We start from the raw sequence: 44,665 nt of genomic DNA on the forward strand, positions 1-44,665 counted from the left end.
TGACCCGTGCCCTTGATGCCCTCTTACGCGCTGTCGCTTGCGGCGCTGCTGGCCTGCTGTGTCCCCGCGCTGGTGGCGTTCAACCTGCCGCCCTCGGCCACTTTCTTCAACCAGGCCGCAGCGATTGGGCTGTGGGGCGTGTTCGCGGCGGTGTTGGGCGCCTCGCGCGTGCTGGCAGGGGCCCGCGCGGCGGCGGCGCTGCTGCTGGCGCTGGCCCTGCTGGCTGCCGGCGTGCTGTGGTCGGCCGCGGTGGCGCTGCCGGCAAGCCTGGCGGCGTCGGCACTTGGGCTGCTGCTGGCGGCGCTGCTGCTGGCCTGGTCGGCCGCGGCGCTGGAGCCGCAGGCCCGGCGCCAGGCGTTGCAGGCCTTTTGCCTGGGCTGGGTGGTGGTGGGGGTGCTCAGCAGCCTGATCGCGCTGGTGCAGGTGTTCGCGCCCGCGTGGGCTGACGGCGTGCTGGTGGCGCGCTCGGGCTTTCCGGGCCGTGCGGTGGGCAACCTGCGGCAGCCGAATCACCTGAGCTCGCTGCTGCTGTGGTCGGTGGTGGCGCTGGTGCCGCTGCGCGAGGCGGGCCGCCTGGCCACCCGCGCCGCGCTCCCCCTGGGCGCCTTGTTCGTCGTCGCCATCGAACTGTCGGGCTCGCGCACGGGCAGCGTGGGCGTGCTGCTGCTGGCGCTGTGGGGCGTGGTGGACAAGCGCCTCTCGCGCGACAGCCGCCTGCTGCTCGTGGGCGCACCGCTGCTCTATGCGGGTTGGGCGCTGGTGCTCAAGCTGCTGCAAACCGACGCGTTGGGCGCGGCCACGCGCTTGGGCGAGTCGGACCCGTCGAGCTCACGCTTCGGCATCTGGAGCAACACGCTGACGCTGATCGCGCAGCAGCCCTGGAGCGGCGTGGGCTTCGGCCAGTTCAACTTCGCCTGGACGCTCACGCCCTTTCCCGGCCGCCCGGTGGCCTTCTTCGACCACACGCACAACCTGGCGCTGCAGTTCGCGGTGGAGTTGGGCGTGCCGCTGGCGCTGCTGGTGCTGGCCCTGATGTCGCTGGCGCTCTGGCAAGCCTGGCGGCGCAGCCTGTGCGTGGCGGGTGCCGAGGGCGCCGCGCTGCGCGCCGGTTTCGTGATGGTGCTGCTCATGGCGCTGCACAGCCAGTTGGAGTACCCGCTGTGGTATGCCTATTTCCTCTTGCCCACGGCCTGGATGTGGGGCGCCTGTCTGGGCCCGCAGAACGAGGGCCCTGCCGCGGAGCCGTCCACCGCAGCCTCGCCCACAGGATTCGGCCTTGCGCTGCGCCTGCCCGGCCTGCTGCTGGCCGCGGGCGCGCTGTTCTCGCTGGGCGACTACGGCCGCGTGGTGGCCATCTTCACGCCGGCGCCCACGGCCGGGCCGCTGGAGCAGCGCATCGCCATCGGCCAGCGCAGCGTGTTCTTCGCGCACCACGCCGACTACGCCGCGGCCACCACGGCGGCGGTGCCGGCCGACGCCCTGCCCGCCTTCGGCCGTGCCACGCATTTCCTGCTGGACACGCGGCTCACGCAGTCCTGGGCCGAGGCGCTGGCCGACGCGGGCGACCTCGACCGCGCCCGCCACGTGGCACAGCGCCTGCGCGAGTTCCACTACCCGGCGTCCGAGCCCTTCTTCGAGGTCTGCGACGACGAGTCGCTCAGGGCGCTCAAACCCTTCCAGTGCGAGGCGCCGCAGCGCCCGCTCACCTGGCGGGACTTTCTCGACCACTGACGGCGCTGCGGCGGCGCCGCCGTGGGCTCACTCAGGACTGCGCCTGCCAGTGCCCCGACTTCCCGCCCTTCTTCTCCAGCAGCCGGATGTCGCTCATGACCATGCCCTTGTCGGCGGCCTTGCACATGTCGTAGACCGTGAGCAGGCCCACCTGCACGGCGGTGAGCGCTTCCATTTCCACGCCGGTGACGCCCACCGTCTCGGCCTGCACCGTGCAATGCACGCCGGGGAGCTGCTCGTCGATGTCCAGCTCCACCGCCACGCGCGTGAGCGGCAGCGGGTGGCACAGAGGGATGAGGTCGGACGTGCGCTTGGCCGCCTGGATGGCGGCGATGCGGGCGATGCCCAGCACGTCGCCCTTCTTGGCCGTGCCTTCGCGAATGAGCGCCAAGGTGTCAGGCAGCATGCGGATGCTGCCCGTGGCGCGCGCCACGCGGTGCGTCGCGGCCTTGGCCGAGACGTCCACCATGTGGGCCTGGCCCTGGCTGTCGAAATGGGTAAGCGGGTTGTTCATGGTCGGAAACCTGGCAGCAAGAGGGCGGTGCGATCATAGCCAGCCGTTTTCCGCCATCCCGCGAACGTGAAACACCCCTTAGCCGTCTCCGCCCTCGTCGCCGGCCTGGCGCTGGCCGCCCTGCCGGCCACCGCGCCGCGGGCACAGTCGTCGCTGCCCGCGCTGGGCGATTCGGTCTCCGGCGAGTTCAGCGTGGATGCCGAGCGCCGCTTGGGCGAGCAGATCATGCGCGAGATACGCCGTGACCCGGCCTACCTCGACGACCCGCTGCTGCTGGACTACGTGCAGTCGCTGTGGCAGCCGCTGGTGGGCGCGGCCAAGCGCCGCGGCGAAATCGGCGCCGACACGGCTGGCGCCTTCGCCTGGGAGGTGTTCCTGGTGCTGGACCGCAGCGTCAACGCCTTCGCCCTGCCCGGCGGCCACGTGGGCGTGCACCTGGGCCTCATCGCCATGACGGTCAGCCGCGACGAGCTCGCCGCCGTGCTCGCGCACGAGCTCTCGCACGTCACCCAGCGCCACATCGCGCGCAGCATCAGCAGCTCCTCGCGCCAGAGCATGGTGGGCCTGGCGGCCATGATCCTGGGCGTGCTGGCCTCCGCGCGCACCGGCAACGCCGCCATGGCGCAGGCCGCGGTGGTGGGCGGCCAGGCCGCCATGGTGCAGGGCCAGCTCAACTACTCGCGCGACATGGAGCGCGAGGCCGACCGCGTGGGCTACGGCGTGCACAGCGACGCCGGCTACGCCAGCGCCGGCGTGGCAGGCATGTTCGAGAAGCTGGAGCACGCCAACCGGCTCAACGACAGCAACAACTACCCCTACCTGCGCTCGCACCCGCTGACCACCGAGCGCATCGGCGAGGCCCGCGCCCGCGTGCAGGCCGACCCCCACGCCGCGCGCAACATGCCTGCCGACGGCGCCTTCGAGCACGCGCTGGCCCAGGCCCGCGCCCGCGTGCTCATGGACACCTCCGTGCAGGCGCTGCGCCGCGCCCAGGCGCAGCAGCCGGGGCCCGGCGCCTCGGCCTCCGAGCGGCTGGGCCTGCTCTACGCGCAGGCGCTGGCCTCCACGCTGCTGCGCGAGTTCGAGCCGGCCGACACCGCCCTGGCCGCGGCCGACACCCTGCTGCAGCGCGAAGCGCCGGCCGCGGCGCGCGGCGGCGACGCCACGCAATGGCTGCAGCTGTTGCGCGTGCAATCGCTGCTGGCCCGCGGCGATGGCCGAGCGGCCCAGCAGCGCATGCAGGCGCTGCCTGAGGGCGGCATGTCACGAGCGCTGCTGCTGTGGCGGGCGCAAACCGATCTCGCCGCCGCCCGCGCCGGTGCCCCAGCCGACGCCTTGCGCCGCAGCACCGAGGCGCTTCAAACCTGGGTGGCCGAGCGCCGCGACGACGCCGGCGCCTGGCAGCAGCTTGCGCAGTGCGCCGACCAATTGGGCCTGAAGCTGCGCGCCGTGCGCGCCGAAGCCGAGTCGCACGCCGCGCTGGGCGACATCCCCGGCGCGGTGGACCGGCTGCGCGCCGGCCAGCAGCTCGCGCGCAGCGGCGCGGCGCCGGCCGACTTCATAGAGGCGTCCATCATCGACGCCCGCCTGCGCGAGATGGAGGCGCGCAGGCGCGAGCTGGACAAGGAAATGCGCAACGAGCGCTGAAGGCCTTGGCGGCGGCGGCGCGCCGCGCCGTCCGCGTTCCAGCGTCCAGGCGGCGCAGATCAGTCGCCGAAGACGGATTCCATGGCCGAGTCGATCACCATGCCGCACAGGCTGTAGATCACCGAGCCCACCAGCGCGGCAAAGAAGCCGTTGACGTTGAAACCGTTCAGCACCGACGCCGTTGCCCAGAACAGCACCGCGTTGATGACGAACAGGAACAGCCCAAGCGTCAGCAGCGTCACCGGCAGCGTCAGCAACACCAGCAGCGGCCGCACCACCGTGTTGAGCAGCCCAAGCACCAGTGCCGCCACCATGGCGGTGCCGAAGCTCGTCACCGACACGCCCGGGTAGAGATACGCCACCAGCAACAACGCGGCGGCCAGCAACAGCCAACGGACCAGCAGTTTCATGCGGCCAAGCATAGCCGCGCTGCCACCGCGCGCGGCGGCATCCGCACCCGCCGCAGCACCGCCGCCACGCCCGTGCTTTGTTTCCCGAACCGGGCTGCGGCAGCGGGTTCCTTAAGAATTCTTAAGGTTTTATATGTATTGAGAATAATTCGTGTTTAGAATAGGCACACACAGTTTGTGACTTTGGTCAATAAGGACCAACGGAGCCCTCCCCGATGAACCTGCCGCCCCTGCCCGCCGGACATCCGGAACCGATGTCGCCCAACGCCCGCCGCGCGTTGGGCGCCGGCATGCTGGCGGCGCACGTGGCCGTGGGCTGGGCGCTGTTGCAGTTGCAACCGGTGCGCGAGGCCGTGGCCGAGGTGCTGCCGCTGACGGTCGATTTCATTGCCCCGCCCGCGCCCGTGCCGGCCCCGCCGCCGCCGCCGCAGCAACGCGTGTTGCCCAAGCCCGCGCCGGCGCCCAAGCCCGTCATCACCAGCGCGCCCACGCCCGCGCCGCAGCCGCCGGTCTTCGTCGCGCCGCCGCCTCCGCTGGAGCCGCCCGCGCCCGTGGCCGCGCCGCCGGCCCCACCGGTGCCTCCGGCGCCGCCCGCGCCACCGGCCGCGCCGCCGCAGCCCAAGACCATCGCCATCAGCGCCGTCGAGTACCTCACGCCGCCGGTGCTGAACTACCCGGCCGCCGCGCGCCGCGCCGGCGAGTCCGGCCGGGTCAACGTGCGCGTGCTGGTGGACGCCAGGGGCATGCCGCAGCAGATGCAGGTGACGCGCTCCTCCGGATTCGCCCGCCTGGACGAGGCGGCGCTCGCCACCGTGCGCGCCACCCGCTTCAAGCCCTACATGGAAAACGGCCAGCCCCACGCCTTCTGGGTGCTGATGCCCCTGATCTTCGAACTGGAGGAATGAGCCATGAACGAAACCCAAACCGCCGTGGGCTTCGCCCATTTCCTGGCCCAAAGCGATGCCGTGGGCAAAGGCCTGCTGCTCATCCTCGTGGGCATGTCGGTGCTGTCCTGGGCGCTGATTGCCATCAAGGGCATCGCGCACCTGCTGCGCAAGAGGCGCAGCGAGCACTTCCTGCGCTTCTTCTGGGACGCGCGCTCGCTCGATGAGGTGGGCAACGAGATCAGCACCCACGGCGCGCACGACCCGTTCTCGCACCTGACCGCGCATGCCATGCACGCGCAGTCGCACCACGCCAAGTACGGCTCGGCCAAGCTCAGCGAGGCCGGCTCGGCGCAGGATTTCGTCACCCGCACCATCAAGAAGGTGCTGGACGAGGAAACCACCCGGCTGGAGAACGGCCTGACCGCCCTGGCCACCGTGGGCGCCACCGCGCCCTTCGTGGGCCTGTTCGGCACGGTGTGGGGCGTCTACCACGCGCTGCTGGCCATCGGCATGAGCGGCGCGGGCACGCTGGACAAGGTGGCCGGCCCCGTGGGCGAGGCGCTGATCATGACCGGCATCGGCCTGGCCGTGGCCATCCCCGCGGTGGTCGCCTACAACGCCTTCACCCGCAGCAACCGCGTGCTCAACGCCCGGCTCGACGCCTTCGCCTTCGAGCTGCTGACCTTCCTGTCCATGGGCCAGACCATGAAGCCCGCGTCGGCCGAGCCGGCGGCCGAGCAAGGCGCCAACGTGCGCGGCCTGCGCGCGGCCAGCTGACGCCCCACGCGCTGATCGATCCCAAGGAGCCCAAGCCATGGCCTTCGCCAGCTTCGACCGCAAGACCTCTTCCGCGCCGGTGTCCGACATCAACATGGTCCCGCTCATCGACGTGATGCTGGTGCTGCTGGTGATCTTCATCGTCACCGCGCCGCTGCTCACCCACGCCGTGAAGCTGGACCTGCCCAAGGCCAGCAGCGCCGTCAACCAGGCGCCGCCGCAGAAGGTGGAGTTCGCCATAGACGCCGCGGGCCAGCGCTTCTGGAACGGCGAGATGGTCACGCGCGAGGACGCCGCCGCGCGCTTCGCCGCCGAGGGCGCCAAGGATCCGCAGCCGGAAGTGCACCTGCGCGCCGACCAGTCGGTGGCCTACCGCTTCGTGGCCGAAACCCTGGCCGACGCCTCCAAGGCCGGGCTGTCCAAGGTCGGCTTCGTCAGCACGCCCGAAACGCCCTGATCCCGCGGGCTGCGCGGCCTACCGCCACGCGCCCGTCCCCCGTTTCCCCTTCCCTTTTGAACGGGCGCCGCGTGCGTTCCGGCCGAACTCAACCTGGAGATTTGCATGACCACAAGAACCGACCGCCGCGCCCTGCTGCCGCTGGGCGCCCTGGCCGCGGGATTCAGCATTGCCGGCGCCGCGCTGGCGCAGCAGGCCGACGCCCCGGCCGCCAAGGACAGCGAGGCCGTGATGCCCGCCGTGCGCGCCAAGGCCGCCGGCGAGCCCAAGGGCAACGACAGCCTGCGCACCACCACCACCACCATAGGCAAGGGCAAGCAGGCGCTGCGCGACATCCCGCAGTCCGTGACGGTAGCCACCGAGAAGCTCATCGAGGACCGCAACCTCGACACGCTCAAGGAAACGCTCAAGACCACCGGCGGCATCGCCTTCATGGCCGCCGAAGGCGGCGAGGAGGACATCCGGCTGCGCGGCTTCTCGCTGCAGCAGTCGGGCGACATCTTCGTGGACGGCATGCGCGAGCCCGCCTTCTACGACCGCGACACCTTCAACTACGACCGCCTGGAGCTGCTGCGCGGCTCGGCCTCGCTGCTGTTCGGACGCGGCTCCACCGGTGGCGCTGTCAACCAGGTCACCAAGGTGCCGCAGCTCAGCGACGAGCACGAAGTGCGCGTGACGGCTGGCAACCACGACTACCGCCGCTTCACCGGCGACTTCAACCTGCAGACGGGGGAAGAGTCGGCGGTGCGCGTGAACACCATGTACACCAAGGCCGACAACAACGGCTCAGGCAGCCGCATCGAGAAGGGCGGCGTGGCCGGCGCCTTCCGCACCGGCATCGGCACGGCCGACGAGTTCACGGTGTCACTGTTCCACCTCAACAACAACAACGGCATCAACTACGGCCTGCCCTGGATACGTGCCAACAGCACGGCCACCAGCGCCACCAACCAGCCTTTGCCGGGGCTGTCGCCCGATGCCTACTACGGCATGGCCAGCGACTACAACGACGGCCGCGCCACCTTGGGCACGCTCGCCCACGTGCACCGCTTCGACAACACGACCGAGCTGCGCACCGTGGTGCGCAAGGGCCGTTTCGCGCGCGACCAGCGCGCCAGCACCGTCCGGCTCGGCAGCGGCGTATATGCCGACAACTTCGGTCCGTCCTCGGTCTTCACCCGCGGCTTCCAGCCCAAGATCCAGGATCTGGAAACGCTGCAACTGCAAAGCGACTTCAGCGCCAAGTTCAACGCGCTGGGCGTGCGCCACGAGGTGATCACCGGCGTGGACTTCTCCCGCGAGGAAAAGAACGTCTACAACATGCGCAACGCCCAGCAGGGCGGCGTGGTGCCGGCCAAGCCCAACACCACGGCCGGCACGCCTGACGACGGCGCGTGGGTGGACGAGGGCTCGCGCGTGCAAAAGCCGCTCAACAGCTTCGAGGCCAAGTCCTGGGGCGTGTATGCGCAGGACATGGTGCACGTGGCCCCCATGTGGAAAGTGGTGGGCGGCGTGCGCTATGACCGCATGAAAGGCGACTACACCGGCTATGCGCTCCCCACCAACGCGCCCGCCCCCTTCACCGTGACCAACTACGAGCAAAAGATCGGCGAGTGGAGCAAGCGCGTGGGCGTGCTGTTCCAGCCCAACGACCTGCACTCCTACCATTTTTCCTGGGGCACGTCCTTCAATACCTCGGGCGACGCCTATTCCTACAGTGAGTTCAGCGCCAACACGCCGCCGGAGCAGAGCGAGAACCTGGAGCTGGGCGCCAAGCTTGACAGCGCCAACGGCCGCTTCACTACCCGCTTGGCGCTGTTCCGCTCCACCAAGAAGAACGAGCGCAACACCGACGCGCCCAACGGCCCGCTGGGCCAGCAGGAGTACCTGCTGTCGGCCAAGCGCCACAGCACCGGCTTTGAAATCGACGTCACCGGCCGCCTCACGCCCAAGTGGGAGGTGTGGGGCTCCTACATGTGGATTCCCGAGGCCAAGGTCGACGCCACGGCCAACTCCACCAGCATAGGCAACCGCGTCGGCGACCGCCCCGGCCTCACGCCCAAGCACAGCGGCAGCTTCTGGACCACCTACCAGGTACTGCCGCAACTGCGCCTGGGTGCGGGCGTGAACTTCCGCAGCAGCCAGGCGCCCGCGGACTTGTCCACCAACAACGGTGGCCAGCGTTTCGAAGCCCCGGGCTGGGCCACTGTGGACCTGATGGGCGAGTACACCTTCAACGACAAGATGTCGCTCAAGGTCAACGTCAACAACGTGGCCGACAAGTACTACGCCGATTCGCTCTACCGCGGCCACTACATCCCCGGCTTCGGCCGGCTGGTGCAGGCGCAGCTGATCACGAAGTTCTGATCTGATGCGCTCCTGAGTTTGGGCACGGCGGCCGTTTCCTGCAGGAGGCGGCCGCCGTGCCCGCTCGGCAACCCAACACCGCGCGAGCACCCATGCTTCTCCACGTTCCCGAAGTCCTCACGCCAGACGAGCTGCGGCAGTGCCGCGACCTCCTGCGCGACGCGCCCTGGACCGATGGCCGCGCCACCGCCGGCACCCAGTCCGCCGCCGTCAAGAACAACGAACAGCTGCCCTCGCGCTGCGAGCAGGTGCAGGCGTTGCAGGCCATCGTCCTGCGCGCGCTCGAGCGCCACCCGCTGTTCTTCTCCGCGGCGCTGCCCAAGCGCATCTTTCCGCCCATGTTCAACCGCTATGGCGGCACGGCCAACACCTACGGCCCGCACGTGGACATGGCCGTGCGCCACACCGCGCAGAGCGGCGTGCGCGTGCGCACCGACGTCTCCTGCACCCTCTTCTTCGCTGATCCCGACGAGTACGACGGCGGCGAGTTGGAGATTGACGACACCTACGGCAGCCGCCGGGTGAAGCTGCCCGCCGGCGACATGGTCCTCTACCCCGGCACCAGCGTGCACGGCGTGGCGCCCGTGACGCGCGGCCACCGCCTCGCCAGCTTCTTCTGGATAGAAAGCATGGTGCGCAGCGACGAGCAGCGCCGGCTGCTGTTCGATCTGGACATGGCCCTCATGCGGCTGCGCGAGCGCGAGGGCGAATCGGCCGAGGCCGTCGCGCTCACCGGCACCTATCACAACCTGCTGCGCATGTGGGCCGACACCTGAGCCGCGGCCTGATCCACCGAGCATCGCCATGAACCGCCCGCAGATCCCGGCCGACGTCGCTTGCGCCGCCGACTACGAGCCCCACGCGCGCGAGCGCATGGACCCCGCCGCCTGGGCCTACCTCTGCGGCGGCGCGGGCGACGAGATCACGCTGCGCGCCAACCGCGAGGCCTGGGACGCGCTGCGGCTCGTCCCCCGCGTGCTGCGGTCGTTGGCCAACGGCAGCGCCGCCATCGAACTGCTGGGCCGGCCGCTGCAAAGCCCGCTGCTGGTCGCGCCCATGGCCCACCAGCGCCTGGCCCACCCCGACGGCGAGGCGGCCACCGCGCTGGCCGCCGCGGCGCAAGGCGCCGGGTTCATCTTCAGCGCGCAGGCCAGCCTGCGCATGGAGGACGTGGCGGCGCTCGTCCGCGACGAGGCCGGCCGCGGCCCGCTGTGGTTCCAGCTCTACCTGCAGCGCGAGCGCGCCCACACGCTGGAGTTGATAGAGCGCGCCGAGGCCGCAGGCTTCGAAGCGCTGGTGCTCACGGTGGACGCTCCTTCCTCCGGCGCACGCGACCGCGAGCGCCGCGCCGGCTTCCGGCTGCCGCCAGGCATCGCCGCGGTCAACCTGCGTCCGCAGGCACCGCCGCCACCCAACGCCGACTTCTTCAGTGAAATCGTCGCGCAGGCACCGACCTGGGACGACGTGGCCTGGCTGTGCTCGGCCACGCGGCTGCCGCTGCTGCTCAAGGGTGTGCTGCACCCCGACGACGCGCGCCAGGCACTGGCCGCGGGCGCAGCCGGCCTCATCGTCTCCAATCACGGCGGCCGCACCCTGGACACCGCCGTGAGCACCGCGCGCGCCCTGCCGCGCATTGCCGACGCCTTGGGCGGCGCGCTGCCGCTGCTGGTGGACGGCGGCGTGCGCCGCGGCACCGACGTGCTCAAGGCCCTGGCCCTGGGCGCCAGCGCCGTGCTGCTGGGCCGCCCCGTGCTGCACGGCCTGGCCACCGCCGGCGCCTTGGGCGTGGCCCACGTGCTGCGCCTGGTGCGCGACGAATTCGAGATCGCCATGGCCCTCACCGGCTGCGCCCGCGTGGCCGACATCAACCCGCGCCTGCTCGACAAAGCCTCCTGAGGCGTCCTGAAATGGAGCAAGGGCAGCTTCGCCCCGTGCCGCGCCTGCACCCGGCCTGAAACCGCTGGTCGCCACCGGCAGGCCGGCTTTTGATGCGGCCGTGCCACAAATGGCCCACGCATGTTGACGCAAGTGATTCTGAAACCGGTTTCCTAGAGGGAAATACAGCGGACTTGGCTTCTCACTCCCCTGGGCGCGCAGTACCATTTGCCCCGCAGGGTGCCGCAGAGAAAAGAGGGTTCACGCAGCCTTCGCCCCACCCGGCGCATCAACCAGTAATTGATGGAGAGAATCCAAATGGCAACTGCAAAGAAAGCCGCGTCCAAGACGGTCGCGGCCAAGAAGGCTCCGGCCGCCAAGAAGGCCGAGACGGCAGCCAAGCCTGCCGAAGCCGGCAAGCGCAGCCCCAACGCTGCTTTCATGAAGGAAATGAAGCCCAGCGCCCAACTCGCGGCCGTCATTGGCGACAAGCCCATGCCGCGCACCGAAGTCACCAAGAAGGTGTGGGACTACATCAAGGCCAACAACCTTCAGGACGCTGCCAACAAGCGCATGATCAATGCCGACGCCAAGTTGAAGGACATCTTCAAGAAGCCCCAGGTGTCCATGTTCGAAATGACCAAGCTCATCAACGAACACCTCAAGTGAGACCAGCGGGCTGAAGGCGCCGCCAACGCGCCACCCCCGCCCGCCTCCACTGCAAAGCCGGCCTCAGCGCCGGCTTTTTCATGGGCGCCTGATCGTGCTTGCCGCCGCGCAGGCCGCGTACTTCCCCACGCTCTGCTGTCTATCGGGGCGCCCATCGTTTTCCCGCCCGCACGGGCTTGGTTTCTGGCCATGAATTGAGAACGATTCTCATTGCTGTGATAGGCTGCCGCAGCCTGTTCAACTTCACGCAAGGGAAGCCATGAAGCCTGTCGTTCTCGCCGCCGCCGCGCTGGGCATTGCCGCCAGCCTGGGCTCCACCGCCGCCTTCGCCAAGGCCAACTGCAAGGCCTATCCCAAGGAGGAATGGCTCAAGGAAGACGACGCACGCTCGCGCATCGAGGCCCAGGGTTACAAGATCAACAAGTTCAAGGTCGACGGCAACTGCTACGAGATCTACGGCCGCGCGCCGGACGGCCGCAAGGTCGAGATCTACTACGACGCCAAGACGCTCAACCCCGTCAAGACCGAGTACGGGGACTGACGGCCATGCCCGTCGCGCCCGCAACCGCCGCCCGCGTGCGCGTCTGGGACGCCCTGGTGCGCCTGGCGCACTGGACGCTGGCCGCCGTGGTGCTCGTCAACCTCGTGCGCGACGACGGCGACCAGATCCACCGCCTGATCGGCTACGTGGGCGTGGGCGCCGTGGCGGTGCGGCTGCTGTGGGCGCTGCTTGCGCGCGGCCCGGCCAGCTTGGGCGCGCTCAAGCCCTCCCTCTGCGCCACGCGCGGCTACCTGCAGGCCGGCGCGCCGCGCTGTGTGGCCCACGACCCGCTGGGCCTGTGGATGGTGTGGCTGCTGTGGCTGCTGGTGCTGCTGCTGGGCCTCACGGGCTGGATCAGCCGGCTCGACGCCTTCTGGGGCGAGGACTGGCCCGTGGACATCCACGCCTGGCTGGCCGACGCGCTCATCGTCTGCGTGGTGGGGCACCTCTTGGGCGTGGCCAGCATGAGCTGGCATTGGCGCGAGAACTTGCCCGCCGCCATGCTCACCGGCCGCAAGCGCGCAGGCGAGGACGCTTCTCATTAACGCCAAAACCCGGCGGGCGCCAGCCCGGCGCCGGGCCGGCACGCCTTCATAACGGTCTTATTTCACGACCAGGCCTTGTGAAGTGCAGGCCCGGCCGAGGCCGCCGCGCGCATGATGCGCGCGTCAGCAACTTGTTTTCCCGCTCACGACATGCAAGGCCACCCTGCCGTCATCGATGCCCTCAACGCCCTGCTCACGGGCGAGCTCGCCGCGCGCGACCAGTACTTCATCCACTCCCGCATGCTGGAGGACTGGGGCTACACCAAGCTGGCCGCGCGCATCTCGCACGAGATGGAGGACGAGACCGGCCACGCCGACGTGCTGATCAAGCGCATCCTCATGCTCAGCGGGCGGCCCAACATGGTCCCCTCGCCGCTGAACGTGGGCCAGGACGTGCCCGGCATCCTGCAGGCCGACCTGGCGGTGGAGTACTCGGTGATCACGCACCTGCGCGAGGTCATCGCCCTGTGCGAGCGCGAGCGCGACTACGTCACCCGCGACCTGCTGCTGCCCATGCTGGAAGACACCGAGGAAGACCACGCCCACTGGCTGGAGCAGCAGCTCGGCCTGATCAACGCCGTGGGCCTGCAGAACTACCTGCAAAGCCAGATGGGCTGAGCCGGCAGGGCCGGCGCACTTTCTCGTCATGCCTGCGAAAGCGGGCATCCACGCTGGCCTCGCTGCCGCCCGGCGTTCGTGGACACCCGCCTTCGCGGGTGTGGCGAAAACGGGCTTACCCGCGCCGAGCCAGTGCCCTCAAGGCAGCCACGCCTCCAGCGCCTTCCACATCTGCGCGATGGAAATGGGCTTGGTCCAGTAGTCGTCGAACCCGGCTTTTTTCGCCGCGCGCGCCTGCTCGGGCATGGCGTCGGCCGACAGCGCGATGCAGGGCAGTTGGGCCGTGAGCGGATCGGCGCGCAGCGCCGCGACGATGTCCAGCCCCGTCATGTCCGGCAGGTTCATGTCGATGAGCAGCAGTTGCGGCGCGTCCTCGCGCGCCGCCCGCAGGCCGGAGGCGCCATCCGGCTCCACCTGCAGCGACCAGCCCGCCTGGCCGCGGAACATCTCCGTCATCAGCAGCACGTTCAGCGGCTCGTCCTCGATGTAGAGCACGCGCCGGGGCGGCCTGGCCTGGTCGCCGCCCGTGGGGGAAGAAACGTCAGCCGACATGCCGCTGCAGGAAGTCCAGCGTGCGCTGTCGCGCCAGGTCGGCGCTGGCGGGCTCGAAGGCCGCGCGCTGGTCGCAGTTGAAACCGTGGTCAGCCGGGTAGACGTGCACCTCCACCTCCGGGCGCGCCTGCGTGAAGGCCTGCACCTGGGGCTGCGGGATGAGGTGGTCGCGCTCGCCGAAGTGCATGAGCACGGGGCAGCGCGGCTGCAGCGCCGCCTGGTCCGGGATGCCGGCGCCGTAGTAGCTGATGGCGGCCGACAGGCCGTCCACCTTGCACGCCGCCAGCCACGTCATCAGCCCGCCCCAGCAATAGCCGACGATGCCGACCTTGCCCGCCTGTGCGCCCTCCGCCACCGCGGCGGCGATGTCCAGCAGCGCGAGGTCCTGCTTGGACGCCATCTTCAGCTCGCGGCCGCGCTGGACGTCGTCCTCCGTGTAGCCCAGCTCCACGCCGCGCTGCAGCCGGTCGAACAGCGCCGGCGCGATGGCCACGTAGCCCTCGGCCGCATAGCGCTCGGCCACGGCGCGGATGTGCGAATTCACGCCAAAGATTTCCTGCAGCACCACCAGCGCGCCGCGCGGCGTGCCCTGGGGGCGGGCCACGAAGGCACCGAAGCGGTGGCCATCGGCGGCCTGCAGTTCTTGCACGGGCATCAACGTTCTCCCTTGAGTTGCTGTAAGCGGCGCTCCACGAAGTCCAGCCGGTCCTGGCCCCAGAAGATTTCGCCGTCTATGACGTAGCTGGGCGCCCCGAACACCCCGGCGTCAATGGCGCGCTGCGAGTCTTCTTCATAGCGCAGGTGCACGCGCTGGGTGTGGGCGTCGTCCAGGCGGGCAAGTTTCAGGCCCTGGGTGGTGAGCAGCTCGGCCAGCGTCGCTTCGTCGGCGATGTTCTTCTCCTCCACCCACACCGCGCGCATCACGGCGCCGGTGAGCGCCATGGCGGCGTCGGGGCCGTCGAGCAGGTCCACGGCGACGATGAGCCGCGCGGCGTCGTCCGGGTTGACCGGAAAGTAGCGCGGCGTGGGGTTGAGCGGCGCGTGCAGCCACTCGCTGAAGCGCTTGAGCTCCAGGAGCCGGTAGGCCTGGCGCTGCGGCGCGCGCTTGGCCAGCGGCAGCCCGCCGGTGAGCGGGAAGACGCGCCCGCCCAGGTCCACGGGCAGCACGCGCACCACCGCGCCGTACTGGCGCGCGATGTCCTGGAAGCGCCGATGGCCCAGGTAGGCCCACGGCGAATTCGGGGCGAAGTAGTAGTCGATGGCAAGGCTCATGGAGGGCGTCAGTCCAGGGCGACAAAGGTGCGGCACCTTAGCCCAATCGGGGCGGCCCTCCTGGGGATGGTTGCTTAGGAGGGGGCGCGAGCCCCGCTCCTCAACCCCTCTCCAGCAACGGCTTCAAAAACCGTCCCGTATGGCTTTCCTGGCAAGCCGCCAAATCCTCGGGCGTTCCGGCCAGCAATACCCGCCCGCCGCCGGAGCCGCCTTCGGGGCCCATGTCGATCAGCCAATCCGCCGTCTTGATCACGTCCAGGTTGTGCTCGATCACGACGATGGTGTTGCCCGCGTCGCGCAACTGATGCAGCACGCGCAGCAGCAGCTCGATGTCGGCGAAGTGCAACCCCGTGGTCGGCTCGTCCAGGATGTAGAGCGTGCGGCCGGTGTCGCGCTTGGACAGCTCCAGGGCCAGCTTCACCCGCTGCGCCTCGCCGCCGGAGAGCGTCGTGGCGCTCTGGCCCAGCGTGATGTAGCCCAGGCCCACGTCCAGCAGCGTCTGCAGCTTGCGCGAGATGGCCGGCACGGCGCTGAAGAATTCCGCCGCCTCCTCCACCGTCATGCCCAGCACCTGGGTGATGTTGCGGCCCTTGTAGAGGATCTCCAGCGTCTCGCGGTTGTAGCGGGCGCCGTGGCAGACGTCGCAGGGCACGTACACGTCCGGCAGGAAGTGCATCTCCACCTTGATCACGCCGTCGCCCTGGCAGGCTTCGCAGCGTCCGCCCGCCACGTTGAAGCTGAAGCGCCCCGCCCCGTAGCCGCGCTCGCGCGCGGTGGGCACCTCGGCGTAAAGCTCGCGGATGGGCGTGAACATGCCCGTGTACGTCGCGGGGTTGGACCGCGGCGTGCGCCCAATCGGGCTCTGGTCCACGTTGATGACCTTGTCGAAGGCTTCCAGGCCCTCGATCGCGTCGTGCTCCGCGGGCTCCAGGTGGCTGTTGTAGAGCTTGCGCGCCACGGCCGCGTACAGCGTGTCGTTGACCAGGGTGGATTTGCCCGACCCCGAGACGCCGGTGACGCAAGTCAGCAGGCCGACGGGGAGCTCGATGCTCACGCCCTTGAGGTTGTTGCCCGTGGCGTTGACGATGCGCAGCCCCGTGCCCGCCTCCCACTTGCGCCGCTCCTTGGGCACGCGGATGCTCAGCCGCCCGCCCAGGTAGCCGCCGGTCAGCGACTCGGGGTGGTCCATCACCTCTTGCGGCGTGCCCTGGGCGATGACGTGGCCGCCGTGCACGCCGGCGCCCTTGCCCATGTCCACCACGTGGTCGGCGGCGCGGATCATGTCCTCGTCGTGCTCCACCACCAGCACCGAGTTGCCGAGGTCGCGCAGGTGCTGCAGCGTGGCGATCAGGCGCTCGTTGTCGCGCTGGTGCAGGCCGATGCTGGGCTCGTCCAGCACGTACATCACGCCCGTCAGGCCGCTGCCGATCTGGCTGGCCAGGCGTATGCGCTGCGCCTCGCCGCCGGAGAGCGTGTCGGCGCTGCGGTCCAGGCTCAGGTAGTTCAGGCCCACGTCGTTGAGGAAGCGCAGCCGGTTGCGGATCTCGCTGACGATCTTGTCGGCAATGGCCGCCTTGGCGCCGCGCAGCGTCAGGCCCTGGAAGTAAGCCAGCGCGTCGGCCAGCGTCGCGTGCTCGACCTCGTAGATGGACTTGCCCGTCTCGCCCGGCTGCGCATCCGCCGCGTGCAGGAAGACGTGCCGCGCCTCGCGCCGCAGCCGCGTGCCGCGGCACTCGGGGCAGGCCTGCGCGTGCTGCATGCGCATCAGCTCCTCGCGCACGGCGGCGGAGTCCGTCTCGCGCAGGCGCCGCGTCAGGCTGGGCAGGATGCCTTCGAAGGGGTGCGAGCGCTTCACGCTGCGCGACTTGCCGCGCGCGCCCTCGGCCTCGTAGGTGAACTCGATCTCCTCCGCGCCGGAGCCGTGCAGCAGCACCTGCCGGATCTCCGCCTCCAGCTCCTCGAAGGGCGTGTCCAGGTCGAAGCCGTAGTGCGCCGCCACCGCCTGCAGCGTGCCGAAGGTGTAGGCGTTGCGCCGGTCCCAACCCTTCACGGCGCCGCTGGCCAGGCTCAGCGAGGGGAAGGCGACCACGCGCTCGGGGTCGAACACCGTCACGTGGCCCAGGCCGTCGCAGCTCGGACAGGCGCCCGTGGGCGAGTTGAAAGAGAACAGCCGCGGCTCCAGCTCCGTGAGCGAGTAGTCGCAGTGCGGGCAGGCGAAGCGGCTGCTGAAAGGCGTCTCGCGCCCCGCGTCCATCTCGACGGCCAGCGCGCGCGCGTTGCCTATGCGCAGGCAGTTCTCGAAGCTCTCGGCCAGGCGCTGGCGCAGGCCGCCCGTGCCGCCCCCCTCCTCGGCGCGAATGCGCACGCGGTCCACCACCACGTCGATGTCGTGCGTGCCCTCGCTCAGGGCCGGCAGGTTGTCGATGTCGTGGATCTGGCCGTCCACGCGGAAGCGCACGTAGCCCTGCGCCTGCAGGTCGGCCAGCAGCGGGGCGATGTCGCCCACCCGGCCGCGCGCCACGGGCGCCAGCAGCAGCAGCTTGGTGTCCTCCGGCAGCGCCAGCACCGAGTCCACCATCTGCGCCGTGCTCAGGGCCTGCAGCGGCAGCGCGTGCTGCGGGCAAAACGGCGTGCCCGCGCGGGCGTAGAGCAGGCGCAGGTAGTCGTGGATTTCCGTCACCGTGCCCACGGTGGAGCGCGGGTTGTGGCTGGTGGCCTTCTGCTCGATGGAGATCGCGGGGGATAAACCCTCGATCACGTCCACGTCGGGCTTGTCCATCAACTGCAGGAACTGCCGCGCGTAGGCCGAAAGGCTTTCCACATAGCGGCGCTGGCCTTCGGCGTACAGCGTGTCGAAGGCCAGGGAGCTCTTGCCGGAGCCGCTCAGGCCGGTGATCACCACCAGCGCCTGCCGCGGCAGGTCCAGGTCGATGTTCTTGAGGTTGTGCGTGCGTGCGCCGCGCACGCGGATCGCAGGCGTCTCGTGATTCAAGGGTTTCTACTCGGCTCGGGTCAACCGGCCATCATAGCCAGAGCGCGGCACCGGCCTGCCAGCTCCAGGGCCAAGCACCGTGCAGTCCGTCAACCCGCCGACGAGGGTGCGGCGATCCCCCGATGGCGGCTTGCCGCCGCAGGCGTATACCGGCCCGCCATGAACGACGACACCCTGCGGCGTTTTGCTGATTCGGTTCCCGCCACCTCAGCCGCCCTGCCGCCGGCGGCCCCCGTGGCATCACTGGCCGACGTGCCGCAGCCGCCAGCCGGCGCGGACACGCCGGACGCCCTGAAGGCCGCCCACGCCATGGACCGGCTGCTGCACGCCAACGTGGCCCACGTGACGGGCGGCCTCTCGCCCATCTCGCTGGGGCTGGCGCTGGCCGACTGGGGCTGGCACCTGGCCTCGCAGCCGGCCAACGCGGCGCGGCTGGCAATCTCGGCCCAACAGCACGCCGTGGAGGCCATGGCCGAATGCCTCAGCGGCGACTGCAGCGGCCCGCTGGCGCAGGACGCGCGATTCCGCGACCCCGCCTGGCACCAGTGGCCCTACGCCCCCATGGCCCGCGCCCACCAGGCCGCCCAACACTGGTGGCAGGACGCCAGCCGCCTTCGCGGCATGAGCGCGCACCACGCGCAGGTCGTCCGCTTCTTCGCCACGCAGTGGCTGGACATGCTGTCGCCCAGCAACAACTTCCTGGCCAACCCCGAGGTGCTGCGCCGCACCGCCGAGCGCCACGGCGCCAACCTGGTGGAAGGCGCCTTCAACCGGCTGGAGAGCTGGCGCCGCCGCCAGGGGCTGGAGCCGCTCACGCCGCCGGAGCACCCCTACCTGCCCGGCGTGGACCTGGCCGTGACGCCGGGCCGCGTGGTGCACCGCAACCACCTGGTGGAGCTCATCCAGTACGAGCCCACCACCGACGAGGTGCAGGCCGAGCCGGTGTTCATCGTCCCGTCCTGGATCATGAAGTACTACATCCTGGACCTCTCGCCGCACAACTCGCTGGTGAAGTGGCTCACGGGCCAGGGGCACACGGTGTTCATCCTGTCCTGGCGCAACCCCGACGAGGGCGACGCCCTGCTGAGCCTGGACGACTACCTCGGCTTGGGCGTGCTGGACCCGCTGGCCGCCATCGCCCGCCAAATGCCCGACCAGCCGGTGCACACCTGCGGCTACTGCCTGGGAGGCACGCTGCTGTCCATCGCCGCCGCCGCGCTGGCGCGGCCGGGCCAGGTGGAAGGCGCCGAAAAACTGCCCAAGCTGGCGGGCGTGACGCTGCTGGCGGCGCAGACCGATTTTTCAGAGCCCGGCGAGCTGGGCGTGCTGATCGACGAGTCGCAGGTGGAGCTGCTGGAAGACATCATGGCCGAGCGCGGCTTCCTCACCGGGCGGCAGATGGCCGAGACCTTCCAGTTCCTGCGCTCGCGCGAGCTGGTCTGGTCCACCCGCATGCGCGAGTTCTGGCTGGGCGAGCGGCTGCAGCCCAACGACCTGATGTCCTGGAACGCCGACGTCACGCGCATGCCCGCGGTGATGCACAGCCAGTACCTGCGCCGCTGCCAGTTGCAAAACCAGCTCGCGCACGGCCAGTACCCGGTGGAAGGGCGGCCGGTGTCGCTGGGCGACATCCGCGAGCCCCTCTTCTGCGTGGCCACGGAGCTGGACCACGTCTCGCCCTGGCGCTCGGTCTACCAACTGCACCGGCTGGTGCACACCGACCTCACCTTCGTGCTCACCAACGGCGGGCACAACGCGGGCATCGTCTCCGAGCCCGGCCACGCGCGGCGGCGGTTCAGGCAGCGCCGCATGGAGGCCGGCGCGCACTGGGTGGCCCCGGACGCTTGGGCGCAGGGCGCACAGCCGTGCGAGGGCTCGTGGTGGCCGGCCTGGCACGACTGGCTCGTGCAACACAGCCGCGGCCGGGTGCCGGCACGCCCCGTGCCGCAGGGGCTGGAGCCCGCCCCCGGAAGCTACGTGCATGTGCGCTACCACGACTGAAACCGAGTCCCCCGCCGCCCTCGCACCGCCCGCCGCCTTGAAGGTGCGCGGGCCGTGGCGGCGGCCACGGCGCGCCGCCGTGCTGCTGGCCGCCGCGGCGCTGCTGGCGGGCTGCGGCGGCGGGGTGTTCGTGGGCATAGGCGGGGACGACGACGACCCGCCCGTCGCCGCGCTGTCCGTGGCGCCGACGCAGGCCGTGCCGGGCCAGGTGGTGACGCTGCTGGCCGACGCGCGCGACGACTACGGCGTGGACTACGTGGCCTTCTACCAGGTGCTGCCCAACGGCGGCGCGCTGCGCCTGGGCGTGGTGGGCGCCCCGCCCTATCAGCTCGCCGTCGCGCTGCCGGCGGATGCGGCGGGCATCGTGCAGTTCTTCGCCCGCGCGGTGGATGGCTACAACCAGTACGGCGACAGCGCGCTGGCGACGGTGCAGGTGGTGAGGTGAACGTCAGCCCAAGACGCCTCGCACCCTACGCCGTCATGCCCGCGAAAGCGGGCATCCACGATGACACCGAGGCATGGCCTTCGAACGGCACCGCCCCGGGCCGACGTCGGCGCGCCGATGCTCCGGCCGGCGTGGATGCCCGCTTTCGCGGGCATGACGGACGAGGGTGCGAAGCGCCATTGCCTCAGGGCTGACGGCGGAACGACTTTTCCCGGACGGCAATCCGCCACCACGACCGAACCTTCGCACCCCAGCCGCCGGCCGCGCACCTCCCGTGCAGCGGCCCCATCGTTCAGTTTTTTGTACTTCGGCCCCTCACTGCATGGCAGCCATCGTTCAGATTTCTGAACGATGCGGCCTGCAAAAAGCGTGGGACGGGGCTGCGGTTCGGCCCGCAAGCGGGCCTCCTGCCAGCAGAGCCAGCGCAGGGCACCCGCGCTCCGCTCGCCAGGCGGCGGCCCCTTGCAGCGCCGCCTCAACGCGTGGCGCAAGTGAAACTGGCGGCCTGGTTGACGTCGCCGTCGCCGGCGTAGCGCGGCCAGCTCGGCCACTCGCACAGCGGCCGCGTGCGCCCGGGCACGGCCTTGGTGTCCATCACCACCTGCGGCCCCGGCGCCACGCCCTGCTCCACCCATTGCTCCAGCGCCGTGAGCGAATCCCAGGCGGCGCTGAACTGGTCGCTCACCGAGTGGCCGTAGCCGGGAATCTCGTAGTAGCGCAGGAAGTCCGCCGTGGCCGCGTCGCCCATGGTGCGGCGCACGCGGGCCACGAACTGCTGCGTGGCGCGGTTGCTCACCAGGGCGTCGTGCACGCCGTGCGCCAGCAGCAGCTTGCCGCCGCGGGCGCGGAAGGCGGAGAAGTCGCTACGGTTGGCGTCCTGCAGCTCGATCAGCTCCACGATCCTTCGCTCCCACGGGCCCGGCCGCTCCGGGTCCAGCGCCAGCGGGTCGTACGTGGTGTCGTCGGTGACGAAGTAGCGCACCCACTGGTCCCAGAAGGTGCTGCCGTAGGGCGGGCTGTCGGCCACCGCCGTGAGGCTCAGCAGGCTCACGCCCGGCATGGGCGCGGCCGGCGCCAGCGTCCCCAACCCCAGCGTGAGCACGGGCGACTGGCCCTTGTCCTTGTCCGGCGCGGCGAAGCCGAAGTCGGTACCCCAGGTGGTCAGGCCGGGGTAGCCCTTCTCGCCGCTGGGCAGCGCGAAGGCCGGCACGGTGGCGCTGTTGAGCACCTTGAAGGCGGCGATCTGCGCTGGCGTCAGGCAGTGGTCGCCCCGGGTGCCGTCGGCACAGCGCAGCGGCTGGCCGTCCAGCGTGGCGGTGTCGGGGTCGAAGGCGGCATCGCAGGCGGCCTGATGGCTGATCAGGCCGTCCGCCACGCCGTCCAGCGCGTCGCAGGCCTGCAGCGCGGCGCGGTACAGCGCCTGGCGCTGGGGCAACCCGGGGAAGGCGTCCTTCCCGGCCAGGGCGCGCGTCATGCGGCCGAAGTGCAGGTTCAGCACCGCGGCGTTCCAGGCCGGGTACAGCGCGATGGCGCCGTCGAAGTCCTGCGGCCAGCGGCCTATGGCCAGCAGCGCCTCGCGCCCGCCGGTGGAGCCGCCGGCGAAGTAGGTGCGCTGCACGGGGCGGCCGTAGTGACGCTGCATCAGGTAGGCGGCGGTGTCGCGCGTCTTCTTGATCGCGTCGCCCGCGAAGTTGCGCCGTGCCTCCTCATTGGCGGCGAAGCTGCCGTCGCGGCTGGCGCCGGCCACGGGGCGCAGCGACTGGTGGCCGGAGTCGCTGCCGAAGGTGGCGTAGCCGCGCCCAAGCGGCGTCGGGTGGTCCACCGGCCCGGCGGGCACGTTGCCGGAGAGCACGACGGTCTGGCCACCGCTGGTCATGCTGCTGGTCCCGCCCACGGCGGTGGTGCCGTTGTAGCCGCCGCCGCCAAACATCACGGCCTTGCCGTTCCACGGCTGCGGCAGGCTGAGCTGGAAGCGGATGGGCGGCGCCTTGCGGTCCAGCGGGCGGATATCGCCCTCGACGGTGCAGGTGTCGCCCACCGCCGCCACGCCCGCGCCCCGCGCGGGCGTGAACGTGGCTTGGGTGACGACGGCATCGCGCGTGGGCAGGCCGATGTGCGCCGCGGGCACGGTCTGGCCCTGCAGTTGGGCGCAGCGCGCGGCCGCGTCCTGGCTGGTTTGGGCCGGCGCCGCCAGCGCCGGCAGGGCCGCCACGGCGGCGGTCACGGACGCCACGGCAAGGCGCCGCCGGTGCGGGGTCGGGTGTTTCCTGGTCATCTTTTTCTCCCTGTGTGGGCCCGCGTGCGCGGCGCGTCGCCGGCAGCGGGCCTGCCGCAGCCTATGGCCCGCAGGGGCCTGGAGCGCGCTGCGCAATCGCTTAGGGGTAAACCCTTGGCTTCAATGAAAAACGCCGGCCCCTGGGGGCCGGCGCCGGCGTGGGTGGCTCAGGGCGGGCGGTGCGGGCTCGCGGGCGGGCCGTGCAGCCGGCGCCCTCGCGCCCGCGGCCTTACTCAGTTGGGCACGTTGAGCGCGTTGCCGTTGAAGGTGATGGCGTCGCCCGCAGCCGGCGTGGCGGCGATGGGCGGCAGGTTCGCCGCGCGCGTGACGGCCGGTGCCGCGCCCGGCAGCCCGCCGCGCGGCGTGGTGCGCACCACCTGGCTGGGCGGCAGCGTCGCGCCGGTGGTCAGGTGCGCGTACATGGCGTTGAGGCCGTCCAGGAAATACACGTGCAGCGGCACGTAGCGGGTGTCGAAGCCGCTGAAGCCCAGGAAGCCGTCGAAGTGCTGGCCGTTGGTGACCTCCACGTAGCGCAGCCTGCTGCGGCCCCGCTCCACGGCCTGGTTGAAGGCCGTGTAGGCGCGCGCGGCGTTGTTGACGGGCAGCAGCGCGTCGCTGCGGCCGGCCACCACCAGGGTGGGCTTGCGCTGCAGGTCGCCGCTGGCCAGCACCTCGCGCACGCCGCGGCGCACGGCCTCGCTTTGCGCACGGGTGGGCGTGCTGGTGTCGGTCAGCGGCGCGCCGCTGCGCGGGTCGGTGCCGGTGAACAGGGCGCGCTGGCACACCGCCGCCTCGAAACCCAGGTCCGCCAGCGCCGTGCCCGGCGAGACGGCGAAGTCCCAGCGCCTCGCGCCGCCCACCGAGTCGTTGACGATCACGGTGGCCGGCGCTCCGTTGGCCGTGCCGTTGCCGGTGGCGTAGCTCACCGCCTTGGCCGCGGGTGCGATGGGTGCCGGGGCGAACGCGGCGTCCACCCCGGCGAAGCTCACGCCGCAGACGTTGTCCAGCACGGAAAAGCGCCCGTAGGCGTTGACGTACATGCTGGTGACGATCACCGCGTTGCCCAGCCCGTAGTGGGCGTTGTGCATCTGGTCGTTGTAGGGGCCCCAGCCGTAGTGGCGCAGTTTCGAGAGGGCATCGGCCGCCTGCGCGGCGGTGTCGGCGCCGCTGACCATCCCGGCCTGCGCCAGCGACGCGCAGCGGTTGGCCGCGCGCGGGTTCATGCCCGTGAGGGTCATGTAGTTGTGGATGGACAGCTCCGCGCCCATGGACGCTTCGGCCGCCAGCGCCGCGCAGGGCTGGTACAGGTTGGCGAAGGTGAAGTAGTCCAGCAGCGGCTTGCCGAAGGCCACGGGCTGGCCGCCTTGCTGCACGCCGTAGCCGTAGGTGCTGCGCGGCGTGGCGCCGGGCTCGCCGGCGACGACGGCGTCGATCAGGCCCTGCTCGTCCTGCTCGGCCGCGCGCAGCACGGCGGTGCCGCCGTTGGAGACGGAAGCCGCCATCACCAGCGTGTTCTCCGGCCGGAAGCGCTGCCACTTCAGCGGGCTCCTGCCCACGGAGGGGCCGTACTCCTGGTTGAGCGCCCACAGTGCGTAGCGCACGGCGGCCAGGGTGTCGGTGCCCCAGTCGCGCTCGGGGTTGGTTTGCGAGTGCGCGTGCTTCAGGGCGACGCGGTTGGGCGTGCGGGCGTTGAAGGCGGCGCGCTGGTCCTCGCTGAGCTTGGCGCTGAAGTGGCTCAGCGGGTCGGCGGCGTCGGCGCGGGTGCCGTCTATGCGGTGCACGGTGTTGTCCGAGAGGTCGTGCAGGCCCATGCCCTTGCCGGTGTCGGTCAGCGCCACGGCGCAACCGCGCTTGAGGGCCCACTCGGCCACCGTGCCGATGGCGCCGTAGACGCCGCGCGAGCCGGAGGACGGCGCCGCGACGATGCACGGCTTGCTGGTGTCAAAGCTCGCGGGCACCTGCACGGCGGTGGTGACGCGGCGGTTGCCGCCGGGCACGTCGACGTAGCCCAGGTATTCGACGCCGGGGATCAGGCCCTCGCCCAAGGTGTCGTTGCCGGCGAGGTCGATGTTTGGGCCGTAGAGCCGGCCGTAGCCGCCGTTGGCGGTGATGTCCAGCAGGCCGCGGTAGTTGGCGTAGATGGCGTTGCGGCGCAGCTCCAGCGCGGTGGGGTTCAGCGGGTCGGCGTAGGCCGGCGCGGCGCCGGCCAGGCCGGTTTTGCCCAGGCCGGCGGTGAGCAAATCCTGGGTCGAAGCGCTGGTGCCGCCCCCCGGACTGGTGGCCGTGTAGGCAGTGCGCGCGAGCGAAGTGATGCCCCGCGGCAACACGTTGGGCCGCATGGGCTCGCCGTGCCCGTGGCCGCCGTGGCGGTCGTCGTAGCGGTCGTCGGGGCCGGGTCCGCCGGCCTGCGCGCCCAAATGCAGGCACAGCAGGGCCGCGGCAGCGGCGGGGAGGCGTCGAAAGGCGGCGGGATTCCTGGTAGCCATCAGCGTTCTCCTTGAACAGCCGGCGCAGGCTACGGAGTCCGCTTCAAGGCGAAAAACCGCGTGATCGCGTAAGGACCGACCCCATGAGGGTCAGCACGCTTGCCGGATCAGGGAATCGGGTGCTGGGAGCAAGCCGGCGCGCCCGCCCTCGCCCGCCACTCCCCCGTCACTCGCCCAGCACGCGCAGGATCTCGCGTCCGTAGGCTTCGAGCTTCTTGGCGCCCACGCCGCTGATGTGGCCCAGCGCCTGCAGCGAATCCGGGCACTCGGCGGCCATCTGCGCCAGGGTGGCGTCGTGGAAGATGACGTAGGCCGGCAGCCCGTGCTCGCGCGCCACCTCGGCGCGCCAGGCCTTCAGCCGGGCGAAGCGCTCCTGGCCCAGCGCGTCCAGCGTGGCGGCGGCGGCGGGCACGCGCTCGCCGCGTGTCCCGCGCACGGAGCGCGGGCTCTTGCCGCGGGTGGGTTCGCGCGGCTCGCGCAGGACGATGGGCTCCTCGCCCTTGAGCACGGCGCGCGCGCTGGGCGTGAGCGAGAGGGTGTTGAACTCGCCCTCGGCCTGCACGTGGCCCAGGGCGACGAGCTGGCGCAGCACGCCGCGCCACTGCGCTTCCGACAGGTCAGCGCCGATGCCGAAGGTGGACAGCTTGTCGTGCCCGTACTGCAGCGCCTTGTCGGTGCGCTTGCCGCGCAGCACGTCCAGCAGGTGCCCGGCGCCGAAGCGCGTTGGGCCGAAGCCGCCGCCGTGCTGGCCGAAGCGGTAGATGCAGGACAGCGCCTTGCGCGCGGCCTCGGTGGCGTCCCAGGTGCGCGGCGGGTGCAGGCAGTTGTCGCAGTTGCCGCAGGGCTCGCTGGCCTCGCCGAAGTAGGCCAGCAGCCGCACGCGGCGGCAGTCGTGGGCTTCGGCCAGGGCCAGCAGCGCGTCGAGCTTGCCGCGCTGCAGGCGCTTGAAGTCTTCCTCGGCGTCGCTCTCGTCGATCATGCGGCGCTGGTTGACGACGTCCGCCAGGCCGTAGGCCATCCAGGCATCGGCGGCCTCGCCGTCGCGGCCGGCGCGGCCGGTCTCCTGGTAGTAGGCCTCGATGTTCTTGGGCAAGTCCAGGTGCGCGACGAAGCGCACGTCCGGCTTGTCTATGCCCATGCCGAAGGCGATGGTGGCGACCATCACCAGGTCGTCCTCGCGCAGGAAGCGGTCCTGGTGGCGGCGGCGCACGTCGGCGTCCAGCCCCGCGTGGTAGGGCAGCGCGCGCACGCCCTGCTGCTCCAGCCAGGCGGCGGTGTCCTCCACCTTGCGCCGGCTCTGGCAGTAGACGACGCCGGCTTCGCCCTCGTGCTCGTCGCGGATCATGCGCAGCAGTTGCGCGCGCGGGTTGTCCTTCTCGACGATGGTGTAGCGGATGTTGGGCCGGTCGAAGCTGCTCACGAACGCGGCGGCGTCTTCGAGCTGCAGCCGCTCCACGATGTCGCGGCGCGTGTGCGCGTCGGCCGTGGCCGTGAGCGCCACGCGCGGCACGCCGGGGTAGCGCTCGTGCAGGGCCGACAGGCCCAGGTACTCCTCGCGGAAGTCGTGCCCCCACTGGCTGACGCAGTGCGCCTCGTCGATGGCGAACAGGCTCAGGAGCTGGCGCTCGTGCAGCGAATCCAGCATCGCCAGCATGCGCGGCGTCAGCAGCCGCTCCGGCGCCACGTAGACCAGCACCAGGCGCCCGCTGCGCAGTTCGCGCTCCACCTGCTGGGCCTGCTCGGAGGACAGCGTGGAGTTCAGGTAGGCCGCGTGCACGCCGGCCTCTTCCAGCGCGCCGACCTGGTCGTGCATGAGGGCGATGAGCGGGCTCACCACCACGGCCACACCCAGGCCCTGGCGATGCCGGACGATGGCCGGCACCTGGTAGCACAGGCTCTTGCCGCCGCCCGTGGGCATGAGCACCAGGGCGTCGCCGCCCAGGGCGACGTGCTCGACGATGGCCGCCTGCGGCCCGCGAAACGCCGTGTAGCCGAAGACCTGCTGCAGCACTTGCAGCTCGGGGGAAGCGGAAGAGGGGGAGGAGAAGAAGGCCATGGCGCGAGGGGAGCCGGCGATGGTAACTGGCCGCCGCCGGCCGGGCTTTTCAAGGGCTCGCGCCAAGGCCCCGGAGGGGCTGCGGCACGGGGCATGCGGCACAATCCTGTCTTTTCGTACAGAGCACATTTCGCGCAGGAGCGTCACATATGGCCAGCGTCAACAAAGTCATTCTCATCGGCAACTGCGGGCGCGACCCGGAGGTGCGCTACACGCCCCAGGGCACGGCCATCTGCAACGTCTCCGTCGCCACTTCCAGCCGCCGCAAGGACCGCAACACCGGCGAGTCGGTGGAAGACACGCAGTGGCACCGCGTCACCTTCTATGAGCGCCTGGCCGAGATCGCCGGCGAATACCTGAAGAAGGGCCGCCCCGTGTACGTCGAAGGCCGCCTGAAGTACGGCAAGTACACCGACAAGGACGGCATCGAGCGCAACACCGTGGACATCGTGGCCGAGCAGATGCAGCTCCTCGGCGGCCGTGAAGGCATGGGCGACGACATGGGCGGTGGCGGCGGCATGGGCGGCGGCGCCTCCCGCGGCGGCTACAACCGCGCCCCGGCCCGCGGCGGCGACGACATGGACGCCCCCGCGCCCGCCCCGCGCGCCGCGGCCCCCCGCCCGGCCCCGCAGCGTCCGGCCCCGGCGCCCCAGCGCCCGGCCACCGGCTTCGACGACATGGACGACGACATCCCGTTCTGATCGGCGTCCCGCCGGTTTTTCACCTGCATCAAGACAGCGGCCCTCGGGCCGCTTTTTCATTCCCGACGCCGCCAGGGCCCGGGCTTTGCCCTGCCACACTTGCAACCCATGCCGACCGCTGTTGAACCCCTGCTCGTCGCCTGCCTGTGCGCCGCCTGGTGCGGCACCTGCAAGGAATACCTGGCCACCTTCGATGCCGCCCGCGACGCCGCCCAAGCCGGCGAGCGCTTCATCTGGGTGGACATCGAGGACGAATCGGACGTCGTCGGCGACGTCGACGTCGAGAACTTCCCCACCGTGCTCGTGGCCCGCGGCGACACCATCCTGTACTTCGGCGTGCTGCTGCCGCAGCCCGGCCACCTCACGCGGCTGCTGCAGGCCGCGCGCGAAGGCGGCCTCAAGCCCCAGGCCGTGGATGAGGACGCGGCCGGCCTGCCGGAGCGCGTGCGCGCCCTGCAGCCGGGGTAACCGGTAACACCTGACACTTTCCACGCTTGAGGCTGCGCCGGCCGCATAAGCAAGGGCGCAAACATTCGTTGGTCGGCCCAGGGGCGATTCCTAGGATGCCTTCATGCATCCCAGGAGGACTCTCATGAAATCGCTGTTCTTAGCCGCGCTGCTCGCCGTGGCCGCCGTCGGCGCCCAAGCCAAGGACATTGGCCTGCTCAACGTGTCCTATGACCCGACACGTGAGCTCTACCAGGACGTCAACGCCGCCTTCGCCAAGCAGTACCAGGCCAAGAGCGGCGACACCGTCACCGTCAAGCAGTCGCACGGCGGCTCCGGCAAGCAGGCCCGCTCGGTCATCGACGGGCTGGAGGCCGACGTGGTGACGCTGGCCCTGGCCTACGACATCGACGAGATCGCCGCCAAGGCCAAGCTGCTGCCGCCGGACTGGCAAAAGCGCCTGCCGCAAAACAGCTCGCCCTACCGCTCCACCATCGTCTTCCTGGTGCGCAAGGGCAACCCGAAAGCCATCAAGGACTGGGACGACCTGGTCAAGCCCGGCATCGCCGTCATCACCCCCAACCCCAAGACCTCCGGCGGCGCGCGCTGGAACTACCTCGCCGCCTGGGGCTACGCGCAGAAGAAATACGGCTCCGAGGCCAAGGCGCAGGAGTTCGTGGGCAAGCTGCTGTCCAACGTGCCCGTGCTCGACAGCGGCGCGCGCGGCGCCACCACCACCTTCGTCGAGCGCGGCCTGGGCGACGTGCTGCTGGCCTGGGAGAACGAGGCGCTGCTGGCGCTCAAGGAGCTTGGGCCGGACAAGTTCGACGTGGTCGCCCCCTCCATCTCCATCCTGGCCGAGCCGCCCGTGGCGGTCGTGGACAAGGTGGTGGACAAGAAGGGCACCCGCGCCGCCGCGCAGGCCTACCTGGAGTTCCTCTACTCCCCCGAAGGCCAGGACATCGCCGGCAAGCACTACTACCGGCCCGTGGACCAGGCCGCCGCCGCCAAGTACGCCAAGCAGTTCCCGCAGGTGAAGCTGTTCACCATCGACGAGCAGTTCGGCGGCTGGGCCAAGGCGCAGCAGACGCACTTCTCCGACGGCGGCACCTTCGACCGCGTCTTCGCCCGCAAGTAAACCCTCCGCAGGAACTGCCGCCATGCTGTCGCGCCTGCTGCTCAAGCAGCGCAGCGTGCTGCCCGGGTTCAACCTCGCCCTGGGCTTCACGCTGCTGTACCTGAGCCTCATCGTCCTGCTGCCGCTGTCCGCCGCCTTCATCAAGACGTCGGGCATGACGCTGCAGGCCTTCCTCGACGCGGTGAGCACGCCGCGCGTGCTGGCCTCCTACCGGCTGACCTTCGGGGCGTCGCTGGCCGCCGCGCTGGTCAACGCCGTGTTCGGCCTGCTCGTGGCCTGGGTGCTGGTGCGCCAGCGCGTGCCGGGCAAGCGCATCGTCGATGCGCTGGTGGACCTGCCCTTCGCGCTGCCCACGGCCGTGGCCGGCATCGCGCTCACCGCCCTCTACGCCCAGAACGGCTGGATTGGGCAGGTCCTGCCCTTCAAGGTGAGCTTCACGCCCGTGGGCGTGTTCGTGGCGCTGGTCTTCATCGGCCTGCCCTTCGTGGTGCGCACGCTGCAGCCGGTGCTCGAAGACCTGGACCGCAGCGTCGAGGAAGCGGCGGCCACGCTGGGCGCCTCGCGGCTGCAGACCTTCTTCAAGGTGGTGCTGCCGGTGCTGCTGCCCGCGCTGCTCACGGGCTTCACCCTCGCCTTCGCCCGCGCCTTGGGCGAGTACGGCAGCGTGATCTTCATCGCCGGCAACCTGCCCATGGTCAGCGAGATCACGCCGCTGCTGATCATCACGCGGCTGGAGCAGTACGACTACCAGGGCGCCACGGCCATCGCCGTGGTGATGCTGGTCTCCAGTTTTGTTTTGCTGCTGCTCATCAACGCGCTTCAGGCGTGGACGCGGCGGCGCCAGGGAGCCACGACATGAGTTCTGTCCTGCCCGTTTCCCCGGTCGCCGCGGCCTCCGTGCCGCTGGGCACCACGCTGGGCCACCCAAGCCGCGCCGCTGCCAAGCCCAGGGCCGCCAACGCCCCGTCGCGCTGGGTCAACGCGCTGCTGGTGGGCGTGGCGCTGCTGTTCCTGACGCTGTTCCTCTTCGTCCCGCTGGCGGCGGTGTTCGTCCAGGCCTTCGCCAAGGGCGTGGACGTGTACCTGGACGCCATCAGCCAACCCGACGCGCTGGACGCCGTCAAGCTCACGCTGCTGGCCGCGGCGATCTCGGTGCCGCTGAACCTCGCCTTCGGCGTGGCCGCGGCCTGGGCCATCGCGAAGTTCGACTTCCGCGGCAAGAGCCTGCTCATCACGCTCATCGACCTGCCCTTCTCGGTCAGCCCCGTGATCGCCGGCCTGATCTACGTGCTGGTCTTCGGCCTGCAAGGCTGGCTCGGCCCCTGGCTGCAGGAACATGACCTGAAGATCATCTTTGCCGTGCCCGGCATCGTGCTGGCCACGGTGTTCGTGACCTTCCCCTTCGTGGCGCGCGAGCTGATCCCGCTCATGCAGGCCCAGGGCAAGGACCAGGAGGAAGCCGCGCTGGTGCTGGGCGCCTCCGGCTGGCAGACCTTCTGGCACGTGACCATTCCCAACGTGAAGTGGGCGCTGCTGTACGGCGTGATCCTGTGCAACGCCCGCGCCATGGGCGAGTTCGGCGCGGTGAGCGTGGTCTCCGGCCACATCCGCGGCCTGACCAACACCATGCCGCTGCACATCGAGATCCTCTACAACGAGTACCAGTTCGCCGCCGCCTTCGCCGTGGCCTCGCTGCTGGCGGGCCTGGCGCTGGTGACGCTGGTGCTCAAGGCGCTGGTGGAGCGCCGCGTCAGGGCGCAGCTGCGCGAGCAGCACGAGGGCACGGCATGAAGCCGTCCGTCCCCATCCGCTGCGCCCTCAACGTCTCCAAGAAAAACCTGTACTGCCACGGGAGAACCGCATGAGCATCCAGTTGCACCAGATCAGCAAGCGCTTCGGCCCCACCGTGGTGTGCGAGGGCGTGGACCTGCACATCCCCGCGGGCGAGATGGTCGCCCTCCTGGGGCCCTCGGGCTCCGGCAAGACCACCCTGCTGCGCATCATGGCCGGGCTGGAGACGCCGGACGCCGGTCGCGTCTTCATGCACGGCCAGGACGCCACGGAGGCCCCCGTGCAGCAGCGCCGCGTGGGCTTCGTGTTCCAGCACTACGCGCTGTTCAACCACCTGAACGTGCGCGACAACGTGGCCTTCGGCCTGCGCATGGTCCCGCGCGCCCAGCGGCAGACCGAGGCGCAGATACGCCGCCGCGTCGACGAGCTGCTGGAGCGGGTGCAGCTCTCCAGCTTCGCCGCCCGCCACCCGAATCAGCTCTCCGGCGGCCAGCGCCAGCGCGTGGCCCTGGCCCGCGCCCTGGCGGTGGAGCCCAAGGTGCTGCTGCTGGACGAACCCTTCGGCGCCCTGGACGCGCAGGTGCGCAAGGAGCTGCGCCGCTGGCTGCGCCGGCTGCACGAGGACATGCACGTCACCAGCGTCTTCGTCACCCACGACCAGGAGGAGGCCATGGAAGTGGCTGACCGCATCGTGGTGATGAACAAGGGCCGCATCGAGCAGGAAGGCCGCCCGCAGGACCTGTACGACCAGCCCGCGAACCCCTTCGTCCTGCAGTTCCTGGGCGACGCCCAGCGCCTGGACGACGGCGCCGGCACGCCGCTGTGGGTGCGCGCGCACGAGATCGCCGTGCACCGCGACCACGCCCCCGGCCGCGTCAGCGCCACGCTGGCGCACGCGCTGTGCATGGGCTCGCGCATGCGCCTGGGTTTCCACAAGGCCGACGGCGCGGCCATCGAGGTGGAGCTCACCCGCGAGGAGTACCAGGCCTTCACCATGGACGTGGGCAGCGCCTATCACCTGGAGCCGCGCCGCGCGGCGCGCTTCCAGCAAGCGGCCTGAGGGCTGCGCCGGCGCGGGATTTTCAATGGTCTGTTGAAGAAATCAGCGGGCATTGCTTCGAAAATGGAAGCAATCGGGGAAGCCCCGGGCCGCTTCAAAGGCACCTCTTCCGCGCCGGGTTGGCCGCCTTGCCTACCATCCCCGCCCGTCCATAAAAAACACCCCGCTTTCGCGGGCTCCAAGCTGCCATGACCGTTCGCAACCCCCTGCGCCGCCGTCTCGTCCTCGGCGCCCCCGCCGCCGCGCTGGCCGGCGCCCTGCCCTCCATCGCCCAAGCCGCCTCGGTGACGCTGCTCAACGTCAGCTACGACGTCGCGCGCGAGTTCTACAAGGACATCAACAAGGCCTTCGTCCCGTACTGGAAGAAGACCGCCGGCGAGGACGTCACGGTCAACCAGTCGCACGGCGGCTCCAGCAAGCAGGCACGCGCGGTGATCGAAGGGCTGGATGCCGACGTCATCACCATGAACCAGGCCCTGGACATCGACGTCGTCGCCGACAAGGGCCTCATTGCCGCCGATTGGGCCAAGCGCCTGCCCAACAACGCCGCGCCCACCTCCTCTGTGACCATGTTCCTGGTGCGCAAAGGCAACCCCAAGGGCGTCAAGGACTGGGCCGACCTCGCCAAGCCCGGCATGAGCGTCGTCATTCCCAACCCCAAGGTCACGGGCAACGGCCGCTACACCTACCTGGGCGCCTGGGGCTCGGTCATCAAGGGCGGCGGCACCCCGGCGCAGGCGCGTGAGCTGACGCAGAAGATCTTCGCCAACGTGCCCGTGTTCGACGGCGGCGGCCGCGCCGCCACCACCACCTTCGCGCAGCGCAACATCGGCGACGTGCTCTGCACCTTCGAGAGCGAGGTGCAGTCCATCGTCGAGGAGTTCGGCAAGAATTTTGATTTCGTTTATCCGGCCCGCACCGTGCTCGCGGAGAACCCGGTGGCCGTCATCGACAAGGTCGTGGACCGCAAGGGCACGCGCAAGCAGGCCGAGGCGTATTTGAAATTCCTCTGGACCGAGGAGGCGCAGCAGATCGCCGTCAAGCACAACCTGCGCCCCCGCGACGCCAAGCTGCTGGCCGCCCACGCCAAGGACTTCCCCAGCGTGCCCACCTTCACCGTGGACGAAGTCTTCGGAAGCTGGAAGAAGGCGCAGGCCGAGCACTTCAACGACGGCGGCATCTACGACCAGCTCATGGCCAAGAAGTAAGCCGTAGCCGGCCCTGGTTCACGACCAGCCGGGCCGTCGCTTCCGGTGCCCCGCCGCGGCGGGGCCACAATTCCCGTTTTCGCCTTTGCCGACAAGGCGTTGCGGACCGTTGCCGGTCTGCCGCGCCCGGCCCCGCCATGCTCTTCTCCCGCACCCTGCTCAAGCGCCACAGCGTGCTGCCGGGCTTCGACCTGGCCCTGGGTTTCACGCTGCTGTACCTCAGCCTCGTGGTGCTCATCCCGCTGTCGGCCGCCTTCCTCAAGGCCGCGACCATGACGCCCGCCGCCTTCTGGGACGCCGTGGCCTCGCCGCGCGTCGTCGCCTCCTACCGGCTCACCTTCGGCGCCTCCTTCCTGGCCGCGCTGGTCAACGCCTTCTTCGGCTTGTTGATCGCCTGGGTGCTGGTGCGCTACGACTTCCCCGGCCGCCGCCTGGTGGACGCGCTGGTGGACTTGCCCTTCGCCCTGCCCACGGCCGTGGCCGGCATCACGCTCACCGCGCTCTATGCCGAGAACGGCTGGATAGGCCAGTACTTGCCCTTCAAGGTCAGCTTCACGCCGCTGGGCGTGTTCGTGGCGCTGCTGTTCATCGGCCTGCCCTTCGTGGTGCGCACCTTGCAGCCGGTGCTGGAAGACCTGGGCCGCGAGCTGGAGGAAGCCGCCGCCACCCTGGGCGCCACGCGCTGGCAGTGCTTCAGCCGCGTGACCTTCCCCATCCTGGCGCCCGCGCTGCTCACGGGCTTCGCGCTGGCCTTCGCCCGCGCGTTGGGCGAGTACGGCAGCGTGATCTTCATCGCCGGCAACCTGCCCATGGTCAGCGAGATCACGCCGCTGATGATCATCTCCAAGCTGGAGCAGTACGACGTGCCCGGCGCCACGGCCATCGCCGTGGTGATGCTGGTGAGCAGCTTCGTGATGCTGCTCCTGATCAACACGCTGCAGGCCTGGGCCCGGCGCCGCGAAGGGCAGTGACGCCATGAACCCCATGTCTTCTTCCTCGGCCTCCGACGCCGCCACCGAGCCCGCCTGGGTGCGGCGCACGCTCATCGCGGTGGCGCTGGCCTTCCTGACGCTGTTCCTCTTCGTCCCGCTGGTGCTGGTCTTCATCGAGGCCTTCAAGAAGGGCGTCGAGGTCTACCTGGAGGCCATCATCGAGCCGGACGCGGCCTCGGCCATCAAGCTCACGCTGATCGCCGCCGGCATCTCCGTGCCGCTCAACCTCGTCTTCGGCGTGGCGGCGGCCTGGGCCATCGCGAAGTTCGAGTTCCGCGGCAAGAGCGTGCTGCTCACGCTCATCGACCTGCCCTTCTCGGTCAGCCCCGTCATTGCCGGCCTGATCTACATCCTGGTCTTCGGCCTGCAGGGCTGGCTGGGCGCCTGGCTGCAGGCGCACGACTTGAAGATCATCTTCGCGGTGCCGGCCATCGTCCTGGCCACGCTGTTCATCACCTTCCCCTTCGTGGCGCGGGAGCTGATTCCGCTGATGCAGGCGCAGGGCGTGGAGCAGGAAGAGGCGGCCACGGTGCTGGGCGCCTCGGGCTGGCAGACCTTCCGCCGCGTGACCCTGCCCAACGTGAAGTGGGCACTGCTGTACGGCGTGATCCTGTGCAACGCCCGCGCCATGGGCGAGTTCGGTGCGGTGAGCGTGGTCTCCGGCCACATCCGCGGCCAGACCAACACCATGCCGCTGCACATTGAAATTCTCTACAACGAGTACCAGTTCGCCGCCGCCTTCGCGGTCGCCTCGCTGCTGGCGGCGCTGGCGCTGGTGACGCTGGGCTTGAAATACATCGTCGAGCGGCGCGTGAAGGCGCAGCTCAAGCAGGCCGGTCGCGGCGAGTAAGGTTCCCCATGAGCATTGAAGTCCGCAACCTGGTGAAGCGCTTCGGCACGCTGGCCGTCTGCGACAACCTGAATCTCACCATCCCCGCCGGCGAGCTGGTCGCCCTGCTGGGCCCTTCAGGGTCGGGCAAGACCACCCTGCTGCGCATCATCGCGGGCCTGGAGAAGGCCGACAGCGGCAGCGTGCTGTTCCACGGCGACGACACCACGCGCACGGCGGTACGCGAGCGCAACGTGGGCTTCGTCTTCCAGCACTACGCGCTGTTCCCGCAGATGAACATCTTCGAGAACGTCGCTTTCGGCCTGCGTGTGCGCCCGCGCGCCACGCGCCCAAGCGAGGCGGAGATACGCACCCGGGTGATGGACCTGCTGAAGCTCGTGCAGCTCGATTGGCTGGCCGAGCGCTACCCGCATCAGCTCTCCGGCGGCCAGCGCCAGCGCATCGCGCTGGCGCGCGCCCTGGCGGTGGAGCCCAAGGTGCTGCTGCTGGACGAGCCCTTCGGCGCGCTGGACGCCAAGGTGCGCAAGGAGCTGCGCCGCTGGCTGCGCCGGCTGCACGACGAGATGCACGTCACCAGCGTCTTCGTCACGCACGACCAGGACGAGGCCATGGAGGTGGCCGACCGCATCGTGGTGATGAACCAGGGCCGCATCGAGCAGGACGGCCGCCCCGACGAGGTCTACGACCATCCCGCCACGCCCTTCGTCCTGCAGTTCCTGGGCGACGTGAACCTGTTCCACGGCCGCACCGGCCACAGCGGCAGCCCGCACGAGGCCACGTCCGACGGCACCGTGAGCTACGTGCGCCCGCACGAGCTGCAGGTGCTGGGCCAGGAAGCGCCCGGCACGCTGCCGGTGCGGCTGCAGCAGGCGCTGACCGTTGGGCCGAACACGCGGCTGGAGTTCCGGCGCCTGGACGACGACAGCTACGTCGACGTGGAGCTGCCGCGCGCGGACTACCTGGGGCTGCGCGAGCAACTGAAGCTGGAGCCGGGCGCGCAGGCCTGGCTGCTGCCGCGGCGGGTGACGCGCTTTGCCATCACGCCGGAGGAGCCGCAGGATCCCGCGGCGATGATCTGAGCAGGTGCAGGGGCGTGCGGGACGCCCCCGCGACGCTATCTCTTGCGGCTGATGGCGAACACGACCGCCAGGACCACTCCGACGAGGAACAGGATCCAGGCGATGTTCGCCGACATCCCGGCGATGCCACCGAAACCGAGCAGGCCTGCGACCAGCGCGATGACGAGAAAGACGACGGCGTAGTGGAGCATCTGTGACTCCTGGGTGATTTCGATGGTTCCAGCTTAGGCGGCAGGAGGCTTTGCCGTCTGTCGGCGGCGGGCGGGCCGGTCTGTAGGAAGCGGCTCACAGTGGCCGCCGTGCTGGGCCAAGCCGCGTGGCCAGGGCGCGAAGGCGCAAAAGCCCGCCTTCATTTCCCGGCCGTGCTCCCTTGCATACTTCCCGGCATGAAAAAACCAGCCCTTCTCCTTGCTCCCTTGGCTGCCGCCCTGGCCCTGGCCGCCGCCCCGGCGCAGGCCGGCAAGACGCTCGACGCCATCAAGCAGCGCGGCCAGGTCATCGTGGGTGTCAGCACCGGCGTGGCGGGCTTTTCCGCCGCCGACAGCCAGGGCCGCTGGAGCGGCTTTGACGTGGACTTCGGCAAGGCCATCGCGGCCGCTGTGCTCAGCGACGCCGAGAAGGTGCGCTGGGTGCCGCTGAGCTCGCAGCAGCGCTTCACGGCCCTGCAGTCCGGCGAGGTGGACGTGCTCTCGCGCAACACCAGCTTCACGTTGACCCGCGACGCCTCTTTGGGGCTGCAACAGACGGCCATCAACTTCTTCGACGGCCAGGGCTTCATGGTCCCGGCCAAGACCAAGGTGAAAAGCGCCAAGCAGCTCAAGGGCGCCAGCGTCTGCCTGCAGTCCGGCACCACCACCGAGAAGAACCTCACCGACTTCTCGCGCGCCAACGGCCTGAACCTGAAGCCCGTGGTGTTCGAGAAGATCGAGGCCGCCAACGCCGCCTACTTCTCCGGCCGCTGCCAGGCCTACACCACCGACGCTTCCGGGCTGGCCGCCATCCGCTCGCGCGAGGCCAAGGACCCGAAAGAGCACGCCATCCTGCCGGACCTCATCTCCAAGGAGCCGCTGGGCCCGCTGGTGCGCCGCGGCGACGACGAGTGGTTCACCATCGTGAAGTGGGTCGTGTACGGCCTGATCGAGGCCGAGGAGGCCGGCATCACCCAGGCCAACGCCGACAAGCTCAAGGCCGACAGCACCGACCCCGTCGTCCAGCGCCTGCTCGGCAAGGGCGACGACATGGGCAAGCTCCTTGGGCTGGACCGCGACTGGCTGCTGCGCGCGGTGAAGGCCGTGGGCAACTACGGCGAGATCTACGAGCGCAACGTCGGCGAGAAGACGCCCGTGGGCCTGCCCCGCGGCAAGAACGCGTTGTGGAACCAGGGCGGCCTGCTCTACGCGCCGCCGGTGCGCTGAAACCCGCCACCCGCGCCCGCCTGGCGCAGGCGCTGGTGCTGGCCGCACTGGCGCTCTTGATCGCCTGGCTCGCGCGCAACACCCTGGCCAACATGGCCGCCCGCGGCATTCAGGCGGGCTGGGATTTCCTGCACGACGCCGCCGGCTTCGAGATCGGCGAGTCGCTCATCGCCTTCGACGCCGGGCAGAGCTACGGCCGCGCCTTCCTCGTGGGCGTGCTCAACACGCTGCGCGTGGCGCTGGCGGGCATCGCCGCGGCCTCGCTGCTTGGGTTGGCCGTGGGGCTGGCGCGGCTGTCGCGCAACGCGCTGCTCTCGCGCCTGGCCGGCGCCTACGTGGAGATCGTCCGCAACGTGCCGCTGCTGGTGCAACTGCTGCTCTGGTACCTGCTGCTGGTGGAGTACCTGCCGGACCCCGGCGAGCCGCTGCACCTGGGCTCCTGGTTCCTGCTCAGCAAGGGCGGCCTGTCCTTCCCCTGGCCGGGCGAGGGCGGCTGGAGCCTGCCCCAGCCCGGCGCCTTTGCCGTGGAAGGCGGCGCGACGCTGACGCCCGAGTTCGTGGCGCTGTGGGGGGGCCTGAGCCTCTACACCGCTGCCTTCATCGCCGAGGTGGTGCGCGGCGGCGTGCTGGCCGTGCCGCGCGGGCAGACGGAAGCGGCGCTGAGCATCGGCCTCTCGCGCGCCCAGGTGCTGCAGCGCGTGGTGCTGCCGCAGGCGCTGCGCGTGATCGTCCCGCCGCTTTCGAACCAGTACCTCAACCTGACCAAGAACTCGTCGCTGGCCGTGGCCATCGGCTACCCGGACGTGGTCTCCATCGCCAACACCGCCCTCAACCAGACCGGGCGGGCGCTGGAGTGCATCAGCCTGATCATGGCCGTGTACCTGACGACCTCGCTGCTCACCGCGGCGCTCATGGGCTGGCTGGACCGCAGTGCGGCGATCCGCGAACGGTGAGGACGCCCAAAAAAATGGACCACGACGACTTCCGGCCCATTGCGCCGCGCCGCCCGCCCCCGCCGCCGGGCCTGGCGGCGCGGCTGCGCGAATCGCTTTTCAGCAACCCGCTCAGTGGCACCGCGACGCTGCTGCTCCTGGCGCTGCTGGCCTGGGGCCTGCCGCGTCTGCTGGACTGGGCGCTGTGGCAGGCGGTGTGGGCGCCAGACCCCGAGGCCTGCCAGGCCGCCCGCGGCGTGGGCGCCTGCTGGGGCGTGGTGGCGGAGAAGCACCGGCTGATCCTCTTCGGCCGCTATCCCTTCGAGCAGCAATGGCGCCCGGCCTTGGCGCTGGCGCTGTGGGCGCTGCTGGCCGTGGGCAGCGTGCTGCGCGGCGGCCGCCCCGGGGCGGGCCGCGTGCTGGGCATCGCCTGGGCGGCCGGTCTGCTTGCCGGCGTGCTGCTCATGCGCGGCGGCTTTGCCGGGCTGCCGCTGGTCACGACCGACCAGTGGGGCGGATTGCCGCTGACGCTGCTGCTGGCGCTGGTGGCCATCGCCACGGCCTTTCCCATCGCGGTGGCGCTGGCGCTTGGGCGCCGATCCGGCCCGCCACTGCTGCGCGGACTGGCCACGCTCTACATCGAACTGGTGCGCGGCGTGCCGCTGGTGTCGGTGCTCTTCATGGCCAGCTTCATCTTTCCGCTGCTGCTGCCCCCGGGCAGCAACCCGGACGTGCTGCTGCGCGTGCTCGCGGGCCTGTCGCTCTTCGCCGCGGCCTACTTGGCCGAGACCATCCGCGCCGGGCTGCAGTCCGTGCCCCTGGCGCAGGCCCAGGCCGCGCGCAGCCTGGGGATGACGGCCTGGCAGGTGCAGCGCCTGGTGCTGCTGCCGCAGGCGCTGCGCGCCGTGCTGCCCGCCCTGCTCAACAGCTTCATCTCGACGTTCAAGGACAGCTCGCTCGTCACCATCGTGAGCCTGTACGAGCTCACCGGCGCGCTGGGCCTGGCGCTCAGCGGCGACCCGGTGTGGCGGCCGTTCAAGGTGGAGGGCTACCTGTTCGTGACCGCGATCTATTTTCTGGGCTGCGCCGCCATGTCGGCCGGCGGCCGTTGGGCCGAACGCCGCTGGCGCCATGGAGGCTGTGCATGAGCACGGCCCACAACGGCGGCGGCGCCGCTGCGGCGCCGCTGGTGCGCTTCGAGCGCGTCAACAAATGGTTCGGCCAGCAGCACGTGCTGCGCGACGTGGATTTCACCGTCCAGCCCGGCGAGCGCGTGGTGCTGTGCGGGCCGTCGGGCAGCGGCAAGTCCACGCTGCTGCGCTGCGTGAACCGGCTGGAGCCTTTCCAGGAAGGCCGCCTCACCGTGGATGGCGTGGTGTTCGAAGCCGGCCGGCGCGAGGACGAGCGCGCGCTGCAGGCCCTGCGCCGCCGCGTGGGCATGGTCTTCCAGCAGTTCAACCTGTTCCCCCATCTCACCGTGCTGGAAAACCTGGCGCTGGGCCCGGAGATGGCCGGCGAGCCGCGGGCGCAGGTGCGCAAACGCGCCCTGGCGCAACTGCAGCGCGTGCGCGTGGCCGAGCAGGCGCACAAGTACCCGCTGCAGCTCTCAGGCGGCCAGCAGCAGCGCGTGGCGATCGCCCGCGCGCTGGTGCAGGCGCCGCGGCTGCTGCTGTTCGACGAGCCCACCTCGGCGCTGGACCCGGAAATGGTCCAGGAGGTGCTGGACGTGATGCGCGCCCTCGCCGACCAGGGCCAGGCCATGCTCTGCGTCACCCACGAGATGGGTTTTGCACGCGCCGTGGCCGACCGCGTGGTGTTCATGGACGAGGGGCAGATCGTGGAAACCGCGCCGGCCCGCGAGTTTTTCGAAGCCCCGCGCCGCGCGCGCACGCGGGCCTTTCTGCAGCGGGTGCTGAATCCGGCGAACACGCTGTAGGAGGTCCGCTTGCGGGCCGAACCCGGCTCCCGGCCACGATGCGTATTCGCTCAAGAACCGGCACCCCACCGCGCCGCCAATTCGGCCCGCAGACGGGCCTCCTGCAGGCTGCGGCACACTGATTGGCTTGTCCGACAACTCATGGTGAACGCCCATGGCCGCTGCCCGCCAACCTGAATACCGCATCGATCCCCAGTTCACCGAGCGCTGGTCGCCGCGTGCCTTCACCGGCGAGGCGCTGGACCAGGGCGCGCTCATGACCTGCCTGGAAGCCGCGCGCTGGGCCCCGTCCGGCAGCAACCTGCAGCCCTGGCGCTTTATCTACGGCCTGCGCGGCACGCCGGCCTTCGACACGCTGCTGGGCACGCTGGTGGAGAGCAACCGCGCCTGGGCGCAAAACGCGGGCGCTTTGTTGATCGTGCTGTCGCGCACGCAACGCACGGTGCCGGGCAAGGACGAGCCGCAAGCCATCGTCTCGCACGCCTTCGATGCCGGCGCGGCCTGGATGAGCCTGGCGCTGCAGGCCCAGGCGCTGGGCCTGCACGCGCACGCCATGGGCGGCTTCGACCGCACCAAGGCGCGCGAGGTGCTGGCCGTGCCGGAAGACCACGCGATGCACGCCGTGGTGGCGCTGGGCCGGCGCGGCGACGCGTCGCTGTTGCCGCCCGCGCTGCAGGAGCGCGAGGCGCCCAGCGGGCGCGTGCCGCTGGCCACGCTGGTGGCCGAGGGGCGTTTCGGCTTCGAGGGCTGAAAGCCCGCAGGCCGCGCCGCGCCGGCGCGGCTTACAGCGGCGCCGGCTGTGCGTCCACCGAGCGGGCGGCCTGCGCCTGCATCACGATGTCCGGCTTCAGGTGCGGCGCGAAGGCCTGGATGAAGTCGTAGGCGTAGGCGCGCAGCAGCGCGCCGCGGCGCACGGCCACGCTGGTGGTGTTGATGGCAAACAGGTGGCGCGCGTCCACGGCCTGCAGCGGGTGGTCGCGCTCGTCGTCGAAGGCGATGGAAGCCACGATGCCCACGCCCATGCCCAGGCCGACGTAGGTCTTGATCACGTCGGCATCCATGGCGCTGAGCACCAGTTGCATGTGCAGCCCGGCGCGGCGGAAGGCGTCGTCAATCGTGCCGCGGCCGGTGTAGCCGACGTCGTAGGTGATGAGCGGGTAGGCCGCCAGCCGCTGCAGCGTCAACGGGCCTTCCAGCAGCTCGTGCCCCTGCGGCACCACCACCGAGTGCGTCCAGCGGTAGCAGGACAGCGCCACCAGCGCGTCCTGCTCGGCCAGCGTCTGCGTGGCGATGCCGATGTCGGCCTCGCCGCTGACCAGCATCTGCGCAATCTGCTGCGGCGAGCCCTGGTGCAGCTTGAGGCTCACGCCGGGGTGGCGGGATTGGAAGTCGCGCACCACCGCCGGCAGCGCGTAGCGGGCCTGCGAGTGCGTGGCCGCCACGGCCAGCGTGCCCACGTCGCCCTGGCTGAAGTCCTCGCCGATGCGGTGCAGGTTCTGCGCCTCGGTCAGCAGCCGCTCCACCACCGGCAGCAGCGTGCGCCCCGGCGCCGTCAGCCCCGTCAGCCGCTTGCCCTGGCGGACGAAGATTTCCACTCCCAGCTCCTGCTCCAGCTCGCGGATCTGCCGGCTCACGCCCGGCTGCGAGGTGTGCAGCGCCTGCGCCACTTCCGTGAGGTTGAAACCGCAACGCACCGCCTCACGCACCGAACGCAGTTGCTGAAAGTTCATGACCGTTCCCGTTAGATCCAACGCAACGATTATTTGAAGCTGCGTTTTCCGCGCCAACGAAGCGATGGGCACTTGCTCATGCGGATAGCGCATGAGCTGCGTCGTTCGTCCCCCATGCGCAGGGATTGCGCGATTGATAGGGGTAATTTCGGCAGATTTCTTCAAGCTTGACTTGAAGATCACCCGCCGGTTCCGGGGAGCACTCCAGCAAAAACAAAGCCGCGCATGGGGCGCGGCTTGCTGCTTTGCGCAAAGGGTTTTTGTGCCCTGGGCAATTGCGCCTCAGTCCGGACTGGCCGACGCGATGACGCCGCCGCCCAAACAGACCTCGCCGTCGTAGAGCACGGCGGACTGGCCCGGTGTCACGGCCCATTGCGGCTGGTCGAAGTGCAGGGCCACGGCGTCCACCGCCGGCAGCGACAGGCGGCAGGGTGCGTCGGCCTGGCGGTAGCGGGTCTTGGCGCCCAGCGCGCCGGGTGCGGGCGTGCGGCCGGCCACCCAGCTCAAGTCCTGCGCCACCAGCGAGCGGCTCAGCAGCCAGGGGTGGTCGTGGCCCTGCACGGCGTACAGCGTGTTGGTGGCCGGGTCCTTGCGGGCGACGTACCAGGGCTCGTGCTCGCCGCCGCCGCGCGGGGCGCCCTTCTCCTTCACGCCGCCGATGCCCAGGCCCTGGCGCTGGCCCAGGGTGTAGAAGCTCAGGCCCACGTGCTCGCCGATCTTGCGGCCCCGCGCGTCCTTGATGGGGCCGGGCTGGTTGGAGAGGTAGCGGTTGAGGAATTCGCGAAAAGGGCGCTCGCCGATGAAGCAGATGCCGGTGGAGTCCTTCTTCTTGGCGTTGGGCAGCCCGGCCTCGGCCGCAATGCGGCGCACCTCGGTCTTGGGCAGCTCGCCCACCGGGAACAGCGTGCGCGAGAGCTGCGGCTGGTTGAGGCGGTGCAGGAAGTAGCTCTGGTCCTTGAGCGGGTCCAGGCCTTTCAGGAGCTGGAACTCGCCGGCCACTTCGCGCACGCGGGCGTAGTGGCCCGTGGCGATCTTCTCGGCGCCCAAGCGCATGGCGTGGTCGAGAAAGGCCTTGAACTTGATCTCGGCGTTGCAGAGCACGTCCGGGTTGGGCGTGCGGTTGGCCTGGTACTCGCGCAGGAACTCGGCAAAGACGCGATCCTTGTACTCGGCGGCGAAATTGACGTGTTCGATCTCGATGCCTATCACTTCGGCCACGCTGGCGGCGTCAATGAAGTCCTGGCGCGACGAGCAGAACTCGCTGTCGTCGTCGTCTTCCCAGTTCTTCATGAAGATGCCCACCACCTCGTGGCCCTGCTGCTTGAGCAGCCAGGCGCTGACGGCGGAGTCCACCCCGCCGCTGAGGCCCACCACCACGCGGCGCGCGCGCACGCCCGTGAACACCGCCGGCGCGGCGGCGGTCGAAACAGTCTCGGTGCTCATGCCTTGATCTCGGGCGCGAAGACGCTGGGGTCCGTGGTCAGCAGGGACAGCGGAAAGCGCTTGCCGGCGAGGTGGTCCTCGATGCCGCGCAACAGCAGCGGGTTGCGGTGGCGGTGGGCGCTGGCGCGTATCTCCGGCACCGTCATCCACACCGCGCGGACGATGCCGTCGTCCAGCACCCAGCCCGGTTGCGCCGCGCTGGCCGTGCCGGCAAACGCAAAGCGCAGGTAAGTGATGTCCTCGCCCGCACCCTGCCGGTACACACGCGACAGGTAAATGCCCACAAGCTGCGTGGGGACGAAGACGCAGCCGGTTTCTTCCAAAACTTCGCGCGCCACGCCTTGCAGCAGTGACTCGCCCGGGTTGAGGTGGCCGGCCGGGTTGTTCAGGCGCAAGCCCTCAGCCGTGTGTTCTTCCACCAGCAGAAAGCGCTGCTCCCCATCGACCACCTTGTCGATCAGCGCCGCCACGGTGACGTTGGGTTTCCATCGTTCTGACATGGGGCGGATGGTAGCGTCCGCCCAACGGCCTCGGCGATGCGAGGGGCTGAATCAATCAGCTTCCTTTCTATACGGTGGTATAGATAGGCGCATTGCGAAAAATTTCTGACTCTTGTGGAAGGAGACACCACATGCTGATTGGAGTTCCGCTGGAGACGGCGGCCGGAGAGACCCGCGTCGCGGTGACCCCCGAGACCGCCAAAAAACTCAAGGCCCAGGGCCACCAGTTGTTCGTGCAGTCCGGTGCCGGCGTTGCGGCAGCCGCGCCCGACGCGGCTTATGCCGCGGTAGGGGCAGAGATCGTGGACGCCAAGGCCGCCTTCAAT

General features: G+C 70.3%; 42 protein-coding genes and 1 pseudogene. 30 read left to right on the forward strand and 13 right to left on the reverse strand.

What is annotated here, in order from left to right; translation table 11 throughout:
* Positions 1-15: 15 nt before the first annotated feature.
* Complete coding sequence (locus tag ALA01S_RS00780; RefSeq protein ID WP_084267096.1) at positions 16-1,731, forward strand: PglL family O-oligosaccharyltransferase; 1,716 nt, start codon at positions 16-18, stop codon at positions 1,729-1,731.
* Positions 1,732-1,762: 31 nt separating this feature from the next.
* On the opposite strand, the gene moaC is transcribed toward ALA01S_RS00780, so the two are convergent.
* Positions 1,763-2,245, reverse strand: coding sequence for a cyclic pyranopterin monophosphate synthase MoaC (gene moaC / locus ALA01S_RS00785; RefSeq protein ID WP_066330674.1), 483 nt, complete (start codon positions 2,243-2,245; stop codon positions 1,763-1,765).
* 66 nt (positions 2,246-2,311) lie between these two features.
* On the opposite strand from moaC, the gene ALA01S_RS00790 reads away from it, so the two are divergent.
* On the forward strand, positions 2,312-3,892 hold the full coding sequence (locus tag ALA01S_RS00790; RefSeq protein WP_066330676.1) for a M48 family metalloprotease: 1,581 nt from the start codon (positions 2,312-2,314) through the stop codon (positions 3,890-3,892).
* Between the two features lie 59 nt (positions 3,893-3,951).
* Here ALA01S_RS00790 and ALA01S_RS00795 read toward each other — a convergent pair whose 3' ends face one another.
* The gene (locus tag ALA01S_RS00795) at positions 3,952-4,302 is read right to left on the reverse strand and encodes a phage holin family protein (protein WP_066330798.1); all 351 of its coding nucleotides are present in this window, start codon (positions 4,300-4,302) and stop codon (positions 3,952-3,954) included.
* A 215-nt stretch (positions 4,303-4,517) separates the two neighbouring features.
* Here ALA01S_RS00795 and ALA01S_RS35290 point away from each other — a divergent pair, with 215 nt between their 5' ends.
* The 10 genes from ALA01S_RS35290 (at position 4,518) to bfr (ending at position 13,038) form a co-directional block, all read left to right on the forward strand.
* Positions 4,518-5,207 carry an energy transducer TonB gene (locus tag ALA01S_RS35290; RefSeq protein WP_066330677.1) on the forward strand — a complete coding sequence of 230 codons (690 nt, stop codon included), beginning with the start codon at positions 4,518-4,520 and terminating at the stop codon, positions 5,205-5,207.
* Between the two features lie 3 nt (positions 5,208-5,210).
* A complete protein-coding gene (locus tag ALA01S_RS00805) occupies positions 5,211-5,966 on the forward strand; it encodes a MotA/TolQ/ExbB proton channel family protein (protein ID WP_066330678.1) in 756 nt (251 codons plus the stop codon).
* Positions 5,967-6,003: 37 nt separating this feature from the next.
* Positions 6,004-6,423, forward strand: a complete 420-nt coding sequence (locus ALA01S_RS00810) for an ExbD/TolR family protein (protein ID WP_066330682.1) — start codon at positions 6,004-6,006, stop codon at positions 6,421-6,423.
* Positions 6,424-6,528: 105 nt separating this feature from the next.
* On the forward strand, positions 6,529-8,790 hold the full coding sequence (locus tag ALA01S_RS00815) for a TonB-dependent receptor (RefSeq protein WP_066330683.1): 2,262 nt from the start codon (positions 6,529-6,531) through the stop codon (positions 8,788-8,790).
* A 92-nt stretch (positions 8,791-8,882) separates the two neighbouring features.
* On the forward strand, positions 8,883-9,566 hold the full coding sequence (locus tag ALA01S_RS00820) for a Fe2+-dependent dioxygenase (RefSeq protein ID WP_066330685.1): 684 nt from the start codon (positions 8,883-8,885) through the stop codon (positions 9,564-9,566).
* 28 nt (positions 9,567-9,594) lie between these two features.
* Positions 9,595-10,686 (forward strand): alpha-hydroxy acid oxidase, encoded by a 1,092-nt coding sequence (locus ALA01S_RS00825; protein WP_066330687.1) that lies wholly within the window; start codon positions 9,595-9,597, stop codon positions 10,684-10,686.
* 297 nt (positions 10,687-10,983) lie between these two features.
* Complete coding sequence (locus ALA01S_RS00830; RefSeq protein ID WP_066330689.1) at positions 10,984-11,334, forward strand: SWIB/MDM2 domain-containing protein; 351 nt, start codon at positions 10,984-10,986, stop codon at positions 11,332-11,334.
* 259 nt (positions 11,335-11,593) lie between these two features.
* The gene (locus tag ALA01S_RS00835; RefSeq protein ID WP_066330693.1) at positions 11,594-11,875 is read left to right on the forward strand and encodes a PepSY domain-containing protein; all 282 of its coding nucleotides are present in this window, start codon (positions 11,594-11,596) and stop codon (positions 11,873-11,875) included.
* Positions 11,876-11,880: 5 nt separating this feature from the next.
* A complete protein-coding gene (locus tag ALA01S_RS00840; RefSeq protein ID WP_066330695.1) occupies positions 11,881-12,420 on the forward strand; it encodes a cytochrome b/b6 domain-containing protein in 540 nt (179 codons plus the stop codon).
* 150 nt (positions 12,421-12,570) lie between these two features.
* Positions 12,571-13,038: a bacterioferritin gene (gene bfr, locus ALA01S_RS00845; protein WP_066330696.1), complete on the forward strand. Its 468-nt coding sequence runs from the start codon at positions 12,571-12,573 to the stop codon at positions 13,036-13,038.
* Positions 13,039-13,176: 138 nt separating this feature from the next.
* On the opposite strand, the gene ALA01S_RS00850 is transcribed toward bfr, so the two are convergent.
* From ALA01S_RS00850 to uvrA, 4 genes are all read right to left on the reverse strand, one after another.
* Entirely contained in the window at positions 13,177-13,590 is a 414-nt protein-coding gene (locus tag ALA01S_RS00850; protein ID WP_066330697.1) for a response regulator, read from the reverse strand.
* Positions 13,580-14,245 carry a dienelactone hydrolase family protein gene (locus tag ALA01S_RS00855; RefSeq protein ID WP_066330698.1) on the reverse strand — a complete coding sequence of 222 codons (666 nt, stop codon included), beginning with the start codon at positions 14,243-14,245 and terminating at the stop codon, positions 13,580-13,582. Before ALA01S_RS00855 ends, ALA01S_RS00850 begins: the two co-directional genes overlap by 11 nt.
* A complete protein-coding gene (locus tag ALA01S_RS00860; protein WP_066330700.1) occupies positions 14,245-14,862 on the reverse strand; it encodes a 2-hydroxychromene-2-carboxylate isomerase in 618 nt (205 codons plus the stop codon). The genes ALA01S_RS00855 and ALA01S_RS00860 overlap by 1 nt, the downstream gene beginning before the upstream one ends.
* 100 nt (positions 14,863-14,962) lie before the next feature.
* Positions 14,963-17,854 (reverse strand): excinuclease ABC subunit UvrA, encoded by a 2,892-nt coding sequence (gene uvrA / locus ALA01S_RS00865; RefSeq protein WP_066330701.1) that lies wholly within the window; start codon positions 17,852-17,854, stop codon positions 14,963-14,965.
* Positions 17,855-18,088: 234 nt separating this feature from the next.
* On the opposite strand from uvrA, the gene ALA01S_RS00870 reads away from it, so the two are divergent.
* Together ALA01S_RS00870 and ALA01S_RS00875 are read left to right on the forward strand one after the other, a co-directional pair.
* Complete coding sequence (locus tag ALA01S_RS00870) at positions 18,089-19,855, forward strand: PHA/PHB synthase family protein (RefSeq protein ID WP_238455648.1); 1,767 nt, start codon at positions 18,089-18,091, stop codon at positions 19,853-19,855.
* A complete protein-coding gene (locus ALA01S_RS00875) occupies positions 19,836-20,300 on the forward strand; it encodes a hypothetical protein (RefSeq protein WP_157118681.1) in 465 nt (154 codons plus the stop codon). Before ALA01S_RS00870 ends, ALA01S_RS00875 begins: the two co-directional genes overlap by 20 nt.
* A gap of 475 nt (positions 20,301-20,775) precedes the next feature.
* Here ALA01S_RS00875 and ALA01S_RS00880 read toward each other — a convergent pair whose 3' ends face one another.
* From ALA01S_RS00880 to recQ, 3 genes are all read right to left on the reverse strand, one after another.
* Positions 20,776-22,575: a tannase/feruloyl esterase family alpha/beta hydrolase gene (locus ALA01S_RS00880; protein WP_066330703.1), complete on the reverse strand. Its 1,800-nt coding sequence runs from the start codon at positions 22,573-22,575 to the stop codon at positions 20,776-20,778.
* A gap of 233 nt (positions 22,576-22,808) precedes the next feature.
* The gene (locus tag ALA01S_RS00885; protein WP_066330708.1) at positions 22,809-25,061 is read right to left on the reverse strand and encodes a 3-hydroxybutyrate oligomer hydrolase family protein; all 2,253 of its coding nucleotides are present in this window, start codon (positions 25,059-25,061) and stop codon (positions 22,809-22,811) included.
* Positions 25,062-25,227: 166 nt separating this feature from the next.
* Complete coding sequence (recQ, locus tag ALA01S_RS00890; RefSeq protein WP_066330709.1) at positions 25,228-27,117, reverse strand: DNA helicase RecQ; 1,890 nt, start codon at positions 27,115-27,117, stop codon at positions 25,228-25,230.
* Between the two features lie 149 nt (positions 27,118-27,266).
* Here recQ and ssb point away from each other — a divergent pair, with 149 nt between their 5' ends.
* The 10 genes from ssb (at position 27,267) to ALA01S_RS00940 (ending at position 36,383) form a co-directional block, all read left to right on the forward strand.
* Positions 27,267-27,818: a single-stranded DNA-binding protein gene (gene ssb, locus ALA01S_RS00895; RefSeq protein WP_066330710.1), complete on the forward strand. Its 552-nt coding sequence runs from the start codon at positions 27,267-27,269 to the stop codon at positions 27,816-27,818.
* Between the two features lie 108 nt (positions 27,819-27,926).
* Entirely contained in the window at positions 27,927-28,286 is a 360-nt protein-coding gene (locus ALA01S_RS00900; protein ID WP_066330711.1) for a thioredoxin domain-containing protein, read from the forward strand.
* A gap of 124 nt (positions 28,287-28,410) precedes the next feature.
* Complete coding sequence (locus ALA01S_RS00905) at positions 28,411-29,403, forward strand: sulfate ABC transporter substrate-binding protein (protein WP_157118682.1); 993 nt, start codon at positions 28,411-28,413, stop codon at positions 29,401-29,403.
* A gap of 22 nt (positions 29,404-29,425) precedes the next feature.
* Positions 29,426-30,262 (forward strand): sulfate ABC transporter permease subunit CysT, encoded by an 837-nt coding sequence (gene cysT / locus ALA01S_RS00910; protein WP_066330716.1) that lies wholly within the window; start codon positions 29,426-29,428, stop codon positions 30,260-30,262.
* Positions 30,259-31,194 (forward strand): sulfate ABC transporter permease subunit CysW, encoded by a 936-nt coding sequence (gene cysW, locus ALA01S_RS00915; RefSeq protein ID WP_084267098.1) that lies wholly within the window; start codon positions 30,259-30,261, stop codon positions 31,192-31,194. Before cysT (ALA01S_RS00910) ends, cysW (ALA01S_RS00915) begins: the two co-directional genes overlap by 4 nt.
* 70 nt (positions 31,195-31,264) lie before the next feature.
* The gene (locus ALA01S_RS00920; protein WP_066330718.1) at positions 31,265-32,254 is read left to right on the forward strand and encodes a sulfate/molybdate ABC transporter ATP-binding protein; all 990 of its coding nucleotides are present in this window, start codon (positions 31,265-31,267) and stop codon (positions 32,252-32,254) included.
* A 188-nt stretch (positions 32,255-32,442) separates the two neighbouring features.
* Positions 32,443-33,462 (forward strand): sulfate ABC transporter substrate-binding protein, encoded by a 1,020-nt coding sequence (locus ALA01S_RS00925; protein ID WP_066330720.1) that lies wholly within the window; start codon positions 32,443-32,445, stop codon positions 33,460-33,462.
* A 137-nt stretch (positions 33,463-33,599) separates the two neighbouring features.
* Positions 33,600-34,433, forward strand: coding sequence for a sulfate ABC transporter permease subunit CysT (gene cysT / locus ALA01S_RS00930; RefSeq protein ID WP_066330722.1), 834 nt, complete (start codon positions 33,600-33,602; stop codon positions 34,431-34,433).
* 4 nt (positions 34,434-34,437) lie between these two features.
* Entirely contained in the window at positions 34,438-35,304 is an 867-nt protein-coding gene (cysW, locus tag ALA01S_RS00935) for a sulfate ABC transporter permease subunit CysW (protein WP_066330724.1), read from the forward strand.
* 8 nt (positions 35,305-35,312) lie between these two features.
* Positions 35,313-36,383, forward strand: coding sequence for a sulfate/molybdate ABC transporter ATP-binding protein (locus ALA01S_RS00940; protein WP_066330726.1), 1,071 nt, complete (start codon positions 35,313-35,315; stop codon positions 36,381-36,383).
* Between the two features lie 35 nt (positions 36,384-36,418).
* Here ALA01S_RS00940 and ALA01S_RS31415 read toward each other — a convergent pair whose 3' ends face one another.
* Positions 36,419-36,574 carry a DUF1328 domain-containing protein gene (locus ALA01S_RS31415; protein WP_084267087.1) on the reverse strand — a complete coding sequence of 52 codons (156 nt, stop codon included), beginning with the start codon at positions 36,572-36,574 and terminating at the stop codon, positions 36,419-36,421.
* A 195-nt stretch (positions 36,575-36,769) separates the two neighbouring features.
* Between ALA01S_RS31415 and ALA01S_RS00945 the strand changes: the two genes are divergently transcribed.
* From ALA01S_RS00945 to ALA01S_RS00965, 5 genes are all read left to right on the forward strand, one after another.
* Positions 36,770-37,798 (forward strand): amino acid ABC transporter substrate-binding protein, encoded by a 1,029-nt coding sequence (locus ALA01S_RS00945; RefSeq protein ID WP_066330727.1) that lies wholly within the window; start codon positions 36,770-36,772, stop codon positions 37,796-37,798.
* Positions 37,756-38,751, forward strand: a complete 996-nt coding sequence (locus tag ALA01S_RS00950; RefSeq protein WP_066330728.1) for an amino acid ABC transporter permease — start codon at positions 37,756-37,758, stop codon at positions 38,749-38,751. Before ALA01S_RS00945 ends, ALA01S_RS00950 begins: the two co-directional genes overlap by 43 nt.
* 14 nt (positions 38,752-38,765) lie before the next feature.
* Positions 38,766-39,878: an amino acid ABC transporter permease gene (locus ALA01S_RS00955; RefSeq protein ID WP_084267088.1), complete on the forward strand. Its 1,113-nt coding sequence runs from the start codon at positions 38,766-38,768 to the stop codon at positions 39,876-39,878.
* Positions 39,875-40,666, forward strand: coding sequence for an amino acid ABC transporter ATP-binding protein (locus tag ALA01S_RS00960; protein ID WP_066330729.1), 792 nt, complete (start codon positions 39,875-39,877; stop codon positions 40,664-40,666). The genes ALA01S_RS00955 and ALA01S_RS00960 overlap by 4 nt, the downstream gene beginning before the upstream one ends.
* Before the next feature lie 154 nt (positions 40,667-40,820).
* A complete protein-coding gene (locus ALA01S_RS00965) occupies positions 40,821-41,417 on the forward strand; it encodes a nitroreductase family protein (protein WP_066330731.1) in 597 nt (198 codons plus the stop codon).
* Between the two features lie 31 nt (positions 41,418-41,448).
* On the opposite strand, the gene ALA01S_RS00970 is transcribed toward ALA01S_RS00965, so the two are convergent.
* The 3 genes from ALA01S_RS00970 to ALA01S_RS00980 form a co-directional block, all read right to left on the reverse strand.
* Entirely contained in the window at positions 41,449-42,396 is a 948-nt protein-coding gene (locus tag ALA01S_RS00970; protein ID WP_066330733.1) for a CysB family HTH-type transcriptional regulator, read from the reverse strand.
* Positions 42,397-42,678: 282 nt separating this feature from the next.
* Complete coding sequence (gene mnmA, locus ALA01S_RS00975) at positions 42,679-43,839, reverse strand: tRNA 2-thiouridine(34) synthase MnmA (protein ID WP_066330735.1); 1,161 nt, start codon at positions 43,837-43,839, stop codon at positions 42,679-42,681.
* Entirely contained in the window at positions 43,836-44,339 is a 504-nt protein-coding gene (locus ALA01S_RS00980; protein WP_066330737.1) for an NUDIX hydrolase, read from the reverse strand. The genes mnmA and ALA01S_RS00980 overlap by 4 nt, the downstream gene beginning before the upstream one ends.
* A gap of 131 nt (positions 44,340-44,470) precedes the next feature.
* Between ALA01S_RS00980 and ALA01S_RS00985 the strand changes: the two are divergent.
* Positions 44,471-44,665, forward strand: a pseudogene (locus tag ALA01S_RS00985) (NAD(P)(+) transhydrogenase (Re/Si-specific) subunit alpha); the annotation flags it as partial.

It is taken from the genome of Azohydromonas lata NBRC 102462, assembly GCF_001571085.1.
Classification (GTDB): Bacteria; Pseudomonadota; Gammaproteobacteria; order Burkholderiales; family Burkholderiaceae_C; genus Azohydromonas; species Azohydromonas lata.

Bases quoted from the DNA above. Each gene is read 5' to 3' on its own strand.
- ALA01S_RS00780 (WP_084267096.1), top strand. From the start codon at position 16: ATGCCCTCTTACGCGCTGTCGCTTGCGGCGCTGCTGGCCTGCTGTGTC.
- moaC (WP_066330674.1), bottom strand. From the start codon at position 2,245: ATGAACAACCCGCTTACCCATTTCGACAGCCAGGGCCAGGCCCACATG.
- ALA01S_RS00795 (WP_066330798.1), bottom strand. From the start codon at position 4,302: ATGAAACTGCTGGTCCGTTGGCTGTTGCTGGCCGCCGCGTTGTTGCTG.
- ALA01S_RS35290 (WP_066330677.1), top strand. From the start codon at position 4,518: ATGAACCTGCCGCCCCTGCCCGCCGGACATCCGGAACCGATGTCGCCC.
- ALA01S_RS00805 (WP_066330678.1), top strand. From the start codon at position 5,211: ATGAACGAAACCCAAACCGCCGTGGGCTTCGCCCATTTCCTGGCCCAA.
- ALA01S_RS00810 (WP_066330682.1), top strand. From the start codon at position 6,004: ATGGCCTTCGCCAGCTTCGACCGCAAGACCTCTTCCGCGCCGGTGTCC.
- ALA01S_RS00815 (WP_066330683.1), top strand. From the start codon at position 6,529: ATGACCACAAGAACCGACCGCCGCGCCCTGCTGCCGCTGGGCGCCCTG.
- ALA01S_RS00820 (WP_066330685.1), top strand. From the start codon at position 8,883: ATGCTTCTCCACGTTCCCGAAGTCCTCACGCCAGACGAGCTGCGGCAG.
- ALA01S_RS00825 (WP_066330687.1), top strand. From the start codon at position 9,595: ATGAACCGCCCGCAGATCCCGGCCGACGTCGCTTGCGCCGCCGACTAC.
- ALA01S_RS00830 (WP_066330689.1), top strand. From the start codon at position 10,984: ATGGCAACTGCAAAGAAAGCCGCGTCCAAGACGGTCGCGGCCAAGAAG.
- ALA01S_RS00835 (WP_066330693.1), top strand. From the start codon at position 11,594: ATGAAGCCTGTCGTTCTCGCCGCCGCCGCGCTGGGCATTGCCGCCAGC.
- ALA01S_RS00840 (WP_066330695.1), top strand. From the start codon at position 11,881: ATGCCCGTCGCGCCCGCAACCGCCGCCCGCGTGCGCGTCTGGGACGCC.
- bfr (WP_066330696.1), top strand. From the start codon at position 12,571: ATGCAAGGCCACCCTGCCGTCATCGATGCCCTCAACGCCCTGCTCACG.
- ALA01S_RS00850 (WP_066330697.1), bottom strand. From the start codon at position 13,590: ATGTCGGCTGACGTTTCTTCCCCCACGGGCGGCGACCAGGCCAGGCCG.
- ALA01S_RS00855 (WP_066330698.1), bottom strand. From the start codon at position 14,245: ATGCCCGTGCAAGAACTGCAGGCCGCCGATGGCCACCGCTTCGGTGCC.
- ALA01S_RS00860 (WP_066330700.1), bottom strand. From the start codon at position 14,862: ATGAGCCTTGCCATCGACTACTACTTCGCCCCGAATTCGCCGTGGGCC.
- ALA01S_RS00875 (WP_157118681.1), top strand. From the start codon at position 19,836: ATGTGCGCTACCACGACTGAAACCGAGTCCCCCGCCGCCCTCGCACCG.
- ALA01S_RS00880 (WP_066330703.1), bottom strand. From the start codon at position 22,575: ATGACCAGGAAACACCCGACCCCGCACCGGCGGCGCCTTGCCGTGGCG.
- ALA01S_RS00885 (WP_066330708.1), bottom strand. From the start codon at position 25,061: ATGGCTACCAGGAATCCCGCCGCCTTTCGACGCCTCCCCGCCGCTGCC.
- recQ (WP_066330709.1), bottom strand. From the start codon at position 27,117: ATGGCCTTCTTCTCCTCCCCCTCTTCCGCTTCCCCCGAGCTGCAAGTG.
- ssb (WP_066330710.1), top strand. From the start codon at position 27,267: ATGGCCAGCGTCAACAAAGTCATTCTCATCGGCAACTGCGGGCGCGAC.
- ALA01S_RS00900 (WP_066330711.1), top strand. From the start codon at position 27,927: ATGCCGACCGCTGTTGAACCCCTGCTCGTCGCCTGCCTGTGCGCCGCC.
- ALA01S_RS00905 (WP_157118682.1), top strand. From the start codon at position 28,411: ATGAAATCGCTGTTCTTAGCCGCGCTGCTCGCCGTGGCCGCCGTCGGC.
- cysT (WP_066330716.1), top strand. From the start codon at position 29,426: ATGCTGTCGCGCCTGCTGCTCAAGCAGCGCAGCGTGCTGCCCGGGTTC.
- cysW (WP_084267098.1), top strand. From the start codon at position 30,259: ATGAGTTCTGTCCTGCCCGTTTCCCCGGTCGCCGCGGCCTCCGTGCCG.
- ALA01S_RS00920 (WP_066330718.1), top strand. From the start codon at position 31,265: ATGAGCATCCAGTTGCACCAGATCAGCAAGCGCTTCGGCCCCACCGTG.
- ALA01S_RS00925 (WP_066330720.1), top strand. From the start codon at position 32,443: ATGACCGTTCGCAACCCCCTGCGCCGCCGTCTCGTCCTCGGCGCCCCC.
- cysT (WP_066330722.1), top strand. From the start codon at position 33,600: ATGCTCTTCTCCCGCACCCTGCTCAAGCGCCACAGCGTGCTGCCGGGC.
- cysW (WP_066330724.1), top strand. From the start codon at position 34,438: ATGAACCCCATGTCTTCTTCCTCGGCCTCCGACGCCGCCACCGAGCCC.
- ALA01S_RS00940 (WP_066330726.1), top strand. From the start codon at position 35,313: ATGAGCATTGAAGTCCGCAACCTGGTGAAGCGCTTCGGCACGCTGGCC.
- ALA01S_RS31415 (WP_084267087.1), bottom strand. From the start codon at position 36,574: ATGCTCCACTACGCCGTCGTCTTTCTCGTCATCGCGCTGGTCGCAGGC.
- ALA01S_RS00945 (WP_066330727.1), top strand. From the start codon at position 36,770: ATGAAAAAACCAGCCCTTCTCCTTGCTCCCTTGGCTGCCGCCCTGGCC.
- ALA01S_RS00955 (WP_084267088.1), top strand. From the start codon at position 38,766: ATGGACCACGACGACTTCCGGCCCATTGCGCCGCGCCGCCCGCCCCCG.
- ALA01S_RS00960 (WP_066330729.1), top strand. From the start codon at position 39,875: ATGAGCACGGCCCACAACGGCGGCGGCGCCGCTGCGGCGCCGCTGGTG.
- ALA01S_RS00965 (WP_066330731.1), top strand. From the start codon at position 40,821: ATGGCCGCTGCCCGCCAACCTGAATACCGCATCGATCCCCAGTTCACC.
- ALA01S_RS00970 (WP_066330733.1), bottom strand. From the start codon at position 42,396: ATGAACTTTCAGCAACTGCGTTCGGTGCGTGAGGCGGTGCGTTGCGGT.
- mnmA (WP_066330735.1), bottom strand. From the start codon at position 43,839: ATGAGCACCGAGACTGTTTCGACCGCCGCCGCGCCGGCGGTGTTCACG.
- ALA01S_RS00980 (WP_066330737.1), bottom strand. From the start codon at position 44,339: ATGTCAGAACGATGGAAACCCAACGTCACCGTGGCGGCGCTGATCGAC.